The 54,872-nt window shown below is 70.8% G+C and carries 58 protein-coding genes and 1 tRNA gene (1 of these 59 running past the window's edge); 25 read left to right on the top strand and 34 right to left on the bottom strand.

The genetic code is table 11. The annotated features are described in order from the left end of the window. Positions 1-101, top strand: the 3' end of a protein-coding gene (gene murQ / locus ACR807_RS10505) for an N-acetylmuramic acid 6-phosphate etherase (protein WP_438921050.1). It extends 835 nt beyond the left edge of the window; only the last 101 of its 936 coding nucleotides appear in the window; the start codon falls outside the window, past its left edge; the stop codon is at positions 99-101. Here the strand turns inward: murQ and ACR807_RS10500 are convergent. Beyond that, positions 70-519 (bottom strand): Lrp/AsnC family transcriptional regulator, encoded by a 450-nt coding sequence (locus ACR807_RS10500; RefSeq protein WP_438921049.1) that lies wholly within the window; start codon positions 517-519, stop codon positions 70-72. The genes murQ and ACR807_RS10500 overlap by 32 nt on opposite strands. 107 nt (positions 520-626) lie before the next feature. Here ACR807_RS10500 and ACR807_RS10495 point away from each other — a divergent pair, with 107 nt between their 5' ends. Both ACR807_RS10495 and kynU read left to right on the top strand, forming a co-directional pair. Then, positions 627-1,442, top strand: coding sequence for a tryptophan 2,3-dioxygenase (locus ACR807_RS10495; protein WP_438921048.1), 816 nt, complete (start codon positions 627-629; stop codon positions 1,440-1,442). Beyond that, positions 1,439-2,563 carry a kynureninase gene (gene kynU / locus ACR807_RS10490; protein WP_438921047.1) on the top strand — a complete coding sequence of 375 codons (1,125 nt, stop codon included), beginning with the start codon at positions 1,439-1,441 and terminating at the stop codon, positions 2,561-2,563. The genes ACR807_RS10495 and kynU overlap by 4 nt, the downstream gene beginning before the upstream one ends. 174 nt (positions 2,564-2,737) lie before the next feature. Here the strand turns inward: kynU and ACR807_RS10485 are convergent, their stop codons facing one another. Beyond that, complete coding sequence (locus ACR807_RS10485; RefSeq protein ID WP_438921046.1) at positions 2,738-3,463, bottom strand: Fic family protein; 726 nt, start codon at positions 3,461-3,463, stop codon at positions 2,738-2,740. 91 nt (positions 3,464-3,554) lie between these two features. Here ACR807_RS10485 and ACR807_RS10480 point away from each other — a divergent pair, with 91 nt between their 5' ends. The 4 genes from ACR807_RS10480 (at position 3,555) to ACR807_RS10465 (ending at position 7,852) form a co-directional block, all read left to right on the top strand. Beyond that, positions 3,555-4,124: a GNAT family N-acetyltransferase gene (locus tag ACR807_RS10480; protein ID WP_438921045.1), complete on the top strand. Its 570-nt coding sequence runs from the start codon at positions 3,555-3,557 to the stop codon at positions 4,122-4,124. A 215-nt stretch (positions 4,125-4,339) separates the two neighbouring features. Next, positions 4,340-6,316 (top strand): acetate--CoA ligase, encoded by a 1,977-nt coding sequence (gene acs, locus ACR807_RS10475; protein ID WP_438921044.1) that lies wholly within the window; start codon positions 4,340-4,342, stop codon positions 6,314-6,316. Positions 6,317-6,440: 124 nt separating this feature from the next. Beyond that, positions 6,441-6,908, top strand: coding sequence for a phage holin family protein (locus ACR807_RS10470; RefSeq protein WP_438921043.1), 468 nt, complete (start codon positions 6,441-6,443; stop codon positions 6,906-6,908). Between the two features lie 5 nt (positions 6,909-6,913). Further along, positions 6,914-7,852: an alpha/beta fold hydrolase gene (locus tag ACR807_RS10465; RefSeq protein ID WP_438921042.1), complete on the top strand. Its 939-nt coding sequence runs from the start codon at positions 6,914-6,916 to the stop codon at positions 7,850-7,852. Here the strand turns inward: ACR807_RS10465 and ACR807_RS10460 are convergent. The 4 genes from ACR807_RS10460 to nth are packed head-to-tail and all read right to left on the bottom strand — an operon-like array spanning position 7,849 to position 11,096. Beyond that, positions 7,849-9,036, bottom strand: a complete 1,188-nt coding sequence (locus ACR807_RS10460; protein ID WP_438921041.1) for a MarP family serine protease — start codon at positions 9,034-9,036, stop codon at positions 7,849-7,851. The genes ACR807_RS10465 and ACR807_RS10460 overlap by 4 nt on opposite strands. Beyond that, positions 9,023-9,724 (bottom strand): NUDIX hydrolase, encoded by a 702-nt coding sequence (locus ACR807_RS10455; protein ID WP_438921040.1) that lies wholly within the window; start codon positions 9,722-9,724, stop codon positions 9,023-9,025. The genes ACR807_RS10460 and ACR807_RS10455 overlap by 14 nt, the downstream gene beginning before the upstream one ends. Next, positions 9,721-10,332 carry a TlpA family protein disulfide reductase gene (locus tag ACR807_RS10450; RefSeq protein WP_438921039.1) on the bottom strand — a complete coding sequence of 204 codons (612 nt, stop codon included), beginning with the start codon at positions 10,330-10,332 and terminating at the stop codon, positions 9,721-9,723. The genes ACR807_RS10455 and ACR807_RS10450 overlap by 4 nt, the downstream gene beginning before the upstream one ends. Beyond that, on the bottom strand, positions 10,329-11,096 hold the full coding sequence (gene nth / locus ACR807_RS10445) for an endonuclease III (RefSeq protein WP_438921038.1): 768 nt from the start codon (positions 11,094-11,096) through the stop codon (positions 10,329-10,331). The genes ACR807_RS10450 and nth overlap by 4 nt, the downstream gene beginning before the upstream one ends. 289 nt (positions 11,097-11,385) lie before the next feature. Between nth and ACR807_RS10440 the strand changes: the two genes are divergently transcribed. The 4 genes from ACR807_RS10440 (at position 11,386) to ACR807_RS10425 (ending at position 14,840) form a co-directional block, all read left to right on the top strand. Further along, entirely contained in the window at positions 11,386-11,637 is a 252-nt protein-coding gene (locus tag ACR807_RS10440; RefSeq protein WP_015097743.1) for a hypothetical protein, read from the top strand. Positions 11,638-11,852: 215 nt separating this feature from the next. Then, entirely contained in the window at positions 11,853-12,527 is a 675-nt protein-coding gene (locus ACR807_RS10435; RefSeq protein ID WP_015097742.1) for a Crp/Fnr family transcriptional regulator, read from the top strand. A 419-nt stretch (positions 12,528-12,946) separates the two neighbouring features. Further along, entirely contained in the window at positions 12,947-14,185 is a 1,239-nt protein-coding gene (locus tag ACR807_RS10430) for an MFS transporter (RefSeq protein ID WP_438921037.1), read from the top strand. Between the two features lie 190 nt (positions 14,186-14,375). Continuing rightward, positions 14,376-14,840: a hypothetical protein gene (locus ACR807_RS10425; RefSeq protein ID WP_438921036.1), complete on the top strand. Its 465-nt coding sequence runs from the start codon at positions 14,376-14,378 to the stop codon at positions 14,838-14,840. 248 nt (positions 14,841-15,088) lie between these two features. Here the strand turns inward: ACR807_RS10425 and ACR807_RS10420 are convergent, their stop codons facing one another. After that, positions 15,089-15,844, bottom strand: coding sequence for an MBL fold metallo-hydrolase (locus ACR807_RS10420; protein WP_438921035.1), 756 nt, complete (start codon positions 15,842-15,844; stop codon positions 15,089-15,091). Continuing rightward, on the bottom strand, positions 15,841-16,605 hold the full coding sequence (locus ACR807_RS10415; protein ID WP_438921068.1) for an NUDIX hydrolase: 765 nt from the start codon (positions 16,603-16,605) through the stop codon (positions 15,841-15,843). Before ACR807_RS10415 ends, ACR807_RS10420 begins: the two co-directional genes overlap by 4 nt. Before the next feature lie 69 nt (positions 16,606-16,674). Here ACR807_RS10415 and ACR807_RS10410 point away from each other — a divergent pair, with 69 nt between their 5' ends. After that, the gene (locus ACR807_RS10410) at positions 16,675-17,031 is read left to right on the top strand and encodes a hypothetical protein (RefSeq protein WP_438921034.1); all 357 of its coding nucleotides are present in this window, start codon (positions 16,675-16,677) and stop codon (positions 17,029-17,031) included. A 118-nt stretch (positions 17,032-17,149) separates the two neighbouring features. Continuing rightward, complete coding sequence (locus ACR807_RS10405; RefSeq protein WP_438921033.1) at positions 17,150-18,055, top strand: Gfo/Idh/MocA family protein; 906 nt, start codon at positions 17,150-17,152, stop codon at positions 18,053-18,055. Between the two features lie 84 nt (positions 18,056-18,139). On the opposite strand, the gene ACR807_RS10400 is transcribed toward ACR807_RS10405, so the two are convergent. The 4 genes from ACR807_RS10400 to sp36 are packed head-to-tail and all read right to left on the bottom strand — an operon-like array spanning position 18,140 to position 20,829. Then, positions 18,140-19,576 (bottom strand): hypothetical protein, encoded by a 1,437-nt coding sequence (locus ACR807_RS10400; protein ID WP_438921032.1) that lies wholly within the window; start codon positions 19,574-19,576, stop codon positions 18,140-18,142. Between the two features lie 38 nt (positions 19,577-19,614). After that, a complete protein-coding gene (locus tag ACR807_RS10395) occupies positions 19,615-20,217 on the bottom strand; it encodes a hypothetical protein (RefSeq protein ID WP_438921031.1) in 603 nt (200 codons plus the stop codon). Between the two features lies 1 nt (position 20,218). After that, complete coding sequence (locus ACR807_RS10390; RefSeq protein ID WP_438921030.1) at positions 20,219-20,677, bottom strand: RidA family protein; 459 nt, start codon at positions 20,675-20,677, stop codon at positions 20,219-20,221. Further along, the gene (gene sp36 / locus ACR807_RS10385) at positions 20,674-20,829 is read right to left on the bottom strand and encodes a Sp36 family protein (protein WP_306744357.1); all 156 of its coding nucleotides are present in this window, start codon (positions 20,827-20,829) and stop codon (positions 20,674-20,676) included. The genes ACR807_RS10390 and sp36 overlap by 4 nt, the downstream gene beginning before the upstream one ends. A gap of 141 nt (positions 20,830-20,970) precedes the next feature. Between sp36 and ACR807_RS10380 the strand changes: the two genes are divergently transcribed. Genes ACR807_RS10380 through bagB form a run of 3 tightly spaced genes read left to right on the top strand, consistent with a single transcriptional unit; the run spans position 20,971 to position 23,379 of the window. Beyond that, positions 20,971-21,222, top strand: a complete 252-nt coding sequence (locus ACR807_RS10380) for a hypothetical protein (protein WP_438921029.1) — start codon at positions 20,971-20,973, stop codon at positions 21,220-21,222. Positions 21,223-21,277: 55 nt separating this feature from the next. Beyond that, entirely contained in the window at positions 21,278-22,270 is a 993-nt protein-coding gene (gene bagA, locus ACR807_RS10375; protein WP_438921028.1) for an ATPase BagA, read from the top strand. After that, positions 22,267-23,379: an ATPase BagB gene (gene bagB / locus ACR807_RS10370; RefSeq protein WP_438921027.1), complete on the top strand. Its 1,113-nt coding sequence runs from the start codon at positions 22,267-22,269 to the stop codon at positions 23,377-23,379. Before bagA ends, bagB begins: the two co-directional genes overlap by 4 nt. Positions 23,380-23,388: 9 nt before the next feature. On the opposite strand, the gene ACR807_RS10365 is transcribed toward bagB, so the two are convergent. After that, positions 23,389-23,679, bottom strand: coding sequence for a WhiB family transcriptional regulator (locus tag ACR807_RS10365; RefSeq protein ID WP_106616446.1), 291 nt, complete (start codon positions 23,677-23,679; stop codon positions 23,389-23,391). Between the two features lie 258 nt (positions 23,680-23,937). Between ACR807_RS10365 and ACR807_RS10360 the strand changes: the two genes are divergently transcribed. Beyond that, on the top strand, positions 23,938-26,421 hold the full coding sequence (locus tag ACR807_RS10360; RefSeq protein WP_438921026.1) for a transglycosylase domain-containing protein: 2,484 nt from the start codon (positions 23,938-23,940) through the stop codon (positions 26,419-26,421). A 626-nt stretch (positions 26,422-27,047) separates the two neighbouring features. On the opposite strand, the gene ACR807_RS10355 is transcribed toward ACR807_RS10360, so the two are convergent. Beyond that, the gene (locus tag ACR807_RS10355; RefSeq protein ID WP_438921025.1) at positions 27,048-27,515 is read right to left on the bottom strand and encodes a GatB/YqeY domain-containing protein; all 468 of its coding nucleotides are present in this window, start codon (positions 27,513-27,515) and stop codon (positions 27,048-27,050) included. A 64-nt stretch (positions 27,516-27,579) separates the two neighbouring features. Here ACR807_RS10355 and ACR807_RS10350 point away from each other — a divergent pair, with 64 nt between their 5' ends. After that, on the top strand, positions 27,580-28,539 hold the full coding sequence (locus ACR807_RS10350) for a metallophosphoesterase (RefSeq protein ID WP_438921024.1): 960 nt from the start codon (positions 27,580-27,582) through the stop codon (positions 28,537-28,539). A 43-nt stretch (positions 28,540-28,582) separates the two neighbouring features. Continuing rightward, positions 28,583-28,659: transfer RNA gene (locus ACR807_RS10345), tRNA-Pro, on the top strand. 65 nt (positions 28,660-28,724) lie between these two features. On the opposite strand, the gene ACR807_RS10340 is transcribed toward ACR807_RS10345, so the two are convergent. The 15 genes from ACR807_RS10340 to ACR807_RS10270 form a co-directional block, all read right to left on the bottom strand. Continuing rightward, a complete protein-coding gene (locus tag ACR807_RS10340) occupies positions 28,725-29,819 on the bottom strand; it encodes a site-specific integrase (protein ID WP_438921023.1) in 1,095 nt (364 codons plus the stop codon). A gap of 55 nt (positions 29,820-29,874) precedes the next feature. After that, positions 29,875-30,192, bottom strand: a complete 318-nt coding sequence (locus tag ACR807_RS10335; protein WP_438921022.1) for a helix-turn-helix domain-containing protein — start codon at positions 30,190-30,192, stop codon at positions 29,875-29,877. 239 nt (positions 30,193-30,431) lie between these two features. Further along, the gene (locus ACR807_RS10330) at positions 30,432-32,108 is read right to left on the bottom strand and encodes a hypothetical protein (protein WP_438921021.1); all 1,677 of its coding nucleotides are present in this window, start codon (positions 32,106-32,108) and stop codon (positions 30,432-30,434) included. A gap of 43 nt (positions 32,109-32,151) precedes the next feature. After that, the gene (locus ACR807_RS10325) at positions 32,152-33,198 is read right to left on the bottom strand and encodes a bifunctional DNA primase/polymerase (protein ID WP_438921020.1); all 1,047 of its coding nucleotides are present in this window, start codon (positions 33,196-33,198) and stop codon (positions 32,152-32,154) included. A 177-nt stretch (positions 33,199-33,375) separates the two neighbouring features. After that, positions 33,376-34,755 carry a DUF4398 domain-containing protein gene (locus ACR807_RS10320; protein ID WP_438921019.1) on the bottom strand — a complete coding sequence of 460 codons (1,380 nt, stop codon included), beginning with the start codon at positions 34,753-34,755 and terminating at the stop codon, positions 33,376-33,378. Between the two features lie 36 nt (positions 34,756-34,791). Continuing rightward, on the bottom strand, positions 34,792-34,962 hold the full coding sequence (locus ACR807_RS10315) for a hypothetical protein (RefSeq protein ID WP_438921018.1): 171 nt from the start codon (positions 34,960-34,962) through the stop codon (positions 34,792-34,794). Between the two features lie 304 nt (positions 34,963-35,266). Then, complete coding sequence (locus ACR807_RS10310) at positions 35,267-37,498, bottom strand: FtsK/SpoIIIE domain-containing protein (protein ID WP_438921017.1); 2,232 nt, start codon at positions 37,496-37,498, stop codon at positions 35,267-35,269. Continuing rightward, positions 37,495-38,709, bottom strand: coding sequence for a hypothetical protein (locus ACR807_RS10305; RefSeq protein WP_438921016.1), 1,215 nt, complete (start codon positions 38,707-38,709; stop codon positions 37,495-37,497). The genes ACR807_RS10310 and ACR807_RS10305 overlap by 4 nt, the downstream gene beginning before the upstream one ends. Then, entirely contained in the window at positions 38,706-38,963 is a 258-nt protein-coding gene (locus ACR807_RS10300; protein WP_438921015.1) for a hypothetical protein, read from the bottom strand. The genes ACR807_RS10305 and ACR807_RS10300 overlap by 4 nt, the downstream gene beginning before the upstream one ends. Before the next feature lie 8 nt (positions 38,964-38,971). Further along, positions 38,972-39,166, bottom strand: coding sequence for a hypothetical protein (locus ACR807_RS10295; protein ID WP_438921014.1), 195 nt, complete (start codon positions 39,164-39,166; stop codon positions 38,972-38,974). 104 nt (positions 39,167-39,270) lie between these two features. Then, complete coding sequence (locus tag ACR807_RS10290; protein WP_438921013.1) at positions 39,271-39,393, bottom strand: hypothetical protein; 123 nt, start codon at positions 39,391-39,393, stop codon at positions 39,271-39,273. Between the two features lie 41 nt (positions 39,394-39,434). Further along, the gene (locus ACR807_RS10285; protein ID WP_438921012.1) at positions 39,435-39,593 is read right to left on the bottom strand and encodes a hypothetical protein; all 159 of its coding nucleotides are present in this window, start codon (positions 39,591-39,593) and stop codon (positions 39,435-39,437) included. A 94-nt stretch (positions 39,594-39,687) separates the two neighbouring features. Then, on the bottom strand, positions 39,688-40,149 hold the full coding sequence (locus ACR807_RS10280) for an NUDIX domain-containing protein (protein WP_438921011.1): 462 nt from the start codon (positions 40,147-40,149) through the stop codon (positions 39,688-39,690). 53 nt (positions 40,150-40,202) lie between these two features. Next, complete coding sequence (locus ACR807_RS10275; RefSeq protein WP_438921010.1) at positions 40,203-40,637, bottom strand: hypothetical protein; 435 nt, start codon at positions 40,635-40,637, stop codon at positions 40,203-40,205. After that, a complete protein-coding gene (locus tag ACR807_RS10270) occupies positions 40,637-40,981 on the bottom strand; it encodes a hypothetical protein (RefSeq protein WP_438921009.1) in 345 nt (114 codons plus the stop codon). Before ACR807_RS10270 ends, ACR807_RS10275 begins: the two co-directional genes overlap by 1 nt. Before the next feature lie 135 nt (positions 40,982-41,116). Between ACR807_RS10270 and ACR807_RS10265 the strand changes: the two genes are divergently transcribed. From ACR807_RS10265 to ACR807_RS10255, 3 genes are all read left to right on the top strand, one after another. Further along, positions 41,117-41,950 (top strand): sigma-70 family RNA polymerase sigma factor, encoded by an 834-nt coding sequence (locus tag ACR807_RS10265; protein WP_438921008.1) that lies wholly within the window; start codon positions 41,117-41,119, stop codon positions 41,948-41,950. Between the two features lie 12 nt (positions 41,951-41,962). Next, complete coding sequence (locus ACR807_RS10260) at positions 41,963-42,778, top strand: protein phosphatase 2C domain-containing protein (protein ID WP_438921007.1); 816 nt, start codon at positions 41,963-41,965, stop codon at positions 42,776-42,778. A 465-nt stretch (positions 42,779-43,243) separates the two neighbouring features. Then, positions 43,244-43,462 carry a transposase gene (locus tag ACR807_RS10255; protein WP_438921006.1) on the top strand — a complete coding sequence of 73 codons (219 nt, stop codon included), beginning with the start codon at positions 43,244-43,246 and terminating at the stop codon, positions 43,460-43,462. A gap of 750 nt (positions 43,463-44,212) precedes the next feature. Here ACR807_RS10255 and fxsT read toward each other — a convergent pair. The 5 genes from fxsT to ACR807_RS10230 all read right to left on the bottom strand — a co-directional run bounded on the left by fxsT (position 44,213) and on the right by ACR807_RS10230 (position 51,613). Continuing rightward, positions 44,213-46,855: an FxSxx-COOH system tetratricopeptide repeat protein gene (gene fxsT, locus ACR807_RS10250; RefSeq protein ID WP_438921005.1), complete on the bottom strand. Its 2,643-nt coding sequence runs from the start codon at positions 46,853-46,855 to the stop codon at positions 44,213-44,215. Positions 46,856-47,743: 888 nt separating this feature from the next. Continuing rightward, positions 47,744-48,838, bottom strand: coding sequence for a DUF262 domain-containing protein (locus ACR807_RS10245; protein WP_438921004.1), 1,095 nt, complete (start codon positions 48,836-48,838; stop codon positions 47,744-47,746). Then, positions 48,838-49,692 (bottom strand): FRG domain-containing protein, encoded by an 855-nt coding sequence (locus tag ACR807_RS10240; RefSeq protein ID WP_438921003.1) that lies wholly within the window; start codon positions 49,690-49,692, stop codon positions 48,838-48,840. Before ACR807_RS10240 ends, ACR807_RS10245 begins: the two co-directional genes overlap by 1 nt. Before the next feature lie 474 nt (positions 49,693-50,166). Continuing rightward, complete coding sequence (locus ACR807_RS10235; RefSeq protein ID WP_438921002.1) at positions 50,167-50,523, bottom strand: MerR family transcriptional regulator; 357 nt, start codon at positions 50,521-50,523, stop codon at positions 50,167-50,169. An 889-nt stretch (positions 50,524-51,412) separates the two neighbouring features. Then, positions 51,413-51,613 (bottom strand): hypothetical protein, encoded by a 201-nt coding sequence (locus tag ACR807_RS10230; protein ID WP_438921001.1) that lies wholly within the window; start codon positions 51,611-51,613, stop codon positions 51,413-51,415. Between the two features lie 272 nt (positions 51,614-51,885). Between ACR807_RS10230 and ACR807_RS10225 the strand changes: the two genes are divergently transcribed. From ACR807_RS10225 to ACR807_RS10215, 3 genes are all read left to right on the top strand, one after another. Continuing rightward, entirely contained in the window at positions 51,886-52,113 is a 228-nt protein-coding gene (locus ACR807_RS10225) for a hypothetical protein (protein WP_438921000.1), read from the top strand. Positions 52,114-52,189: 76 nt separating this feature from the next. Further along, a complete protein-coding gene (locus tag ACR807_RS10220) occupies positions 52,190-53,011 on the top strand; it encodes a class I SAM-dependent methyltransferase (RefSeq protein ID WP_438920999.1) in 822 nt (273 codons plus the stop codon). Then, positions 53,008-54,816 (top strand): prolyl oligopeptidase family serine peptidase, encoded by a 1,809-nt coding sequence (locus ACR807_RS10215; protein ID WP_438920998.1) that lies wholly within the window; start codon positions 53,008-53,010, stop codon positions 54,814-54,816. The genes ACR807_RS10220 and ACR807_RS10215 overlap by 4 nt, the downstream gene beginning before the upstream one ends. The last annotated feature ends 56 nt before the right edge of the window (positions 54,817-54,872 follow it).

Genomic DNA, 54,872 nt, shown 5'->3' with positions numbered 1-54,872 from the left:
TGGCCGACGTGCCGACCGCGCGGGCCGCCGACGCGCTGGACCGGACGCAGGGCCACGTGCGGCAGGCGCTCAGCCTGTTGGCACCGGGCGCCACGGGATAGGCGTGGACAGGACCATCGCGCTGGACGTCTCCCCGTAGCCGCCCAGCCGCACGAGCATCCGTTCCAGCTCGCTGACCGACGTGGTGACGACCTTGACCACCGAGCAGATGTCACCGGTCAGCCGCACCACCTCGACCACCTCGGGGCAGTCGTCGAGCAGCTCGGGGTGCACGGTGATGCACCGCGCGCCGTAGCACTTCATCCGGACCAGGGCGACGACCGGCCGCCCCACCGCCGTCGGGTCGACCGTCGCGCGGTAGCCGGTGATGACGCCCGCGTTCTCCAGCCGCCGCACCCGCTGCGCCGCGGTCGGCGGCGACACGTGCACGCGCCGGGCCAGCTCGTTGTACGACAGCCGCGCGTCGTCCTGGAGCGCCTCCAGCAGGGCGCGGTCGACACCGTCCAGCTCGATGTTCATGACCGTGAAGCCATCCGTCCGAATCATTTGTGAACGTGAGAAGTTCGCTGGTCAGGGTATCCCGACAGCTCTTCAGATCACCCGATCGCCGGGCGATGATGGTGGTCATGACGTGTCCGGTCCCACCCAAACTCGACTTCGGCGGCACCACGCCCTACGAGGACTACGTGCACGCCTCCGTGCTGCACGGCCTCCAGCAGCAGTGGTCCGACGACCCGCGCGAGATGTCGTTCCTGGTGGTCACGCAGGTCATGGAGCTGTACTTCGGCCTGCTGTGCTTCGAGTGGCGGCACGCCCAGCGGGAGCTGCGCGCCGACGACGTGCCCGGCGCCGTGCGCACCCTGCGCCGCAGCGAGCTGCACATGCAGGCGCTGAACGCGGCGTGGCGGCCCATCGCCCGGATGACGCCCGGCGAGTTCAACTCGTTCCGGGACGCCCTCGGCGAGGGCTCGGGCTTCCAGTCCGGCCGCTACCGCGAGGTGGAGTTCCTGCTCGGCGAGAAGTCCCGCTCGCTGCTCGTGCCGCACCGCGCCGTGCCGGCCCAGCACGACGCCCTGGAGGCGCTGCTGCACGAGCCGAGCCTGTACGACGACGTGCTCGCGCTCCTGCACCGCCGGGGCAAGCCGATCCCCGCCGACGTGCTCACCCGTGACGTCAGCGAGGGCTACCGGCCCAACGCCGAGGTCGAGGCGGTGTGGGCGGACGTCTACCGCGACGGGCCGCGCGACCTGCTGGAGCTGGGCGAGGCGCTGACCGACGTCGCCGAGGAGTTCACCCGCTGGCGGCACGACCACCTGCTCGCGACCCGCCGCTCGATGGGCGCGAAGACCGGCACCGGCGGTTCGGCCGGCGTCGCGTGGCTGGAGAAGCGCGCGCAGCGCTCCGTCTTCCCCGAACTGTGGACCGCGAGGAGCTACGTGTGAACGTCGACCCGTTGGCGCACGTGCGCGACCTGTTCGACCTGGACGACGACGTCGTCTACCTGGACGGCAACTCGCTCGGCGCGCCGCCGAAGGCCGTGGCCGGGCGCGTGCGCGACGTCGTGGAGCGGCAGTGGGGCCGCCGGCTCATCCGCAGCTGGTCCGAGGGCTGGTGGGAGGCCCCGGAGCGGGTCGGCAACCGGATCGGGCGGCTCGTCGGCGCGGGCCCCGGCCAGGTCGTGGTGGCGGACTCGACGAGCGTGAACCTGTTCAAGGCGCTCATGGCGGCGGTCCGCAACACCGACCGGGCCGAGATCGTGGTCGACGCCGGGACGTTCCCCACCGACGGCTACATCGCGCGGTCGGTGGCGGAGCTGACCGGGCTCGCGCTGCGGCCCGCGCCGCCGGAGGAGCTGGACCTGCGGGACACGACGGCGGTCGTGCTGCTCAACCACGTCGACTACCTCACCGGCCGGCTGCTGGACATGGCGGAGCTGACGCGGCAGGCGCACGACGTGGGCGCGAAGGTCGTGTGGGACCTGTGCCACAGCGCCGGCGTGCTGCCGATCGAGCTGGACGCGCTCGGCGTGGACCTCGCGGTCGGCTGCACGTACAAGTTCCTCAACGGCGGGCCCGGGTCGCCCGCGTTCCTGTACGTGCCGAAGCACGCGCAGCACGCGTTCGAGCAGCCGTTGACCGGGTGGACGGGCCACGAGGTGCCGTTCGCGATGGCGGACGAGTACACGCCCGACCCCGGCGTGTCCCGGGCGCGCGTGGGCACGCCGGACATCCTGTCGATGCTGGCGCTCGACGCCGCGCTGGACGTGTGGGACGACGTGTCGCTGGTGGACGTGCGGGCGAAGGGCCTGGCGCTGACCGCGCACTTCATGCGCCTGGTCGAGGGCCTGCCGGGCATCGAGGTGATCACCCCGGCCGACGAGCGGCGCGGCCACCAGGTCAGCCTGCGGCACCCGGAGGCGCGGCGGCTGGTGGAGGAGCTGGCGGCCCGCGACGTCCTGGGCGACCACCGCCCGCCGGACGTCCTCCGCTTCGGCTTCGCGCCGCTCTACAACACGTTCGACGAGGCCGAGCGGGCCGCGACCACCCTGAAAGAACTCCTCTGACCCGCGAGAGTCCAACCTCCAGGCCCCGAGAGTCCAACGCTCAGGTCGCGAGAGTCGTACCTCCAGGACCCCTGAGTTCTACGTCCGGAACGTAGAGCTCAGGGGTCCTGAGTGTTGGACTCTCGGGGCCCCGGCGTTGGACTCTCGGGGCCTGGGCGTTGGACTCTCGCGGGGTCAGGGGGTGGCGGCGTCGGCGATGCTGCGGGCTTCGCGGGCGCCGGCTTCGAGGGTCTCGCAGTGGAACAGGAGCCAGCGGGTGACGCCCTCGGGGTCACCGGTGGAGAAGCCGTGCAGGGCGGCGGCGTAGTCGTTGCGGCGGCGCAGGCACATCACCTCCGGCACGCCCAGGGACTTCGGGTCGAGCCCCGTCGCGATGGACGCCAGGCGGGACGCGGCGCGGGCGACGACGCCGTTGGCCGTGCCGAACGGCGACAGCGACATCAGCTCGCCGTGCACCACGGCCACCAGCAGCGGACCGGGGACGGACGTGCCGCCGGTCACCAGCTGGGCCAGCAGGCCCAGGCGCTGCGACACGTCCGGCACCGCGCGGGGACGGCCCAGCTCACCGCCCAGGTCGGCCCCCGCCAGGACGTGCAGCCTGGCCAGCGCCTGGAGCGGCGCGCGCTGCCACGTCGGCAGCAGCACGCCCAGCGCCTCGGCCACGCGCAGCGCACCCGCCAGCACGGGGTCGGTGACCGAACCGTCCTCGGGGATGTCGGTGGCACCGCCTTCGAGCGCGGCGGAGGCGCGGGCGGCGCGCACGGACGCCTCGGCCGCGGTGGTCGCCCAGCCGCGCAGGTTCACCCGGTGCCGGTGCACCTGGAACACGGCGTCGCGGGCCGAGTCGACGGCGTCGGCCACACCGGGCAGGCCCAGCAGCGGGGCGAGCGGATCGGTCACGGGACCGCACACTACCCGCCGGTAAGTGGCTATTCGCACCAAGCCGGAATTGGCTATCCGAACAGGCCAATCGTCGGGATAGGTTCGCCGCATGACCTGGTACGACCGCCCTGTGCTCACCGGTTCCCACGTCCGCCTCGAACCCCTGTCGCCCGACCACGCCGAGGGCCTGCACGAGGCGGGCAAGGACCCCGACACCTGGACGTGGCTCAGCTCGCACCAGCCGAAGACCCTCGACGACACCCGCGCCTACGTCGAACGGGCGCTCGCCGACCCCGACCGCCTGCCCTGGGCGCAGGTCGACCCCCGCACCGGCGAGGTCGCGGGCACCACGTCGTACTACGAGATCGACCCGGTGCACCGGGGCCTCTACATCGGCCACACCTGGATCGGCACGCGCTGGCAGCGCACCGCGCTCAACACCGACGCCAAGCTCCTGCTGCTGACCAGGGCGTTCGAGGTCCTCGGCGCGCACCGCGTCGGCTGGCACACGGACCTGCGCAACGAGCGGTCGCAGAAGGCGATCGAACGGCTGGGCGCGACCCGCGAGGGCGTGCTGCGGGTGCACCGCGTCCGCCCGGACGGCACGCTGCGCGACACCGTCGTGTACTCGATGACGGCCGCCGAGTGGCCGGCGCTCAAGGCCCGCCTGCACAGCTGACCCGCCCGCGTGACCTGTCTCACGCGAGGTGCCGCTCGTCGCAACTTGTGTGTCGTTCGGCCGGATCACGGTGGTCAGTGCCGCGGGACCGGGTTACACAGTTACCCACGCGTTTCGAAACCGGCCAAAATTGGTCTGAACCTTTTGGGTGCGCAGTGAGCTGAATCGCACTACGGTCAGTGCGCACCACACTGATTCAGGAGGTACGCCCCGCCATGACAGAGCCGCAAGCCGCCCTGGACAACCTGTCGACCGAGAACAGGAAGTTCCCGCCCAGCGACGAGTTCGCCGCGCAGGCCAACGCCACCGCCGCGCTCTACGGGGAGGCGGACGCCGACCGCGAGGCGTTCTGGGCGAAGCAGGCCGAGCGGCTGTCCTGGGACACGAAGTGGACGCAGGTCCTCGACTGGTCGAACGCGCCGTTCGCGAAGTGGTTCGTCGGCGGCAAGCTCAACGTCGCGTACAACTGCGTCGACCGGCACGTCGAGTCCGGCCACGGAGAGCAGGTCGCCATCCACTGGGAGGGCGAACCCGGCGACAGCCGGACCATCACCTACGCCGACCTCCAGCGCGAGGTCTCCAAGGCGGCGAACGCCCTGGTCGAACTGGGTGTCGGGGCCGAGGACCGGGTCGCCATCTACATGCCGATGGTGCCCGAGGCGATCTTCTCCATGCTCGCCTGCGCCCGCCTGGGCGCGCTGCACAGCGTGGTGTTCGGCGGCTTCTCCGCGGAGGCCCTGCGCACCCGCATCGAGGACTCGCGGGCCAAGCTCGTGATCACCACGGACGGCCAGTACCGGCGCGGCAAGCCGGCGGCGCTCAAGCCCGCCGTGGACGAGGCCGTCGCCAACGCCGCGAGCGTCGAGCACGTCCTCGTGGTCAAGCGGACCGACACCGAGGTCGAGTGGACCGAGGGCCGCGACGTGTGGTGGCACGACCTGGTCGACCGCCAGGCCGAGCAGCACACCCCGGAGGCGTTCGACTCCGAGCACCCGCTGTTCATCCTCTACACGTCGGGCACCACGGGTAACCCGAAGGGCATCCTGCACACGTCGGGCGGCTACCTGACCCAGGCGTCGTACACGCACCACGCCGTGTTCGACCTCAAGCCGGACACCGACGTCTACTGGTGCACCGCCGACATCGGCTGGGTCACCGGCCACAGCTACATCGTGTACGGCCCGCTGTCGAACCGCGTCACGCAGGTCGTCTACGAGGGCACGCCGAACACCCCGGACGAGGGCCGGCACTGGCAGGTCGTGCAGAAGTACGGCGTGTCGATCTACTACACCGCGCCGACGCTGATCCGCACGTTCATGAAGTGGGGCGCGGACATCCCCGCCAAGTACGACCTGTCGTCCCTGCGCGTGCTGGGCAGCGTCGGCGAGCCGATCAACCCCGAGGCGTGGATCTGGTACCGGGAGACCATCGGCGCGGGCAAGACGCCGATCGTCGACACGTGGTGGCAGACCGAGACCGGCGCGATCATGATCTCCCCGCTGCCCGGCGCGACCGCGACCAAGCCCGGTTCGGCGCAGAGGCCGCTGCCCGGCATCGGCGCGAAGGTCGTCGACGACCAGGGCAACGAGGTCCCGCACGGCGGTGGCGGCTACCTGGTGCTCGACGAGCCGTGGCCGTCGATGCTGCGCGGCATCTGGGGCGACGAGCAGCGCTACCGCGACACCTACTGGTCGCGGTTCGGCGAGCAGGGCTTCTACTTCGCGGGCGACGGCGCGAAGTACGACGCGGACGGCGACATCTGGCTGCTGGGCCGGGTGGACGACGTGATGAACGTGTCCGGGCACCGCATCTCCACCACCGAGGTCGAGTCCGCGCTGGTCTCGCACCCGACGGTGGCCGAGGCGGCGGTCGTCGGCGCGACCGACCCGACCACCGGCCAGGGCATCGTGGCGTTCGTGATCCTGCGCGGCGGCGTCGCCGAGGGCTCGGACGGCGCGGAGGCGATCAAGGCGCTGCGCGACCACGTGGCCAAGGAGATCGGCCCCATCGCGAAGCCGCGGCAGATCATGGTCGTGCCGGAGCTGCCGAAGACCCGCTCGGGCAAGATCATGCGCCGCCTGCTGCGCGACGTGGCGGAGAACCGGCAGGTCGGCGACGTCACGACGCTCGCCGACTCGTCCGTCATGGAGCTGATCTCCCAGGGCCTGAAGACGGGTTCCGCGGAGGACTGACCGACCGCGGCGGGGGCGTCTCCCGGACCGGGGAGGCGCCCCCGCCGCGTCGCGGCCGAAACCCGTCGCCGGGTCATCAGCCGGTCGAGCGGTGACGGCCGCGCGGGCGTGGCACGATGGCGCGGTGACCAGCGCTCGGGAGAACACCAACGGCAGCGGGCTGCCACCTGTCCCGTCCATCCCGTTGACCGCGGAGAGCCCGGCGATGATCGCGGGCGAGACGTCCATCGGCGGTCTCGTGCGCGACGCGACGGCGCACCTGTCCACGCTGGTCAGGGCCGAGGTCGAACTGGCCAAGTCCGAGGTGGCCGGCGAGATCAAGAAGGGCGTGAAGGGCAGCGTCTACTTCATCGTCGCCCTGGCCGTGCTGCTGTTCAGCTCCTTTTTCTTCTTCTTCTTCGGCGCCGAGCTGCTCGACGTGTGGCTGCCGCGCTGGTCGGCGTTCCTGATCGTGTTCGTGCTGATGCTCGTCACGGCCGGGCTGTTCGCGTTCCTCGGCTACCGCAAGGTGAAGAAGTTGCGCGCGCCGCAGCGGACCATCGACTCGGCCAAGGACACGGTCGCGGCGCTGCGCCACCGAGACGCCCGCTGACGCCCGTGCGGCTGCCACCGGACCCGTCGACCGCCCGGGTGCCCGGCCCGTGGGCGCACCGCGACGTGTCCGCGAACGGCATCCGGCTGCACGTGGTCGAGTTCGGCGACGGGCCGCTCGTGCTGCTGCTGCACGGCTTCCCCGAGTTCTGGTGGACGTGGCGGCACCAGCTGGTCGCGCTGGCCGAGGCGGGGTACCGCGCGGTCGCGGTGGACCTGCGCGGCTACGGCGACTCGGACAAGCCGCCGCGCGGCTACGACGGCTTCACGCTCGCCGGTGACGTCGCGGGCCTGGTGAAGGCGCTGGGCGAGAGCCGCGCGCACCTCGTCGGCCACGCGTGGGGCGGCATGCTGGCGTGGACGGTCGGCGCCATGCACCCCCGCCTGGTCTCCTCGGTCACGGCCGTGGCCGCGCCGCACCCGCTGGCCCTGCGCCGCGCCATCCGCCGCCACCCGCGCGGTCAGGGGCGCGCGGCGGCGCACATCTTCCGCTTCCAGCTGCCGGTGCGGCCCGAGCGCGCGCTGACCCGTGACCGGGGCGCCGCCGTGGCCGACCTGCTGCGCTCCTGGTCCGGTCCGAAGTGGACGGTGGCACCGGAGTTCGACGAGGTGCTCCGCCGCAACCGCGAGGCCGTCCTCATCCCCGGCGTGGCGCACAGCGCCATGGAGTACCACCGCTGGGCCGTCCGCTCCCAGCTGCGCAGCGACGGCCGCCGCTTCGCCGAGGTCCTCGACCGCCGCCTGGAGGTCCCCGTCCTCCAGGTCCACGGCGCGCGCGACCCGGTGCTGCTGGAGTCCACCGCCTCCGACTCGACCGCCTGGGCGGGCCCCCGCTCGTCGTACCGGGTGCTGCCCGAGGTGGGCCACTTCCCGCACCAGGAGTCGCCGCACACCACGAGCCGCCTGGTCACCGAGTTCCTGGCGAAGGTCCAGGCCCGGGGCTAGGACGCGCAGGTCTGCGTCGACGCCCGCCGCACCAGGGACGGCGCCTCCGCGACCTCGTCGGCGACCTCCTGGGCGGTCAGCACGAAACCGGTCTCCTGGTCGTCCACCGCCGCGCCGAACACCACGCCCATCACGCGGCCCTGCGGGTCGACCAGCGGACCGCCGGAGTTGCCGCTGCGGACCTTCGCGCGGACGGTGTAGACGTCCCGCGTCACGGTCTGCGCGTCGTAGATGTCCGGGCCGCGCAGCATCGGGATGCGCTCCCGCACGCGGGCCTCGGACGCCGTGTACGGGCCGTCCAGCGGGTAGCCGAGGACGATGCCGTCCTCGCCCTGCGCGATCTCGTCGGTGCGGAACTTCAGCGGTTCGGCCTTGAGGTCCGGCACGGCGAGGACGGCGACGTCGGTCTGCGCGTCGTAGTGCACGACGGTCGCGTCGAACTGGCCCCGGCCGACCTCGACCGCGACCTCGGTGGTGCCGGCGACGACGTGCGCGTTCGTCATCACGCGCTCCGGCGCGATCACGAACCCGGTGCCCTCCAGGGCGCGGGAGCACGACGGCGCCCGCCCGCGCACCTTGAGCACGCTGGCCCGCAGGTTCTGCACGATCGGGTCCTGGCTCAGCGCCGGGTCGGGCGGGCCGACCTCCTTGAGCGGCGTGCGGTTGAACGGGTCCATCGCGGCCGGGAAGCCGGACACGTCGAACAGGCTCTGGAGGTCGCCGGACAGGGTCCGCGCGGCCTGCGGCATGGTGCCGTCGACGGTCGACAGGATCACCGACTGGTTGAGCGCCTTGGCCAGCGACGGCAGCCCGGCGACCACGGTCAGCGGCAGCGCGATCATCCACGCCACGACGAACACCACCGCGCCCTGCACGATCGCGCCCAGCGCGTTGTCCGCGCCGCGCAGCGGGCTGGAGTTGATCCGCGGCTTGATCGTCCGCCCCACGTACACGCCGAGCGTCTCGCCGAGCGCCACGAGCAGCACCACGATGCCGACCGCGAAGACGACCTTGGTCACCACGTTCTCGAACTGGGCGACCACCAGCGGCGCGAGCTGCGTGCCGAGCACGAGGCCGATGAGCACGCCGACGAACGCGGGCAGCGCCACGACCATGCCCTGCCGCGCGCCGGACACCGCGGCGAAGGCGGCCAGCGCCAGGACGAGCAGGTCAACCCAGTTCACCGGCACCCCGATCCACGACCGCCCGCTCCGTCGCGCGCAGCGCGAGGTCCAGGTCCCGCACGTCCGAGGTGTCCCACGGCCGTTCCCACCCGCCGAGCGCCAGCAGGCCGTTGAGCAGCCCGGCGGTGAAGCCCCACACCAGCATGCCCGGCGCGGAGAACGCGGGGCCGGTGTAGCCCGAGGAGTGCGTCACCCGGAACCGGTTCGCCGGGTCGGCCAGGTGCGCGACCGGCACGCGGGCCACGGCGGCGGTCTCCGCCGGGTCGACGGGCGCGACCGGCGACGGCTCGCGCCAGTGCGCGAGCACCGGCGTGACGACGAACCCGGACACCGGCACGTGCAGCTCGGGCAGCAGCGCGACCGGGCGGACGCCCTCGCGCAGCACCCCGGTCTCCTCGAACGCCTCGCGCAGCGCCGTGTCCAGCGGGCCGTCGTCGGTCGGGTCGGCGGCGCCGCCCGGGAACGCGACCTGGCCGGGGTGCGAGCCGAGGGTGTCGGCGCGGCGCAGCAGCAGCACGTCCGGCCCGCGGGGGCCCTCGCCGAACAGCATGAGCACGGCCGCGGCGCGCCCGGTGCCCGGTGGCGGCGGCGAGAGGCGGGTGAAGGCGCGGGCGTCGATCTCGGCGGTGGCCTTGACGAGGCCGCTCATCCACTCCGGGACGTCGCCCGGGTCGACCAGCGCGGTCATCCCACCACCTCGCGCACCTGCTCGACCGTGGTCAGCACGAGCGGGTCGGGCACGAGGGCCAGCGCGCCGTCCGCGCCGACGACGTAGGTCACCGGCATGCGCGGCGGCGGGGCCACGGCCTTGCGCAGCAGGTCCGCGGGGTCGTGCACGGACGGCAGGTGAACACCGAGTTTGGCCAGCAACTCCAGCCCGTCCCCCTCCTTGCTGTCGACCAGGACCGTCAGCACCGGCACCGCGCCGGGCTCCCGGGCGTAGGCGTCGAGCACCCTGAGCTCCTCTTGACAGGGAACGCACCAGGTCGCCCAGAAGTTCACCACGGCCCGACCGGGCAGGGCGGACGCCACGTCGAGGCGGGTGCCGTCGCCGAGGCAGGTGACCTCCAGGCCGCGCAGCGCGGCCGGTCCGGGTGCCGCGCCGTCCTGCGAGCGCGGGGGCGGCGCGCACGGCTGGAGCGCGGCGTCCCGCCGGGCGAGGCCGAGGTCCGGCGCGGGCCGCGCGCTCACCGCCGGGCCGGGGTCGACGGGGTCGGACGAGCGCGGCCACAGCGCGACGACGCCCGCCACCGCCAGCACCAGGGCGACGGCCGTCCACCGGGCTCGGGTGCTCACGCCAACTTCTCCCCCGCACGCACGCGCTCGGCGAGCTCGATCAGGTGCGGCGCCTCCTCGCCCTTGACGAGCTTCTGCGCCTTGACCGGGTCGACCTGGCCGATGCCGTAGGACGGGCACAGCGGCGCGAGCAGGCACGCGCCGCAGGCGGGCGTGCGGGCGTGGCAGACGCGGCGGCCGTGGAAGATCGTGCGGTGCGAGACGATCGTCCAGTCCTTGCGCTCGACGAGCGGGCCGACGGCGTGCTCGACCTTGACCGGGTCCTCCTCCCGGGTCCAGCCCCAGCGGCGGACGAGCCGGCCGAAGTGGGTGTCCACGGTGATCCCCGGCACGCCGAACGCGTCGCCCAGCACCACGTTCGCGGTCTTGCGGCCGACGCCGGGCAGCGTGACCAGGTCCTCCAGCCTGCCCGGCACGACGCCGTCGAACCGCTCCACCAGGGCGGCGCCGAGCCCCAGCAGGGACGTCGCCTTGTTCCGGTAGAAGCCGGTCGGCCTGATCAGCTCCTCCAGCTCGGCCCGGTCCGCCGAGGCGTAGTCGCGCGCCGTGCGGTAGCGCCGGAACAGGGCGGGCGTGACCTGGTTCACCCGGACGTCGGTGGTCTGGGCGGACAGGACGACGGCGACGAGCAGTTCCAGCGGGTCGCGGAAGTCCAGCTCGCAGTGCGCGTCGGGGTAGCCCTGCCCCAGCACCCGCACCACCCGGCGCGCCCGGCGGACCAGCCCCAGCCTCGTCTCCGGCTGCTTCACCGCGCTCTTGGCCATGTCGGAACACTACTGCTCCCGCCCGGTGGGCGACGCGGCCGTGGGCGGTGCCGGCGCCCGGCGCGGGTGGGTGCGGGAACCGGTGCGCGGGCGGGTGCGGGGGTCGACGAGGGGGTCGGCGCGCGGGCCGGCGTTTCGGGGTGCGCGGCCCCGGGGAACAACTCGTCGGCGAGCACCGAGCAACCACCGCCCCGCCGTGCACGTCCCACTTACGAGCGCACGACGACACACGCAAGAGTGACCCCCCTCTAGTGCGCGCCGAAACGGATGCGCAAGGATCGGAGCCATCATGACTGCCTGGTTCGTCATCGCCGTTCCGATCGTGATCATGTTCTTCGCGCTCTTCATGGAGCGCGTGGAAGCTCGTCTGCGCCACGTCGCCGTGCAGGAGGACGAGGTCGAGGAGTTCCTGGAGTCGGCCCGGCCCGACGAGGTCAGGGCCCTCTACGGGCACGGCATCGGCCGCGCGCTGGAGCTGTTCCGGCTGCGCAGGCTGGGTGGTCGTGCGAGGAACCTGCGTCAGCGGCGCACCCGCCGCTGACCGGGGCGAGGACCGGCGAGGCCCGAGGGGGCGCATCCCCCGGCGGGCCTCATCGGGCTGTCCGCCCCGAGTCGCGGGGCACGTGCGGCGGCGCGCCGGAAGGCGATCTCCCGCACAGCCCTTAGACTGCACCCAGTGATCGGCGGCAAGGCGCTGATCCGCCAGAAGGCGGAACGCGCTCGACCATGCCGCCGCGTCTCGACAGGAGGGACGAGGTGGACGAGACCCTGGCCCGCGCGGGCATCTTCCAGGGGGTTGAACCGGCGGCAGCGGAGGCACTGGCGCAGACGCTGGAGTCCGTTGAATTCCCGCGTGGCCACGTGATCTTCGCGGAGGGCGAGCCGGGCGACCGGCTCTACATCATCCAGTCCGGGAAGGTGAAGATCGGCCGCAAGTCGCCGGACGGTCGGGAGAACCTGTTGGGGATCTTCGGCCCGTCCGACATGTTCGGCGAGCTGTCGATCTTCGATCCGGGCCCCCGCACGTCCACCGCCACCACGGTGACCGAGGTGCGCGCGGTGAGCATGGACCGCCCCGCCCTGCGGCAGTGGATCACCAACCGGCCGGAGATCGCCGAGCAGCTGCTGCGCGCCCTGGCGCGCAGGCTGCGCCGGACGAACTCCATGCTGGCCGACCTGATCTTCACCGACGTGCCCGGCCGCGTGGCGAAGGCGCTGTTGCAGCTCGCGCAGCGCTTCGGCAGCCAGGAGGCCGGTCTGCTGAGGGTCACCCACGACCTGACGCAGGAGGAGATCGCCCAGTTCGTGGGCGCGTCGCGCGAGACGGTGAACAAGGCCCTGGCCGACTTCGCCCACCGCGGGTGGCTGCGGTTGGAGGGCAAGAGCGTGCTGATCCTGGACCCGGAGCGCCTGGCGCGCCGCGCTCGCTGAGCAGGTCCCGGCAGCCGCCGGACGCAGCAACAGAGCCGGGCGCCGCCCCCGACGCGGCGCACCGGCCCTGTTGTTCGCGCGACCCATCCCCCGACAGATCACGCGTTCCACACCTCCGGTGCCCGCAGGCCCCGACCCTTCGGCACCGGAAGGAGGTTTGACTACCCGTAGCGACGAAGGTCGAAACGGGTACGCGGGTCGTGCTGTCCACGATCGCACGCCCCCTGGGCCGCAACTCAAGGCCGTTCACCCTCAAGGACCCCTTGTGCAGGCATTTTTCCGAGGGGTTTCACCCGGTCATCCCATTGTTGTTACCGGATCGCAATAACGCTCCCGAGAAGTGGACGATCCCCACCGGGTGACCGATCGCACCGCCCGATGACTGGTACGCGCGTACCAGTGCGGGCATACTGGTACGCATGTCCCACTCTGCCCGCCTCTCCGACTACCGCACCGCCCTGACCGCACCGGGGATGCGCGGCCCCGTCGTCGCGTCCCTGCTCGCCCGCCTCCCGATCGCGATGATCGGCCTCTCGCTGCTGCTGTTCGTGCAGCGCGAGACCGGCTCGTTCGCCGCCGCGGGCCTGGTGTCGGCGGCGTCCCTGGTCGGCGTCGCGGTCGGGTCGATCGTGCAGGGCAGGCTGATGGACCGGCACGGGCCGACCCGCCCGCTGCTCGTCGCCGTGTCGCTGTTCGCCGTGTTCGTGGCGCTCGCCGTCACCGCCGTCGAGGCGGGCGTGGCGCTGCCCCTCCTCGTGCCGCTCGCGTTCGCCGTCGGGTTGACCGAGCCCATGGTCGGCTCGGCGTCCCGCGCCCTGTGGGCCCGCGCCCTGCCGCCCGGGTCCGCTCGGCTCGCCGGGTACGCCTACGAGGCGATCAGCATGGAGGTCTTCTTCATCCTCGGCCCCGGCCTCGCGGGCCTGCTGGTCACGGTGCCGTGGGCGGGCACCGGCGTGGTGGTCGGCGCGGCGTCCATGGTGGTCGGCGCGGTGTGGTTCGCGCTGAACCCGACCGTCCGCGCCGTGCGGCCGGAACCGGCGCGGCGCGACCTGCTCGGCGCGCTCGCCTCGCCCGGCATGCGCACCGTGGCGCTCGCGGCCCTCGGCTTCGGCGTCACGATCGGGTTCATCGAGGTCGCCGTGCCCGCCGCCGCCGCGAACGCCGGCCACGTGGGCCTCGGCGGGCTGCTGCTGAGCCTGTGGTCGGTCAGCTCCGTCGTGTTCGGCGTGCTGTACGCGATGAAGCCGTTCCCGCGCGCCATGCACCTGCGGCTGCCCGTGCTGCTCGGCGGGTTCGCGCTGCTGTCGCTGCTGCTCGCGCTGCCCACCAGCCTGTTCTGGCTGGCCGGCGCGCTGCTCGTGGTCGGCACCCTGATCACCCCGCAGTCCACCACGCACTCCACCGCGATCGAGCACGTCGCCCCGGCGGGCACGGCGACCGAGGCGTTCGGCTGGGTGGTCACCGCCGTCACCGTCGGCCTGGCCATCGGGCAGTCCGCCAGCGGCCAGCTCGTCGAGTCGCACGGCACGAGCACCGCGTTCGCGGTGGCGGCGGTGTCCGGCCTGGTGATCGCCGCCCTGGTGTGGGTCTTCCGCGGCACGGTGGCGGCCGGCGTGCCGCTGCCCCAGCAGGAGGACATGGACCTCGCGGCCCGCTGACGTGCGGCTTTCCACGTCGGTGGGCGAGAATGTCGGTGGTCGGGTCTAGCGTTCGCCGCATGCACCCGATCACCGGCGCGCGGGTGCGCGGGTGCGTCCTCGCGCTCAGCCCCGGACCGTTCACCTCCGGGACCAAGCGGGACGGATCGTTACCGAACGGCGCTCACTTCGCTACCGTGTGTACCGGCGGGTGCACTTGACGACCTCGCGCCGGCACGGCGCCGCCGGCAACCCCGTTCCCCGCACGACTCGGACAAGGAAGCTGCTGGAGGCGGTCATCGACAGCACGGTGTTGGTGGAGGCGGACGCGCTGGCCGGCGCCGTGCGCCGCGCGGTTCCCCACCCCGGGCCGCACGGTTCGGTCACGCTCCAGGTCGACGACGGCGAGCTGCGCGTGCGCGGCGGCGACCCGCGGTCAGGTGGTCCGGAGGGGCCGGGGTCGAGGTCGGAGTCGGTCAAGGCGACGATCGACGGCAGCCGGATCACGAAGACCTTCCAGGCCAGGTACCTGGCGGACGCGCTGACGGCGTTCAGCGGGCGGCGCGTGGAGCTGCGCATCCAGGACGGGCTGCGGTCCACCGTGCTCACGTCGCAGGCGGGTGAGGACGGGATGGAGCTGACCTACCTGGTCGTCCCGATCCGGACAACGGTCTGACCAGTGGTCATCGGTCGCCCGTACACACGATCAGGTGATCGATGTACGTAACCGCCGTCTCGGCCATCGGTTGAAGACGAAGCGGAACCCCGAGACCACCACCCCTGCCGACCAGCCGGCCGCCGACACACCCCGGAGGACGAACAGCCCACCCCCACCACCGACCCCGCCGGCCCACCACCGACCGCCACCACCGGCCCGCCCCAGGCACCCGCGCGTCAGGCACCCGCGCGTCAGGCACCCGCGCGTCAGGTGCCCGCGAGGTAGTCGAGCTGGGCCCGCACCGACCACTCGGCCGCGGGCCAGAGGGAGCGGTCCACGTCGGCGTAGACGAGCTCGACGACCTGGCGCGCGGTGGGCGCGCCGCCCAGCCGCTCGACCGCCGCGCGGACCTGGGCCAGGCGCTCCTCGCGGTGGGCCAGGTAGGCGCGGGCGACGGCGACGACGTCCGGCAGCTCGGGCCCGTGGCCGGGCAGCACCGCGGTGCCCCCCGGCAGGTCGGCGAGGGTCCTGAGGGACGCGAGGTAGTCGGCGAGCCTGCCGTCGAGCACCGTCGTGCCGCGGCCCAGGATGGTGTCGCCCGTGAGCACCGCGTCGCCGACCAGGAACGAGAACGAGTCGTCGGTGTGGCCCGGCGTGGCCAGGGCGGTGATCTCCAGGCCGCCGCCGGTGACGACCTCGCCGCCGGCCAGCGGCGCGGTGGCGAACCTCGGGTCCGCGGCGTGCACGGGGGCGCCCACGAGCCGCGCGAAGGCGCTCACCCCTTCCGAGTGGTCCGGGTGGCCGTGGGTGAGGAGGACGGCGTCGACCGGGCCGTGCGCGGCCACGCGGTTCAGGTGGCCTTCGTCCAGGGGGCCCGGGTCGACCACGACGCACGACTCGGCGCCCGGCGCGCGCAGGACCCACGTGTTCGTGCCCTCCAGGGTCATCATCCCCGGGTTCTCCGCGAGGACGACCGACGCGAACGGCGTGACCCGGCGCAGCACCCCGTACTCGGCGCTCACGGCAGGACCACCCGGAGGACGTCGCCGTCGCGGACGATCTTGGGGATGATCTTCTCGACCTCGCGCGGCTCGGCCAGGACGGCCGCTACGGAGCCGAGGTCGTTCACCTCGGAGAGGGTCACCCAGGTGGGTGGCATGAGGGCTCGGCGGCCCGCCTCCCAGTCGGCCAGCGCGTCGGCCGGCCGCTGCCACACCGCGTCCGACGCCTCGGTGGTCGCGCCGTCCGCCCTCTGCCCCTCGGGCAGCACGGCGACGAAGAACCGGGTGTCGTAGCGGCGCGGTTCCTCGGGCGGGGTCACCCAGTTGGCCCACGGTCGCAGCAGGTCGGCGCGCAGCACGAGCCCCTCGTCCGCCAGGAACCGCGCGAACGACAGCTCCCGCGCCACCAGCGCGGCCCGCGCCGCCGCGTACGGGCCGGTGTCGGCGACGACCGTGGTGGCCGACGGCCCGGCCAGCAGCACGCCGGACTCCTCGAACGTCTCCCGCACCGCGGCGCACACGAGCGCGGTGGCGAGTTCGGGCGAACAGGCGAACTTCGAGGCCCACCACCCGGGTGGGGGGCCGCTCCACGCGACCGAGGCGTCGGCGTCGCGCGGGTCGACCCCGCCGCCGGGGAACACGGTCATCCCGCCCGCGAACGCCATGGCGGCGACGCGGCGCAGCAGGAACGCCTCGACCCCCCGGTCGCCGTCGCGGACGAGCACGACGGTCGCCGCGTCGCGGGGCTCGGCCGGCGGGCCGGTGAAGGTGGACGGGGCCATCTCGGCCGGCAGCACCAGTTCGTCGGGTAGTTCGCGCACGGACCGAGCCTACGACGAGGATCACCCGCTGTGGACACCGCGAAAAAGGGCTGCCTGGTCAACGTCCTGCTGTTCGGGTCGGGCGGGGTGATCGGCACCGGTCTGACGGCCGTCGCGGCCGTGGTCCTGTTCCTGCCGACCAGCGAGACGATCCACACGTACGAGGGAACTCCGAACGTGTACGTGAAGGAGGAGTCGCGGCTGCTGGGCGGCACGGACCACGAGGTGTGGCTCGGGCGGGCGGAGGACCACGGGTTCGTGGTGGCGGTCCCGGGCGGGTGGGGGACCGAGCCGGAGGTGGTGCGGCAGGAGGGCGGTGTGGAGCTGCGCTTCGGCACCGGGAGGCGGATCTTCGTGCCCGAGGAGGACTACCTCGGTGGCCGGTGACGACCGAGCCCGGGGCCCGGTGAAGGCCGGGCGGTGACGGCCGAGCCCGGGTCGGGTGACGGCCTGGGTGGTGATCACCGGCCGGGGGCGGGGGCGGGTGGGAGTTAGGGTGGCCGGCGTGGACGAACAGCTGCGCGTGGGACTGATCGGCGCGGGTCCGTGGGCGGAGCGGGTGCACGCGCCGGGCATCGCCGACCACCCCGGGACGCGCCTGGCGGCGGTGTGGGCCCGGCGCGGGGAGGCGGCGGCCGCGCTGGCCGGCACCTACGGCGCGGGCACGGCGGCGACGCCGGAGGAGCTGCTGGAGCAGGTGGACGCGGTCGCGTTCGCCGTGCCGCCGGAGGTGCAGGCGCCGATCGCGACGCGCGCCGCCGAGCTGGGCAAGCACCTGGTCCTGGAGAAGCCGATCGCCGCGACGCTGGAGGACGCCGAGCGGCTCGCGGACGCGGTGGAGCGGCACGGGGTGGCCTCGCTGGTCGTGCTGACCCGTCGGTACGCGCCGGAGACCCGGGAGCAGCTGGAGCAGTTGGCGCGGGTGGGCGGCTGGGTGGGCGGCAGCGCCCGCTGGTTGTCGGGCGCGCTGCTGGACGGCCCGTTCTCGCACTCGCCGTGGCGGCACGAGCGGGGCCCGCTGGACGACGTCGGGCCGCACGCGTTCGACCTGCTGGACGCGGCGCTGGGGACGATCACGGACGTGGTGGCGGCGGACCGGTCGGAGCACGGCGTGTGGCAGGTGGTCTTCCGGCACGAGGGCGGCGCGACGAGTTCGGCCGCGTTGAGCATGACGCTGCCGCTGACGCCGGGCGTCTCGGAGGTGGCGGTGTACGGCGAGCACGGTCACCGCGTGCTGGCCGACCGGGGCACGAGCGCGGTGCAGTGCTTCACGAACCTGCTGGACGACTTCGTGGCGATGGTGGACAGCGGCACGGCGCGGCACCCGTTGGACGTCCGCCGGGGCCTGCACCTCCAGCGGGTCATCGACCTGGCGCGGCGGAGGGCCGGGGGCGACGCCGGAACGGCGTGAGGGGCCGCGGGACGGCGTGGGCGGCGGCCCGGCCCTCCCGGCCGCTGGGCGCGGACGTCGGGGCCGGGCTGCCGCGCGGGCGCGCTAGCCGGGGTACTTGCCGTTGTTCGGCTTGGGCACGCCGTTGACGAACTCCGGTCCGCCGGGCCAGGACTGCTGCTCGCGCTGCGCCAGCTCCTCGTGGAGCTGCTGGAGCAGGGCGCGTTCGCGGTCGCTGAGCTTGGCGTCGACGGTCGGCGGCAGCTGCACGGACGCCGGCGCCTGCCCCTCGGCCAGGGCGGCCTGGAGCGCGGCGAGGTCGTCCGGGTTCAGCTCGGTGGTGACCTCGGACCGCGACAGCGGGTGGTCGTCGGGCAGGGACAGCGGCAGCGGCGTCACCGGGGGCGTGAGGCCCCGCGGTTCCTCCACGACCGGTTCGGGCGCGGGCTCGGGCGGCGCGGCGTCGGTGACGCGCACCTCCTCGCCCCGCCCACCGTCGCCCAGCAGGTCGTCGACCCGCGAGTCGGTCCGCGGGTCGGTCCGCGGGTCGGTCCGCGGGTCGGTCCGCGAGTCGACCCGGGAGTCGGCACGCGGCTCGGCCGGCGAGTCGGGTCGCGGCTCGGCACGCGAGTCGGACCGCGACTCCACGCGCGAGTCGGACCGGGACTCGGCGCGCGACTCCGCCCGCGAGTCGGCACGCGGCTCGACCCGGTGGTCGCCCTGCGGCTCGTCGGTGGGTTCGCGCACCGGCAGCCGCTTGACCGGCTTGGGCGGGAACGGTTGCGCCCCCTCGTACGAGTCGACGCGCGCACGACGGGACTTGGAGCCGTTCTCGGGTTCGACAGGCACCGGTTCCGGCTCGACCACCGGTGCCTGGCCCGACATGTCACCGTCGAACCACGTGCCGGGATCGGGCGGTGGTCCCGGTGTCGTGGAGCCGGACGCGAAGAACACCTCGCGGGCGGTGGTGACCGCGGCCGCGTGGTACTCGCCCAGCGGCGTGCCCACGGTCAGCACCTCGACCACGGCCCGGATGCCGGCCTTCCGCAGCACGGTGTCGACCCGGTACGCGGTGGCGGGGGCGAACCCGGCGGGGCCGATGTCGACCAGGACGACCCGCTGCGGCAGCGGGCCGGGTGTCGCGCCGGCCGGGGTGGACCGCCACGTGGCGCGCACGCCGCGCACGTCCGGCAGCGCCGACACGGTCCTGCCGAGCACGTCGCCCAGGCCGTCGGCCGGGTCGGACTCGGCGCTGAACCGGTGCCGGGGCACGGGCACCTGCTCGACCGCGAACAGCCGGTCGGCGAGGGCGCGGTCCGAGCGGACCTCGCCCAGCAGCCAGCCGAGCTCGCGACGCTCCTCCGTGGACACCGGGATGCGACCGGCCAGCAGGCAGCCGACGAGCAGCTCCACGGCCCGGTCCAGCTCGGCGACCGCGAGCAGCTCACGGGCCTGCGTCAACGCGTCGTCGTCGACCCGTCCGGCCAACGACAACAGGAGGTCGTGTAAACGGACGGGGAGTCCCACTCCGTCGTTCGTCACGCCTGTTCTCCTTCCGGCCCGCGCGGGAGCGACGAGCTCTATACGGGCACCAGGTGCCCGTCGGCCTCGGCGCCGGTGCACACCAGTTCCGAGGCCGCCAACGCCGCCCGGTGGTAGGGCGGCAGGTCAAGTCCGACGGGCAGGACCTCCACGAGGGGGTCGTGCTCGCCGAGCGCCCGCAGCACGCGCTGGAGTTCGCCGGCCAGCCGGGCGCACCCGGTCGTGGCGGCGACCAGGACGAGCTTCCTGGTCCCGTCCCCGCCCAGCCGCCACGTGGACCGGACCTCGCCGACCCCGGGGCGACCGCGCAGGGTCGCCCCGAGCACCACGGTCGCGGAATCACCCATCAGCACCCGATCGGGTGATTCCGGGGTGAAGGTGTAGCCGGGATCGGGCAGTTCGTCCAGTCCCCTGATGGAACTGATGGTGGCCCGGTCGGCGCCGTGCGGCACGAGGGCGTCGGCGAGCAGGGCCTGCTCGCGGTCGGTCAGGCCGATCCGGTCGTGCAGCAACGTGCGTGGCAGGGCGCGTGCGAGGACCAGGACGGCGTCCGTCGCGGCCCAGTCGCGGAACCGCCACAGGACGTCGTCGGGGAGCCTCCCGGCCAGGCGCAGCAGCAGCTCGTGGCACGTGTCGGACATCTCACTCCCCGATCTCGACGATCAGCTCCACCTCGACGGGCGCGCCCAGCGGCAGCTCGGCCACGCCGACGGCCGACCGCGCGTGCCGCCCGGCGTCGCCGAACACCTCGCCGATCAGCTCGGACGCGCCGTTCACGACGGCCGGCTGGCCGGTGAAGCCCTCGGCGGAGGCGACGAACCCGACGAGCTTGACGACGCGGACCACGGAGTCCAGGCCGACGAGCGCGTCCACGGCGGCCAGCGCGTTGAGCGCGCAGGTGCGGGCGTGCGCCTTGGCCTCCTCGGGGCTGACGTCGCCGCCGACCTTGCCGGTGGCGGCGAGCGCGCCGTCGACGAACGGGAGCTGGCCCGAGGTGAACACGTGCCGGCCGCTGCGGACGGCGGGCACGTACGCGGCGACGGGCGCCGCGACCGGGGGCAGCGCCACGCCGAGCTCGGCCAGGCGGGCCGTCCAGCTCATGCCTTCGGCCGCTTCAGGTAGGCGACGTGCTGCTCACCGCTGGGGTTGGGCAGGACAGTTACGAGCTCCCAGCCGTCCTGGCCCCACTGGTCCAGGATCGCCTTGGTGGCGTGGATCAACAGCGGGACGGTCGCGTACTCCCACGTCTGCATGGCGGGCAGCCTAGCCGGACACCCGGAGTACTCGCCCGCGCCCGCTCGCAGGTCGCGCGAGCTGGAATTTTCCCGTCGGGTTCACGCACTTCTGCGGTTTCCGCAGGTGACGGCCCCGTCACCAAGCGCTAACTTGCTCGTGTGGAGACGTGGCGGATCGTGGCGACCGGTTCGTTCCTGCTGGGCGGGCTGGTGATGGTCCTGGTGGCCATGGCGCTGACGCGGGACCGGAAGGGCGCGGTGCGGTCGCAGGTGTGGCGCGCGGCGGGCATCGGGGCGGTCGCGGTGGCCGTGGTGGCGGTGCTGATCGCCTACGTGCTGCCCTCGGTGGTGGCATGGGGCGTGGTCGCGGCGACCGCCATCGCAGTGGTGTTCGTCACCATGTGGGATTGACGCGGCGGCCTCCCTCGCCCAGCGGCCCGCGGTGGTCCGCGCCTAGGCTGACCTGGTGAACGGCTGGACCGACGAACTGACCCGCGCGCGGCTGCACGTCGTCACGGGCAAGGGCGGGACCGGCAAGACGACGGTCGCCGCGGCGCTGGCGCTGGCCCTGGCCACCGGCGGTCGCCGGGTGCTGCTGGTGGAGGTCGAGAACCGGCAGGGCGTCGCGCGGCTGTTCGACCGGCCGCCGCTGCCCTACTCCGAGGAGCGCATCGCGTCCGCGCCCGGCGGCGGGGAGGTCCGGGCGCTGGCCGTGGACCCCGAGGCGGCGCTGCTGGAGTACCTCGACATGTTCTACAACCTGGGCTTCGCGGGCCGGACGCTGAAGAAGATGGGCGCGATCGAGTTCGCCACGACCCTCGCGCCGGGCCTGCGGGACGTGCTGCTCACCGGCAAGGTCAAGGAGTGCGTGCGCCGGGTCGGCAGGAACGGCAGGCACGAGTACGACGCGGTCGTGCTGGACGCGCCGCCGACCGGCCGCGTGGTGCGGTTCCTCGACGTCACGCGGGCCATGGCCGACCTGGCGAAGGTCGGGCCGATCAAGGGGCAGAGCGACGGCGTGGTGAACCTGCTGCACTCGGGCGACACGGCGGTGCACCTGGTGGCGCTGCTGGAGGAGATGCCGGTGCGCGAGACGCTGGAGGCGGTCGCCGAGCTGGACGCCGCCGACCTGCGGCCCGGCGCGGTGTTCGTGAACCGGGTGCGGCCGCCGAGGCTGCCCGCGCGGTCCGTGGCCGCCGCCGCGGCGGGCCGGGTGGACGCGGACCGGGTGCGCGACGGGCTGGCCGCCGCCGGGCTGGACGTGGACGCCGACGTGCTGGAGGGCCTGGTCGAGCAGGCCGTCGAGCACGCCGCCGGGGTGCTCGCGGAGCAGCGGGCCAAGGAGCAGCTGGCCGAGTCGGACCTGCCGTCGGTGGAGCTGCCCGAGCTGACCGACGGGGTGGACGTGGCCGCGCTGTACGAGCTGGCGGAACTGCTGGTCGGGCGGGGTGTGCGGTGAACCGGCTGGACGTGGACGCGCTGCTGGACAACCCGGGCACGCGGGTGCTGGTGTGCTGCGGCTCGGGCGGGGTGGGCAAGACGACGACGGCCGCGGCGCTGGCCCTGCGGGCGGCGGCGCGCGGCCGGCGGGCGGTGGTGCTGACGATCGACCCGGCGCGGCGGCTCGCCCAGTCGCTGGGCCTGCGGGAGCTGGACAACAACCCGCGGCGCGTCGAGGGCGACTTCGACGGCGAGCTGCACGCGATGATGCTGGACATGCGCCGCACGTTCGACGACATGGTGTGGCAGCACGCGGGCCGGGAGCGGGCCGAGCAGATCCTCGCCAACCCCTTCTACCAGACGATCTCCACGTCGTTCTCCGGCACGCAGGAGTACATGGCGATGGAGAAGCTGGGGCAGCTCGTCGCGCAGGACGACTGGGACCTGGTGGTCGTGGACACGCCGCCGAGCCGCTCGGCGCTGGACTTCCTGGACGCGCCGCAGCGGCTGTCGACGGTGCTCGACGGGAAGCTCATCAAGATGCTGTCGGCGCCCGCCCGGGCGGGCGGGCGCGGCATCCGCAAGATCGTCGGCGCCGGGTTCGGCCTGTTCACCAAGGCCGTGTCGACGATCGTGGGCGGCCAGCTCCTGAACGACGCGTCGACGTTCGTGCAGGCGTTCGACAGCATGTTCGGCGGCTTCCGGCAGCGCGCCCAGGCCACCTACGACCTGCTGCGCTCACCCGGCACGGGCTTCCTGGTGATCGCGGCGGCCGAACCGGACGCGCTGCGCGAGGCCAGCTACTTCGTCGAGCGGTTGAGCGCGGAGCGGATGCCGCTGACCGGCCTGGTGGCGAACCGGACGCACCCGGTGCTGGCCCCCTTGCCCGCACCGGGCGCGCTGGCGGCGGCGGACCGGCTGGAGCGCGCCGGGGACGCGCCGCTGGCCGCCGCGGTGCTGCGGGTGCACGCGGACCGCGTGGCCGTCGCCGATCGGGAGAAGCGACTGCTCGCGCGGTTCACCCGGGCGCACCCCGGCGTTCCGCTGGTCGGTGTGCCCGCGCTGCCGACCGACGTGCACGACCTGGACGGCCTGCACGAGATCGGCCGGCGGCTCGCGGGCGAGTAGGAACCGCCCCTACCCGACCTTGGACTCCTCGTGGTGCTCCTGGCGTGCCGTGTCCAGGAGCTCGTGCCAGGAGGTGACGTCGGGTCGCCGCCGCAGCAGCGCCCGCCTCTCACGCTCCGTCATTCCACCCCACACACCGAATTCGATCCGGTTGTCCAGGGCTTCCGCGAGGCACTCGGTGCGCACCGGGCAACCCAGGCACACCACCTTGGCCTTGCGCTGCTCCGCACCCCTGACGAAGAGCTGGTCCGGCTCCTCGTCGCGGCACGAAGCCTTGATACGCCAATCCCCCTGCTGCATAGCCCCCACCTCAGTTCCCCTGTGCCCAGACTTCCTAAATCCGCCACACCCCTGCCGCGGATGCCGTAGGCTCACCACCAACGAGTGGCTGCGCCGTCGGCTGCTGTCGTGGACAGTGACGGACTGTAGAGCCTTCTGGTTCCACCTCCAACCCTGGGTTGCCCACCTGTTACCTGTCTTGAGTACGAGTACTCATCCTGTGTAATCAACTGTGCGCGATCTCGATCACCTCTTTGGGTGCCGCGTACGCTCACCGGCATGCGAGCCAGGAACGGCGTGCTGAAACTGCTTGGCCTGTGCCTGCTGGCCGGAGTGCTGCTGGCAGGTCTGTTGTTCCCCGTCGTGGGCTCGCTCGGGATGGTGTCGAACAGAGCCAGCGACACGGTGGACAGCATCTCCGCGGACCTGGTCACGACCGACCCGCCGCTGGTCTCCACGATCACGGACAAGGACGGCGCGCCCATCGCCTACCTGTACGACCAGTACCGGGTGCTCGTTCCGCCCGAGAAGATCTCGCCCACCATGAAAGCCGCGCTGGTCTCCGTCGAGGACCGGCGGTTCTACGAGCACCAGGGCGTGGACTGGAAGGGCACGATCCGCGCCGGGTTGACCAACCAGTTCAGCGGTGCCGTGACGCAGGGTGCCTCCACGCTCACCCAGCAATACGTGAAGAACTACCTCGTGCACGTGGTGGCGCGGAACAACCAGGTCGAACAGCAAAAGGCGCAAGAGCAGACGATTGCGCGAAAAGCCCGTGAAGCGCGCATCTCCTTGCAGCTCGAACGCAAACTCGGCAAGGAGGAAATCCTCGCCCGCTACCTGAACGTGGTGCCGTTCGGCTCCACGATCTACGGCATCGCGGCGGCGGCCCAGGCGTACTTCGCCACCACGCCCGACAAGCTGACCGTCGCGCAGTCGGCGATGCTCGCCGGGATGGTGAACAGCCCGTCCGCGCTCAACCCGGAGGTGTTCCCGGAGAAGGCGCTGGTGCGGCGCAACCAGGTCATCGACAAGATGGTCGAGAACGACAAGCTGTCGCGGGACGCGGCGGAGACGGCGAAGGCCGAACCGCTCGGGATCGCCAGCCCGGTCCGGACACCGCCCAACGGGTGCGTCGGCGCGGGACCCGAGAACGGGTTCTTCTGCTCGTACGTCGTGAACTACCTGGAGCGCAACGGGTTCAGCCTGGAGCAGCTCAAGACCGGCGGCTACACCGTGCGGACCACGTTGGACCGCACCATCACGTCCCACGCCAAGCAGGCCGCCGAGGCGCAGGTGGCGAAGTCGACCGGCGGGATCGCCAACGCGATGGCGGTCGTGCGGCCAGGACGCGAACGGCACGAGGTGGTCGCACTGGTCGCGAACCGCGACTACGGGCTCAAGGCCGACCAGTTCCAGACCCAGTTCGACCTGCCGTCCGGGGTGGAGAACAAGTTCGGCGCCGGGTCGATCTACAAGGTGTTCACCGCCGCGGCGGCGCTGGAGAAGGGCATGGGCATCGAGAACACGATCGCCACGCCCAACTCGTACGTGTCGCGCGTGTTCAAGGGCGGCGGCGACAAGTGCCCGCCGACCGGCGAGCCGAACACCCGCTGGTACTGCCTGGGCAACGCGTCGTCCACGTACCCGCCGCAGATGTCGTTGCAGACCGCGTTGCAGACCTCGCCGAACACCGGGTTCGTGATCCTGGAGGAGCAGCTCGGCATGGACCCGGTCGTGGACATGGCGTCGCGGCTGGGGATGCGCGAGACGATGGCCACCAACATCGGCGGCGTGCGACCGGACCCCAAGGCGCGCGACCGGCAGCTGCGGATCTCGCAGACCGAGTTCTACAAGTCCAACGGCGGCAACGCGTCGTTCACGCTGTCGCCCGCGCCGGTGTCCACGCTGGAGCTGGCGAACGTGGCGGCGACGATCATGAGCGGCGGCGTGTGGTGCCCGCCGTCACCGGTCGGCCAGGTGCTGGACCGCAACGGGCAGCCGGTGCCGGTGAACGAGGCGCCGTGCGAGCAGGTCGTGGCCGAGCCGCTGGCGAACGGCCTGGCCGCGGGCATGTCGAAGGACGACCAGGGCGCCGGCACGGCGTCCGCCGCGGCCCGGCAGTTCAAGTGGGGGCGGCCGATGCTCGGCAAGACCGGGACGACGGAGGAGTACAAGTCGGCGGCGTTCATCGGGGCGACGCCGGACTTCGCGGGCGCGGTCCAGACGTTCAACGACGGGACGAACCCCCGCGGCATCTGCGTCAACGCCGGACCGCCGAGGCTGTGCGGCAGCGGCGACATCTACGGCGGCACGGTGCCCGCGCGCACCTGGTTCGACACGATGACGAAGGTCCACGAAGGACTGCCGGTGAAGCCGCTGCCGCCGGTCGAGGAGCGCTACCTCAAGGGCGGCAGCGAGATCCGCGTGCCGGACGTGGTGGGGCGCAACGTCAACGACGCCACCCGGACCCTGGAGCAGGCGGGGTACAAGGTGTCGGTGCAGAACCGCAACTCCGAGCAGTCGAAGGGCCAGGTCGTCGGCCAGACCCCGCGGGGCAGTGCGCTGCGCGGCACCGTGGTGACCCTCCTGGTCTCGACGGGCTACGTCCCCCCGCCGCAGCCGGTCGAGCCGACCACCGGGCAACCGGCACCCGGCCAGCCCGCGCCAGGCCAGCCGAACCCGGGCCAACCCGGCGAACCACCGGGCCGCCCGGGCGAGCCGCCGCAGATCACCATCCCGATCGAGCCCCCCGGCCGCTGATCTCCCGCGTGCGCGGGTGCCCCAGCCGGTCACCCGCGCACGCACGCATGCCCCGCCCACGCCGCTCAGCCCGCGCCACGCCCCGCTGCTCCGCGCCACGCCCCGCTGCTCCGCGCCGCTCAGCGCACGCCCCACCCGCACCGCGCTGCTCACGGCGCTCAGCCCGCGCCGTCTCGCCCGCGGCGCGCTGCCCGCGCCCGCTCAGCCCGCCTCGCCCGGGGTGCGCTGCTCGTGGCGCACCCGTCCCGGGTCGCGTTCCACTCCCCTCGCCGCGCCGGGCTCGCCCGCACCCGTCCCGTCCCGCCTCGACCGGCGGCGCGCTCGCGCCACACCCGCTCCGGCTGCCGCGGCCTCGCCACACCCGGCTCTGCCCGCACTCCGCCCCGCACCCCGGCCGCACCCGTGCCCTGGGCGTGCCTGTGGGCTTCCTGGGGCTCTCCGGGCTCGGCGGGTGTCCTCTGGTGTGGGTCGGCCTGGTGCGGGTCGTCCTCCGGGTGTGTCGGCGGCCAGTTGGTCGGCAGGGGTGGTGGTCTCGGGGTTCCGCTTCGTCTTCAACCGATGGCCGAGATCGCGGTTACGTACATCGATCACCCGATCGTGTGTACGGGTGCGATCCAGGCCCGGTCTCAGGCGAGCTTGGCGCGCACCGCGCCGGCGACCCGGCCGCCTTCCGCGCGGCCCGCCACCTGGGCGTTCACGATCTTCATGACCTGCCCCATCTGGCGCTGGCCCGGCTGCTCGCCGATCTGCTCGGTCACCTGCGCCACGGCCGCGTCGACCAGGGCCACCAGCTCGTCGTCCGACAGCTGCGCGGGCAGGTACGCCTCCAGCACGGCGCTCTCCTGCCGCTCCAGCTCCGCCTGCTCGACCCGCCCCGCCCCGCCGAACGCCTCGGCGGCCTCCTTGCGCTTCTTCACCTCGCGAGTGATGACCTTGAGCACCTCGTCGTCGGACAGCGCGCGCGCCGCCTTGCCGGAGACCTCTTCGGTGGTCACGGCGGCCAGCGTCATCCGCAGCGCGCCCGCCCGAACCGTCTCCCGGTTCTTGATCGACGCCGTGAGGTCCGCCTGCAACCGTGCCTTCAGCTCCGCCATGAGGCCGAACGGTACCGAAAGGCCCCCGTCGGCCCGAATCGGTTAACCCCCTACCCTCGACCTCGTGAACACGCTCGGCCGATCACTGCTCGCCACGACCGCCCTGGGCGCCACCGCGCTCGCCTACGCGGCGGGGGTCGAGCGGCGGCACTGGACGTTGCGCGAGGCCACCGTGCCGGTGCTCGCGCCCGGTTCGTCGCCGCTGCGGGTGCTGCACCTCTCCGACCTGCACATGATGCCGGGGCAGGCGTCGAAGCAGCGCTGGGTGGCGGCGCTGGACGACCTGGAGCCCGACCTGGTGGTGAACACCGGGGACAACCTCGCGCACAAGCAGGCGGTGCCCGCGGTGCTGCGGGCGCTGGGTCCGCTGCTGAACCGGCCGGGTGTGTTCGTGTTCGGCAGCAACGACTACTACGCGCCGCGGCCGAAGAACCCGGCGCGCTACCTGCTGCCGTCGGCGAAGACGAAGCGCATCCACGGCATCCCGCTGCCGTGGCGGGACCTGCGCGCGGCGATGGTCGAGCGGGGCTGGCTGGACCTGACGCACACGCGCCACTCGTTCGTGGTGAACGGGGTGGAGGTGTTCGCGGCGGGCCTGGACGACCCGCACCTCAAGCGGGACCGGTTCGACGAGATCAGCGGGCCGCTGCCGGACGTGCCGCTGCGCCTGGGCGTGACGCACTCGCCGGAGCCGCGCGTGCTGGACCCGTTCGCCGCCGAGGGCTACGACCTGGTGCTGGCGGGTCACACGCACGGCGGGCAGCTGCGCATCCCGGGCTACGGCGCGCTGGTGACGAACTGCGACCTGGACCGGTCGCGGGCGCGGGGCGTGTCGCGCTGGGGCTCGCACACGTGGCTGAACGTGTCGGCGGGCTTGGGCACGTCGCCGTACGCGCCGGTGCGCTTCGCCTGCCCGCCGGAGGCGAGCCTGCTCACCCTGGTGCCGCGTCCGGTTGACGCAGGTCAGAGCGGGTCGGACGCGAAAAGGGATACCCGGTTCGGAGTGGGTGGGAACGTCAGGTAGAGTTCTCCTCGTTCGAGCGGGTGACCGGTCGGGCGAGCGGGACCGGGGTGTGGCGCAGTTTGGTAGCGCGCTTCGTTCGGGACGAAGAGGTCGCAGGTTCAAATCCTGTCACCCCGACCAGGTCAGGGCCGGTATGTCTTAAGACATACCGGCCCTGACCCGTATATGGGTGACTAACTGCGTGACTATGCTTTCGCAGCCGGGAAAATCCGATCCATCGCCGTCGCGCCGTCTTGGATCACTGGCCGGATCTGATGGCGGTACACCTCCTCCGTGACCGACGTGCTGCTGTGCCCCACGAGCTTCGATATCTGGTCCGAGGTCATGCCGCTGTCCGAGAGCAGCGAGACGAAGCTGTGCCGCAGCTCACGAGGCGTCCACTCCGCAGCGTTAAGCCCTGCCGCCTTGAGGACTCGCCGGAACATGCGGCGCACGTTGGCCGCGTCCAGCTCGGTCCCCACTTCCGACGCGAACACCAACCCGTGCTCTTGCCACTGGTCGCCAGCCCGCTTCCTGTGCACCTCCTGACGTGCCCGCTGAGCTTCCAGCGCCTTGATCGCCCGCTGCGACAACGCGAGCGTGCGCCGGGACTTCCGTGTCTTCGTGTCACCACCGGTCCGCACCGACCGCCACACGGCGATGTGCGGCGGTATCGGTGGACTGACGTGTGGATCCCCTTTCAGGTCGACATGCGACCACGTGAGAGGCCGTGCCTCCTCGGTGCGCGGGCCGCCCACCAGTGACACCACGATGTAGGCCCCGATCGTCGATTCATCAGCTTCCGCGCGGAGCAAGACAGCCTCGGCCTGCTCGAAGGTCAACGACTTCGACGGTCTACCGGCCTGCCCTTCCGGACACTCACAGAGAAGCACGACGTTGCGCTTGACCTTGTCGCGCGCCTGCGCACGGCTTACGGATCGACGGAGAACCGAGCGAATGTCTCGCAGCGTCCGCGTGCTGAGAGTCTTCGCTTTCGCCGCCAACCACTCGTCAACATCGTCCGCCGACAGCTCACGAAGCTTGCGCGCACCCAATGCAGGGATGACATGTGTTTCAGCGAGGATTCGACACGTTGTGACGGTCTGTTTGTCGCGGCCATTCAGACCGTACTGCAACCAGTTGGTCACAGCGTCGGCAACCGTGTAGTTGTGCGGTTCGATCGCTAGCCCGTCCTTGACGTCACGCTGGATGGCGTCAAGCTTGTTCTTCGCTTCGGTCTTCGTCCGGCCGCTGGCGCGTTTGGTGATCCGCTTCCCTCGTCCGTCGAAGCCTACGGTCACGGTCGCAATCCAGCGCTTACGCGCGTCATCCCAGTGCAGGCCGCCATCCCCGCGGCTACGCCGTTTCGCCAAGGTGCACCCCCGCTTCCCGCTCCAACAGCGCGACGTAGGAGCGGATCGCGGATGCCGGGATAAGTGTGGCGCTGCCCTGCTTGACGAACTTGATCCGTCCAGCCCGCATCTGCTCGTAGAAGGTGCTGCGGCTCAGTGACAGCAGCCGCATCGCTTCGGGCACTTTGTAGAGATATTTCGCCAACTCGGTGACGTTGCTCGTGTCGCTCATCGGTACCCCCTCGCTTTCCGGTGAGTCGTGCGGCTTCACGCGAGCGCTCTCCAGTGGTGAGGTCTGTCGTTGGGTGGGGATTTTGGGCATGCGTCATCACCTCGGGGTTGGCCGGTCGGGGTGGCGGCGACGTAGCGCGGCCGGACGTTGGTGCTGTGCGGGTGCGGGTACGGGGTGTCAAACCCGCAAACCCGCCGATCGGGCAGAGGAAGGACGTTGACCTGCGGTGATGCGGCGCGGGTTTGAGGTCGGGGCAAACCCGCACCAAAGCCGCGGGGGGTCGCGTCAAACCCGCAAGCGGGTCGACGGGGCCGGTCGGGGCTGTCCTGCTACTGCCAGAGGTCTGGTTGGCCAGCCGGGGCCTGGTCGTCGGCGGCCTGGTCGGCTTGGTGGTCGTCGTTGGTGCGGGTTTCGACCCAGAAGACGCGGGCTTTGGCGTGGGTGTCCATGGCGGAGCGGATGACGTAGTCGCCGTGCCAGCGGCCGATGTGGCCGGTGAGGTGTCGGCCAATGGATTTGGTGGAGGGGGTGCGGCCTTGGTCGTCGGTGAGGAAGGTTCCTTCCCAGCGGTCGACGGGTTGGTTGTCGATGATGTCGATTTCGGCTTGTTGGCGGAGGTGTCGGCTGGTGATGGGGCGGTTGTGGTTGAGTTCGTGCCAGCGGGCGAGGAAGGCGACCCATTCGGCGTCTTCGTCGTCGGCTTCGCGCATGTCGTTGAGGTTGTCGAGGAAGCCGTCAATGCCGTGGTGGGCGAGTAGTCCGCCGGAGGCTCCGGCCCAGGTGGTGAATTGGCGCATGGTGTGGCCGGAGCGGGGTGCGCCGGCGTTGATCCAGTCCATGACCAGGATGAGCAGGTGGCGTAGCACGGTGACGCGGTTGGCGGGGGTTTTGAGCCAGTTGTCGAGGTGGGGGATGCCGAACGCGGTTTGGTCGCGTTGGTCGGGGTGCGGGTCGTTGGGGTCGAGTCGGACCAGGACGGTGCGGGTGGCCATGTCCCCGCCCAACCGGATGTTGTTTCCGGTGGCGAGCCAGAGTCGGTTGTTGGTGGCGGTGAATCCGGCACCGGAGGAGCCGAGCATCCGGGCGGACCACTGCGGGGAGGTGAGCAGTTGGGCCAGGACGGCGGAGGAAACGATGGTTCCTTCGGCGATGTTGTCCCAGAGCATGATCGGTGAGGAGCTGTGCAGGGCGCTGGTGATGCCCTTCTCCAATTCGCTGTCGTCGCCTTTGCGCCAGACGAGGTTTTTGCAGCCGTAGATGTAGCCGGGGATTTCGGCGAGCAGGGTTTTGCCGCTGGATTGGGTGGTGGCGGAGATCAGGCCGAACGGGGTCAGGCATCCGAGGTAGGGGCGCAGGATGGGCGCGAGTAGCAGGGCGATGTGGTTGGCGCGGTCGGCAGGGGCAACGAACGGGAAATCGGACAACAGCCGGTCCAGCAGAAAGGCCTTGGCGTCGGCGACCTGGTCGGCGGTCGGGTGGGCCGGGACGGGCGGCATGGGAGCGGTGGGCGAGTAGTAGAGGCCGGTCGCGGGGTCGTAGCCGGCGGTCTGGATCAGCGTTCCGTCCGGGCGCAGGACGGGTGAACCGACAATGCCGTTGAGCGGCCGGACGCCGGGCCAGTAGCGCGAGGACAGCACCGCCGACAGCGCGGTTCCGGTGGGGCTGACCTCCACTTCGGTCCACTCGTCGGTGTTCTTGTCCTTCTTGAGGCGGTGGACGTAGGTGTGGTGGGCGAGCAGGAACGCCAGGGCGGAGGCGGTGAGCGGTTCGGCCTGTACGGGCAGCGCGGCGGGTTGTCCGGCGGTGTGGTCGGTGCCGGTGGGGCCGGAGACGCGGGAGAGGTGCACGAGCTGCCCGCCGGAGACGAACACGTCGGGCAGCGCGCCCTCCGCCACGGCGGCGGTGAGGGTGCGGATGGTCTCGGCGTCCCCGCCGATGCGGATGGGCGGCCGGTCGGCGGTCTCGTCGGCGGTGTCGGTGATGGCGGGTTCGGCGGCAGTGGTCATGCGACGGGCCTCCCTTCCGTGGCGCGCTGGGCGCGTTTGGTGGTCATGCGGCGGGGTGTTCGGTCGGGGTGCGGGGTCGGGCGAACCCGGAGGCCAGGGCGTAGCGGATCTCCCCCGCCGGGAGTCCGGCGGTGTGGGCGGCGGTGGCGAGCGCGGTCTCCACCTGGTGGCGGTCGATCCAGCCGGCTTCGACCATTCCGGCGAGTCGGCTGGTGGAGCGGAACAGCTTGCGGTTGCGTCCGGAGTCCGGCGGCATCGCGGCCAACTCCTCGCACGCCGACCGGAGCGCGGCGGCGGCGTAGCGGGCTTGGCGGTCCTCACCGCGGGCGGTGACCGTGACCGGCGTCGCCGGTCGGATCGGTGTCGGGGTGGCGTGGCGGTCGTGGCCGGTGCGCACGAGTTCGGCGGTGAGCCAGTCGGGCAGGACGGTCGGGGTGAAGGTGGTGGAGGTGCGGCGGTATGTGCCGGCGGGGGTGGTGGAGCCGGGCAGCACGACGTAGCCGCCGTAGGCCTTGATGTCGACCTGCCAGCCGAGTCCGCTGCTCACCACGTTCTCGCCGTCGCGGACGCGGCCGGTGCTGGACTTCCACCGGCCCGACTCGGCGGTGTAGAGCAGGTGCAGCCCACCGGACGGGGTCTCCGTGACGAGGGTGTCCACGTCGAACCCCTGCCCGCGCAGGCCAGCCAACGCGGCGTAGGTGTCGATGCCGTCGGTGGGCAGCGGGTTGCCGTCGGGCCAGGGCAGGCCGTTGAGCGGTTGGGCGGGCGGTGTGCCGCCGTGGGCGTCGAGGTCGACGGCCAGCAGCCCGGACACCCCCAGGTGCACCGCCCACACGCTCGTGCGCCAGCGTCCCGCCCACCGGTCGACCACCGCCGTATCGGCGGTGGCGGCCCACACGCCGTGGCACAGCGCGCCGTCGGCGCGGGCCAGGCACGGGCACCGGTCGGCGGTGTGGCCTCCGCCGCCCCGGCAGTCCGGGCAGCCGGCCAGCGGGCGTTTGGTGCCGGGGTGCAGGGGCATCACGTGCCAGCCGTGCCGCCGGGCCACCCACAGCGCGACGTCGGCGGCGGTGGGCTGGGTTGTGGTCATGGCGGTGGTTCCTCTCGGCGATCGGGTCGAAGCGACTTGCTGCCCTGCTAGCCGCGCGGGGATAGCAGGGCCGTCCTGTCAGTCCCGGACTCCTGTGTGGACGGTGTAGGTGCGGTGGCCGGTCGTGCCGGGGGACGTGGGGCGGTCACGTCCCCGGTATGACCGGCCCTGATGGGGTCAGCGGCGGCGCAGTCGGCGGAGGTCGGCGAGGGTGAAGCCGACCTGTTGGGTGACGTGGTCGTTGCCGGAGGCGATGTTGTGGGTGCCGTGCGGCTCGTCGTGGCCGTTGGTGGTGTCGTTGCGGTCGGCGTGGTCGGTCGTGTCCCTGTCGTCGCCTGTGGTGGGGCGGGCGCGCCTGGTGGATCGGGTGGCGTCGCCGTCGCCGTGGTGGATGTCGTGTTGGCTGCCGACGTGGGCGTTGCCGTGGACGTTGTTGGTGTTGCGGATCATGAATCCTCCGTGGCGGTGGGTGCCGGCGTCCTGTGTGGACGGAGCGGTGGCGGTGTCGTCGGTGGTCGGCGGCGGGGTCACGTCCCCGCTGTGACCTGTGGTGTCGCGGTGGGCGGTGGTGTGGTCCTGGTCCTCGTTGTGGTGTGGGGTCGCGGCGTTCTCCTCGGCCCGGTGGTGGCGGGTGATGAGGTCGGTGGTGCCGGTGGCGTGTTGGGCGAGGTCGTGGTGGCGGCGCATCATGGAGTCGTGCCAGTCGCTCCGGCCGCGTTTGTCGAACTCGGGGCGCAGTGCGGCCAGGCGTTGGCCGAGGTGGTGCATGTCGGCGGGGGTGAACTCGTTGGCGCGCGGGGTGGGTGTGCGTTCGGTGTGGTCGTAGAGGGTGTGGGCGAACGGGCTGGTGGTGAACGGGTCTGCGTTGAACGCCTCGCCGTGGTCGATGCCGATCAGGCGGCCGTCGTGGGTCTGTATCCAGTTGTCTGTGTTGCGGTCGCGGTTGGCGATGACGTGGTCGACCAGTCCGAGCAGCCGCCCGTCGGGGCTGCCGCTGTAGTCGTCGGGCACGTGGCGGCCTCCGGTCAGTTCGGTGCCGGAGCGGCCGTGCACGTATTCCATGAGGACTTCGTCGGGGGCGGTGCGGTGCACCGCGGCGTGGGGCAGGCCGACGGCGGCCAGCACGTGGGGGGCGAGTTCCTCGGCGTCGGTCAGCTTCACCGGGTCCGCGTCGCGGTAGTGGGCTTTGGTGCCGTTGCGTTTGCGCACCAACCGGGTCCCGTCCGGGTAGGTCAACAGTTCGGTGTCCCCTGTCGAGCCGTCCCCCAACGGCCGTGCCGACGAGGGCGGATCGGTGGGTGGGCGCAGTACCCGGGCCGCTGTCACGTCCCCGTCGTGACCTGCGGTTCCGTGGTCGTGTCGGGCGGCGGCGGTCTTGGCTTCCTGGTGGGCGGTGCGGGCGTCGGCGAGGCGTTGCCGTGCGGCGGTGATCTCGGCGGGGTTGCCGATCTCGTGGGCGTCGCGCAGGGCGCGGCGGGCGCGGGAGACGGCCTGGCGGGTGTTCTGGGTGAAGCGGCCTCCGGCGTTGGGGCAGCGGCGGCCCCCTGCTCTGCACATGTCACGTCCCTTCGCTGTGCTGGGGTTTCGGGTGGGTCAGCGGGTGGCCGCGCGGTCGGCGGCGCGGCAGGTCGGGCACCACGTGCGGGTGGTGAACCAGGTCCAGACGGCTTCGGGCCGGTCGACGCGAAGTCCGCAGGCGGTTTCGGCGTGGCCGTCCCACCAGGACCGGCGCACCTCAAGGTGGATCAGGTTGTCGTCGCCCATGACGACCCTTTCGTGACTTTGTGTGACGACGTGTGGGTGTGCGAGGGTGACGCGCGGGCGGTGGTGCGGGGTGCCGGCGCGGAGGTGTCAAGCGGTGTGGGGAAGGAAGCCGTCAGGGGAGCAGGACCGGCGTTTTCCGGGGTTTCGGCTGGTCGCCGTCCCGTTGTGTCGATCTTCCCTGGCAGGCGTCTCGCCTGGTGGAGTCAGGGAAGTTGGCCAGGGGAGCAGTCAGGGGAATTCCCCTGGGTCTCGCTGCTCCCCCGGCTGCTTCCCCGATACTTCCCGGTGCCCGACGGGCGGGTTTCTAGCCCTCGTCGTCAGTGTCCGCGCCGTTCTCTGTGTCACGCATCGTGACGGCTTCGGTGACGTCGTTGGCGTCCACGGCGCTCTGTCCGCTGTCGCGCTTGACGATGGGCACGCCGACCTCGGCCAGGGCGGCGGCGAGGGTCCTGCTGGTGTACTTGCCGTAGTGGTCGGGGCGCAGCGCGGCCAGGGCGTTGAGCACCTGGGCGGTGCGCAGGTGCTTGTGGCCGGTCAGGACGTGGGCCAGGTCGGTGAGGAAGTCGACCTTCTCCGGCTCGTCGTCGCCGGTGGTCGGGGGGACGTGACCGTCTCGCAGGTCCATGGCGCGGTCGGTGACCTCGGCGAGTTCGGCGGGGGTGAGGTAGAACGAGCGGAGCAGGCCGGGTTTGGCCATGATGCCGCGGACCATGGCGGTGCCGATGTCGCCGGGGCTCTCGTCGGTGGCCGGTTCCAGCGACACGGCGGAGATGCCGGCCTTGTAGGAGCCGGTGCCGAGGATGGCGTCGTTGGACTGTTGGTCGCCGATGGCGAAGCAGGCTTTGCACGAGGTCACCGCGGTGACCTTGCGCGGCAAAGAGGCGGTGGAGGCTTCGGGGGTGGCGAAGAGCAGGGTGACGGCGTACTTGCGGGCGGCGCTGATGAGTTTGGTGACCACGTCGGCGGCCTCCTCTCCGTACTCCTCGTGCATGAACAGCGCCTGGCACTCGTCGATGACCACGACCCGGGGCCGGAGTCGGGTGTCCTTGGTGGCGACTTTGCGGTCGACCTTGCGGACCTCGTGCTCCCGCAGGGCTTTGCCGCGTACGTCGAGGTCGGCGTACAGCTCGCGCAGGGTGGTCAGGCACGCTTTGACCGTGTCGGCGTCGGCTCCGGTGCGCAGGGTGCGCAGCCGCGGCTTGAGCGGTTCGTAGTCGAAGTTCTCCGCCAGGACGAACACGTCCACCTCGACCAGCGGGTCCAGCACGGCCCCGGCGACGAGGGTGATGAACATGCTCGACTTGCCCGAGCCCATGACCCCGGCGGCGGCGTAGTTCTTCTCGGACAGCTGCGCCCGCACCACCTCGCCCCGGATGTTGATGCCGACGGGGACGGACGCGAAGTAGTCCGACGGTCCGTCGGCGGCCAGCAGCGGCCACGGCCCGACCGGGCCGGAGAGCGCGCCCTGGTCGGCGACCCACAGGTCCAGCACCCCGGGCTGTCCCTTGGGTTCCGACGGCCACACCTCGACGGGCAGGCGCACGAGGTTGTGGGCGAAGACGGTCTTGCGCTTGACGATCTCCTCGACTGGCACGCCCTTGGGCAGCACGAGCTGCATGCGCACGCCGTTGCCGTCGCGGTGCGGCGGCTGCACCCACGTCGGCGTGATGCTGCGCCCCCATCCCTCGCGGAAGGCGTCCTTGAGCAGCGGCAGGCCGCCGAGGTGGCGCAGCGCGGAGAGCACCGCGGACTCGTCCACGATGATGCTGCGCCCGTCCGCCGGGACCGCCTGGTCCTCCCCCGCCCACATCGGCAACGTGCCCCGATCCCGGCCCACCGGGATAGTGCGCGCGGCCCACGTGCCCGCGACGGCGACGGCCCAGGCCCACCAGTAGTCCCCGGCCGGGGAGAGGTCGGCGACGGTGGTCCAGAACTCGACGGTGGCGTTCCACCGGTCGGTCAGCGACCCGGCGCCCACCACGGCCTGTGCGGCGGCGAAGCCGAGGAACAGCACGTGCCCGCCGGCCAGCAGCACCACCGCCCCACCCGACCACCGCAGGATCTCCAACCGGCGTTCCCGGCCGCGCTGCGCCGCCCCGGTGCGGCGGCGCTCCAACGCCTCTTCCAGCTCCCGCAGCACCCGGAAGTCGTCGGCGGACTTCGCGTTGACGCGCAGGGTGGTGATGGCCTGCTCAAGGTCGAGGTGCTTGCGCCGCGCCCGACGTTCGGCGCGGCGGATGCGGGACCCGGCGACGGCGTAGCCGGCGTTGCGGCGCACCGCCCGCGCGACGGAGCGGGTGCGCTCGTGCCGCACGACCCGCACCACCGCCCCGGCGGCGTCGCGCATGCGCGCGGCGGCCATGCGCCGGTCCAGCTCGGCGGACTCGGCGTCGGTGAGCAGCTCCCCGACGACCGCCCCGTCCGGTTCCAGCCCGTCCGTGTCCGGCACCGGGGCGGTGTCGGCGCGGCGCACCGGCAGGCGCACCACGTTGCCGTGCTCCTGGCCCTCGTCGTCGTGCTGGTGTGCGGTGGTCATGCCGTCACCTCCTGGCGGGTGCCGCCGTCGTCGGGGCCGTCGTTGCGGGTGGGGAACAGGGCGCGGTGCACGGTGGCGGCGTCCTCGGAGCGGCAGCGCAGGAACTTGCGTACGGCGGTCTGGGAGGGCTGCTCCGGGAGGGCCTGGCGGTCGATCGCGGCACGGACGCGCGCGGTGTAGCGGGCGATCTTCGCGGCGTCCGGCGCAGCGGGTGTTTCCGCATTTCCCGACCGGTGCGCGCCGGACGGCGCATCGGCCGTCGGGGTGGTGTCGGGCCGGTCGGCCGGGGTCGGCGCGGCGGTGCCGGTGGTGCGCGGTGCGGGCAGGGCGGGAAGGGCGGTCAGGTACTCGCCGATCTCGGCGGCCAGGGCGTCCCCGACGCTGTCGCCGCTCGCGGTGGCGACGGGCAGCCCGGCGACCGTGGTGGGGATCAGGCGGACGCGGCCGAAGCGGCGGCGCGGTTCGACCAGGCCGGGGCGGTGCACGAGGGTGGCGGTGCCGTCGGCGGCCAGCTCGGCGGCGGCCTGGCGCACGGCGGCGCGGCGCACCGCCTCCACCCGGCGCGCGGCCAAGCGCTGAAGCCGCAGGGCGGCGCGCTGCTCACGGGTCGGCCGCGGCTTCACGGGCGCGGCGGTGGCGGCGGTGTCCACCAGCTGGTGGACCACCACCCCGCCCACCGCCACGATGGCCATCACCACACCGTCGGTGACGCTGCCGCCGTCGGCGGTCAGGCCGTGCAGGAACGCCAGCGTCGCGGACACGGCGGCGGAGAACCACAGGCCGACCAGCAGCCGCCGCACCGGGCGTCCGGCGCGGCGGGCGGCGGCGAGGGCGAACGCGAACGCCCACATCGCCGCCTCGGAGTACAGCGGCATGGTCCAGCCGGGCGCGCCGTAGAGGTCGTGGCCGAACCCGGCGATAGCCGACCAGGCCAGCAGGGCGGGCACCAGGATGACCGGCACGAACAGCAGGTCGATCGTGTGCGCCGACACCCACCCGGAGGTGGCCTTGAGTGCGCGGGTGCGGCGGGCGCGGGCGGCATCGGCCTGATCCCGCCTGAGCTTGACGGCGGCGGCCCGTTCGGCCCGGTCTTGTTCGGCGCGGGCGGCGGCGTCGGCGCGGCGCTGCTCGAACAGCATGGCCTGATCGGCCCGGCGCTGCTCCGCGGCGGCGGCCTTGTCCGCGCGCCGGTTGTCGGCATACGTGCTCATCGGGACACCTCCAAACGGCGGGCGGAACGAGGGGAGAACGGCCCGGCGCGGCGGCCGGTACGGGTGGCGCGGCGGGCCAGGACGGCCACCACGAGGGCGGGCAGGCCGTAGGCGACCAGCAGGACCGTGGGGTCCTCGGCCTGGACGGTCACCGCCCACTGCGCCAGGCCGATCAGCCCGGCGACCATCAGCAACTTCCACAGCACCACCACGGCGACCAGGGCCAGGGCGACGACGAGGAGCAGTAAGGGCATCGGCAGGCTCACCGGGTGCCCCCGGCGGGGCGCAGCTTGCGGCCGGAGGCGGTGAGGTCCTGCCAGGTGCGGCCACGCTGCGACGACGGGGCGGAGCCGTCCGCGCTGGTGACCTGGGTGACCAGGCCGTAGGGGGCGGGCTGGTCGAAGGTGTCACCGGTGGCCGCGTCCACGAGGTCGCGCCGATGCGGGTTGTTCGCCATGCTGGTGTTCTCCTGACCCGCCCCGCTGGGGCGGTGTTGGGGTGGACCGGACCGGCGGCGGTTCCTGGCCGGGATGGGCCGCCGGTCCGGGCGCAACGGGACGTTCAGCGGGTGGTGCCGCACGCGCAGCTCGGGCAGACGCACGTCGCCCGGGGGTTGTTCTTCTTGTGGCCGCAGCGGGTGCACCAGTCGATCGGGATGCGCGGCGGGTTCGAGGTCGTGGCCATGCGGTTCTCCCTGTCCGGGTGTGCGGGTGACGGGGTGGTGGTCAGCGGGCGGCGTGCCACAGGGCGCACATCGGGCCGCCGCAGGTGGTGCCGTCGGCGAGTCGGCCGGTGCGCTTGCGCTTGCCGCAGTGACGGCCGTCGCGGCCGGTCGGGGCGGTGCAGTGGGTCGCCGAGGACTTGGTGATCAGACTGCGCAACACTGGTGTTCTCCTGACCCGCCCCTCTGGGGCGGTGTTGGGGTGGACCGGACCGGCGGCGGTTCCTGGCCGGGATGGGCCGCCGGTCCGGGCGAAGTCAGTGGACGGTGACGCCCTGCGCCATGAGCAGGTCCACCGCGTCGGTGAGCACCTGGTCGTGGTCGAACGCCAGGTGCCCGAAGTCGATCGACAGCACCTCGGCCACCGGCCACCACCGGGCCTGACGGGCGTCGTCGCCACCCACGGCCGGGGGCATGTGGTCGAGCACCGCGGCGAACGCCACCGACACCACACGGCCCCGCGGATCGCGGTCCGGCGCGTCGTAGACGCCGACCCGGTCGAGGTTCCACTCGCTGAACTCGACACCGGTCTCCTCGGCCAGCTCGCGCACGGCGGCGGCGGAGAACGTCTCGTGCGGGTCGACGTAGCCACCGGGCAGCGCCCACCGACCCGCGAACGGGTCGTGACCCCGCTCGATCAGCAGCACCCGCCACGTTCCGGCGTCGTCCTGGGCGAACAGCAGCACATCGGTGGTGATGGAAGCGTTGTTGCTCTTCACAGCGGCGATCTCCTCAAAGGTGTTGATGCATAAGGGAAAGCAGGGACGGACGGTCAGGCGGCGGCCGGTTCGGACGCGGTCAGGCGCAGCACGTCCACCACCGCCACACGCACCGGATCGGTGCCGGGAACCAGGGCCAGGCCCAGCGCGGCGGCGGCCCGGCCGACCTGCTCACCGGTGAGGTGGTCCCACACCTCCACCAGGGCCGTGCCCGCCGACGTGGCCACCGGCCCCTGCGCCGACACCCGCACGTAGTCGCCCACCGGGTCGAACAGCACGTGTGCCAAGCCCAGCGCCTGCGCCGCCCGCGTCACCTGCCCCGCCGACGACTCCCACGACAACGACCAGCCCATCTGCAAGCGGATGCCCTGGTCGGAAGCCGGGTCACGGGCCACCCGCACGGCCACCGCGCACACCCCCGCCAACGCCTCGGCGTGCTCGGCCAACAACGCCGCGGCCACCGCCGCGCGGTACGCCATCGTCGCCATCACGCGGCCTGCTTCACCGCGGCACGAGCGGCGGCGCGGCGCGTCCGGCGACCCCGTCCCTTGTGCTTGCCGAACACCGGGGCCGGCATCACGTTCGCCACCACCACCGGCCGCACCGGCTCCGCCAGCTCGGCCACCGCCTGGTCCAGCGTGACGCCGTACTTCGGCGTGATGCCGGCCAACGCTCGGGCCAGGATGCGGCGGTTGCGACGCTCCCGCGCCGAACCGTCCAACAACGCCGACGACGGCCCGGCCGCCACCGCGATCTCCACCGAAACCTGCTGGTCCAGCAGCCGCAGGGCCGCCGGGGTCAGACCGTCCGGGTAGTTGCGCGTCGTGTCCACTTCAACCTCCACTGTCAAGCCCCCTTGCATCTCGCAAGGGGGGGTTGCAGAGGCCACGTTAGACAGGGTTGCTTGCGTTCGTCAACCCCCTCTTGCGAAGATGGCGCAAGCCCCCTTGCAGAGGAAGGTGGAGGCATGGAAGAGCAGGTCAAGCAACTACGCGACATCCAGGACCCCATACGCCGCGCTCAACAGGCGAGCGACCTGGTCGGCAGGTTCCAAGCTGCGGTTACAGAGATCTCCAGGGTCCGCAAGGAAGCTTTGGAAGAGATGTCCTCCGTACTCGGAATGTCACAGACCGAAATTGCTGGACATCTCGACATGACACGTTCACGGGTAGGTCAGCTACTGAAGACCGGCCCTAAGATCGAACGCGCATTCTTTGGAGTAGGCACAAATCTAGTAGTCGCCGTGGGCGGGAAGCTTGAAGCTAAAGAAAATAACCCCGGCCCGGTTGTGGCACAGGAAGACTTTCAAGCTTACGATGAGTTCCGAAGCCTAGCCAGCGGCCTGGATTTTGAAACTAGTTACGAGGTCATACAGCCCCCCGGCATGATCAACCTCAACCGGGATGACCTGGTGGTAATTTGCGGACCTCGACTGTCGCCACTCATTGCACAAGTTCTCGAATCTGACACTTACATTGGATTTGACCGCGACGACAGCGGATGGCACCTACTCGACCGCATGCAACAAAAAGTTTATCGTTCCCCGATGGACGACGGCACGCCTGCCGACTATGCGTATGTCGGAAAATTGCCCAGACTCGACGGCAAAGGCAATTTTCTATATATCGCGGGCATTCACGCAATTGGAGCCGCAGGTGTCATACACTTTCTCGACAACCACATCGCCGAACTTTACCGTGAAGTGAAAGATGGTCGGTTCTCGACTGTAATTCACTGCACGTTTGATGCAACTACACGCCGGGTATTGTCCTCCAAGCGTGTCGCTCCCATCTACAAGTAGGACGGCGGTTCCATGCGCGCAGAACTGGACAGTCAACCGGGAAGCTTTGCAAACCCAAATGAAGACTGGGCCGCAGCAACCAACAGGATCGCCGTCCTCCTAGACGGTCTGACTGCTCCGGGCGACCTTGGAACCGGATGCATACACGGCGTGCCGTGGTTCGTAGAGCGATTGGGTTCAGCGCTAGTCGCAAATTTGGCGGACGACGAACTAGACATGCGCTCCGCCCTGGCCGCATCCATCCAATCGACAGCAAGAATCCATGCGCCTACATGCGACCTGAAAAACCCCGGAACACCGTCAGCGACAGTTCTAGCACTACGCGAAGGAGAGGAATATTTCGATTGGCTGGTTCTGGCAGACTCAACCTTGCTGCTCGACTGCACTAATGAGTTCATAGCTGTTAGCGACGATCGCGTAGCGCGAGTAAATCGAGCGCAACACGAAGCGGCCGTAAGTTCGGACACAGGTACCGATGAACACGAGAAGAATGTCAGCAAGCTCGTGGAGGCGCAAAGGCTAATCCGAAATACCCCTGGCGGCTACTGGGTGGCAGGAACCAATCCCAAAGCCGCAGCAGAAGCGCTAACGGGATCTACGCCAAAGGCGCTAGTAAAGCGTGCGGCATTGCTCTCGGATGGTGCAGCTAGGCTAAAAGAGTTCAATATAACCGACTGGAGCGGCATTATGGCCACCTTGGATGCTTCCGGGCCCCGAGGTCTGATTTCTGCCGTTCGCGAAGTAGAGGACAGCGACCCGACGGGCCGCCGCTGGCCGCGATACAAGAAGAGCGACGATGCGACTGCGGTTTATTTGACGTTCGACTAGCAGTCCAATGCTATGCGCAGTCAGGTGTCACTCTGTCGACTACCAGTCGACCTCTGCTGTCAGGTGCTGCCATGTTGTCGGCCAGCGGTACGCGATCACCGACTTTCGAGACTGTTATGAACCGAATCAAAACGGCAGTACGGCCGGGTATAGTCCCAGGTCAAGAAGTGTCTTCCCCGCGTGAGCGGGGGTGTTCCTCGTTTCCGTCACGAACAGGGAGGAGGCGCAGTGTCTTCCCCGCGTGAGCGGGGGTGTTCCCACGGCCGAGGCGATCAAGGCGCAGGACTGGTTGTCTTCCCCGCGCGAGCGGGGGTGTTCCGCCCGGCGACCTCCTCAACCCCCAACGGGCGCTGTCTTCCCCGCGCGAGCGGGGGGTGTTCCCTGCTCCGCGACCGCGCGCAGCATCGCGACGCCGTCTTCCCCGCGCGAGTGGGGTGTTCCCGTGCTGTTCGGATTGGGCCTCGGATGGCTGGGGTCTTCCCCGCGCGAGCGGGGGTGTTCCCAACACCGCCCGGCGCCCCGTGGCGCGATGTCCCGCCCGAGTACGGGCCCTGGCAGACCGTCTACGGGTTGTTCCGCCGTTGGCAGCGGGCCGGCGTCTGGCAGCGGGTCCTGACCGCGTTGCAAGCCCGCGCGGACGCCGCCGGGGCGATCCAGTTCGGTACGCAATGTGAGCAGCGTTGATCGCCACCCTCGCAGGACGGCCCTACTAGCCCCTGCGGGAGGTAGTAGGGCCGTCCTGTGGGTTGGCGGGTTTGGATGCGGGTTTCAAACCCGCCAACCCAGCCAAACCCGCACTCAAACCCGCAGCTCATCAGCGCAGGTCAGAGCCTGCTTCGTCAGTCTCTTGCGGGTTTGCGGGTTTGTTTTCTGATTTTAAGAGGTGAAGTAGTAGTAGTACATGGCTGTGCCGAGGCGGGCCCAACGGTCCGCCAAGGGGGGCCGGGCCGTAGAGGGCCGCACAGGACGCCTTGAGAGCCCCGTAGAGGGGACGAAGCAAGCCAGCCCTAGGGAAGACTCTGCCTCGCGCCTCTCAACATCAGTCAGAGCAGCTTTCTTCGGCGCGCATCCCAGGAGCGCCTTTGTCCACTCGGCGCGGTGCCGGTAAAGCGGCCCGTTTGCCCAATAGCTGCCCAAGTTGACCCTGCCCAAGTTGGGGGATGATACGTATTCCCGGGTCAGAGGCGGTTTCGAATGTGCCAGCGAGCACGGTTTCCTAAACCGTTAGCCGAACAAGCGTCGCGTTCAAGATTTTTCTCGTCGCTCGATGGAAATCGCATATGGTGTCGGGCTTAGGGCGAGCGTCGGGTGGTCGACTTGATGGGTTAGTTATGGCGCTCGGCTGCCCCCTGTGGACAGCTCGCCGCCTTGGCGGCGTCGACAAGCTCACAAGGCTTGCCGACGTGTGGGAGAGCGCGCCGTTCCATGTTGTGTCTATTTGGAGGATCGAAGGCGTTTTGCACGCTCGGCGAGCTGTTGCGCCTCGTCACTGTGTCCGAGGTCTTGCAATACCACCGCGAGGTTGTTCAGGTCGGTGGCGACTTCGGGGTGGTCGGGTCCGTAGGTGGCCTCGGTGATGGTCAGCGCCCGTTCGAGCAGGGGGTGGGCGTCGCCGGGGCGGCCCAGGGCGTTCAACGCGCCACCGAGGTTGTTCAGGAGGGTGGCGACGGCGGGGTGGTCGGGTCCGTAGGCGGCCTCGGTGATGGCCAGCGCCCGTTCGAACAGGGGGTGGGCGTCGCCGGGGCGGCCCAGGTCGCTCAACGCGAGGCCGAGGTTGTTCAGGTCGGTGGCGACTTCGGGGTGGTCGGGTCCGTAGGTGGCCTCGTCAATGGTCAGCGCCCGTTCGAGCAGGGGGTGGGCGTCGCCGGGGCGGCCCAGGTCGCGCAACGCGCCACCGAGGTTGCTCAGGAGGGTGGCGACGGCGGGGTGGTCGGGTCCGTAGGTGGCCTCGGTGATGGTCAGCGCCCGTTCGAGCAGGGGGTGGGCGTCGCCGGGGCGGCCCAGGTCGCTCAACGCGAGGCCGAGGTTGCTCAGGAGGGTGGCGACGGCGGGGTGGTCGGGTCCGTAGGCGGCCTCGGTGATGGCCAGCGCCCGTTCGAGCAGGGGGTGGGCGTCGCCGGGGCGGCCCAGGTCGCTCAACGCGCCACCGAGGTTGTTCAGGAGGGTGGCGACGGCGGGGTGGTCGGGTCCGTAGGTGGCCTCGGTGATGGCCAGCGCCCGTTCGAGCAGGGGGTGGGCGTCGCCGGGGCGGCCCAGGTCGCTCAACGCGCCACCGAGGTTGCTCAGGTCGGTGGCGACTTCGGGGTGGTCGGGTCCGTAGGTGGCCTCGTCAATGGTCAGCGCCCGTTCGAGCAGGGGGTGGGCGTCGCCGGGGCGGCCGTGCGTTCGGAGGTAGGTGGCGGCGCGGCCGAGCAGCCACGCGGTGTGCTCGGTAGTGGCGGATGGAATGCTCGTGGTGTCCTCGTGCACGGTCAGGACGTGCGGGAGGAGCGCCCGCCAGCGAGGCCAGTTCTGCGGTGCGGTCATGATCTCGCCCGGGAGGTCCGCTGCGAGCAGCTGCTGAACCACCAATGCCGGGGAAGTGCGGTCCTGTGCCGGCGTCGTGGTGGTGCGGGCGCGGAGTGATTGTTGGAGCAGTCGATGGGCGATGGTCACCTCGTCGCCGGAACGTCGGGCCAGGAACCAGCCGGCCAGCGCTCCGACCGTCTCGGCGAACCCGACCGGGTCCGTGGCGACCTCGGCCAGCGGTTCGGGCAGCACCTCCGGGTGGGCGGTGAACAGGTCCAGGGGGACGGGTTCGGGTGCCATCCAGGCCAACAGGTCGAGTAGCTGAACCGCCGCCCGGTCCTGTGCCTGCAAGGCGGTCAGCGACAGGTCCCACAGGGTCGCCAACGTCTCTCCACGACCGGCGACCCGACCGCGGACGATCATCTCGGCGGTACGTGTGCGCAGCAGATCCAGATACTCACCGACCGGGAGTTCGGTGGCCTCCAGGTACGCCGACGCCTGTTCCAGCGCCAGGGGCAGATCACCCAGCCACTGGGCCAGCGCATCCGCCGCGTCGTCGGGCATTTCGGGGAGGCGACGTCGCAGCAGTGCCACGCTCTCGGCGCGGTCCAGCACGTCCACGTCCAGCACCGGGCCGAGCGACCGGAACCCGTTGCGTCGGGTGGTGATCAGCACCTGGCCGTCGCCGGAAGGCAGGTACGGCCGCAGGGCATCGACCTCCTCGGCGTTGTCGAAGACCAACAACCACCGCCGCCGTCCGCGCAAGCCGGCCAGGACCACGGTGGCCGTGGTTGCGGGATCGGCACCGCCGTCGATCCCCAGCGCGGCACCCAACTCGGCCAGGTGGTCGGGGATCAGCGAGGGCTGCTCGGCGGGAATCCACCACACCACGTCGAAGTCGGCGGCGAAGCGGTACACGTACTCGATCGCCAACTGCGACTTGCCCACCCCGCCCAGACCCCGCAGCGAGTGCACCGCCACCGTCCCCGACGACCGCAACGCCTCCCGCAACCGCGACAACGACCCGGAACGACCGGTGAAGTTCGGGTTCCGCGCCGGCACGTTCCACACCCCCGGTAACGAACCCGGGAACCGCGGCTCCCGCGCCACCGCCCTCGTCCGGCCGGGAAACCCCGGAGCGGTGGCGGGCTTCAACCGGCCCTCGACGGCACCCTTCACGACCCGCAGCAAGCGGTCGCGGGCCTCGTCGGCCGGCAGGTCGAACAGGTCCTCCGACACCACCGAGCCCAACAGGCCCGGCCGGTCGCAGTCCTGCACCCGCAGCACCAGCAGCTTGCGATTCTCACCAAGTGGGGCATCGCGCCACGCGGTCTGCCACTCCGCCGCGCCGTAAGTCGACGACGCGTAGGCCGTCGACAGGACCGCGATCGTGCGTTCCGCCTTCTGCACGCCCTCCTGCATGGTGGCGACCCAGTTGCTGCCAGGCACGATGTCCCACGCCTGGATCAGCACGCGATGACCGGCCTCCTCCAACTCCCACGCGATCCACTCGGCCCACTGCCGATCATCCTGCGTGTAGGAGACGAAGAAGTCCCACTTGTCCGCCACGGACACCGCCCTCCAACCGTGTACCCGGACACATCGTGCCCGCCCGACCCCTGGTTACAGCACAGGCCCCACCCGAGAGATCCGAACGGCGGAACATGCACGGAACGCACCAGCGCAGAACATGTACATCCCTCATAAATTCGCAGATTGTCGGACCAAGCAACAGATCCGAGGCAAAGATCATCCTCATGGACCGCCGCAGTCAGCGAGCAAGGCGCCGCGGTGCCTTGAGGGCTCGTAGAAGCGGCGAACCGAGGCAGCCCACCGAAGGACCACCGGCCCACCCCGGCAGGGCGCGGCTGGTTCACTTGATGCCCGGTTAGGTGTGTGGGTTGGACGTCGTTGGTCGGCAAGTCCCACAGGGAGAACTGCAGCTCGGGCGCGGTGCGCTGCGGTTGCATTCGTGGCGGCGTTCACCGACGGTCGGGTGCGTTCGTGGGGACCGCCGTACTTCGTTGAGCTGCTTGAATAGGCGTTGCGATCGGTGCTGGTCGGTGGTTCGCAGACCTCGAAAGCGTGTGTGACGGACCAGGGCCGCCTGTTGGGTGTGCAGGTTTGAGACGGATTCAAACCCGCCGACTCAGCCAAACCCGCACTCAGACCGCCCTACATCGGCGCAGGTCAGAGCACTCTTCGTCGGCCTATTGCGGGTTTGTCCGTCTATTTCTAATTTCAGAAGGTGAAGGAGTAGTACACGGCTGCGCCAAGGCAGGCTCCAACGGCCTGCCTTGGGTGGCCGGGCCGCAGAGCGCCGCACAGGACTCTGCCTCGTGCCCTCAACTTAGGTCAGGCCTCTCCGCATATTCGCCCAAGGTCACGAAACTCCGACGACAGTATCGATTTGAACGATCAAACGGCATGCATGCATGACGGCAACACTCAATGAACTCAATTCCCGTCTACATCGAGACTAGGCGGAGACGATTCGAGCGTTCCATCAAGGTACCTCAGCAAGACCTTCAATCGATAAGAGAGCGCCAAGCTGTCGTTAGGGCTTTGTGAATGGCGATCAAATTCGAGCAACTCATACTGGGCGTTCGACAGCTCAGATTCGGCAGCTACTCGGTTTGCGCGACGCGCGTCGTTGAAACTCACAAGAGAGTCTCTCACAGGCAGATCCTGTCCCTGAGTAGAAAGGTGCCGATAGGCAAGGTAGTAGACCGAAACCATGCCCAGCTGTTCCAAGAGTGGATCTTTCTCCTGGAACACATCGTTGAGAAGCCCTAGAACAGTTGTCGCGCCGGCTTTCGCCTTCACCACCTTTTCAACTTCACCGGAGTCTTTCTTCATTGACTTGAAGAACGTGTCCAAATGAAACTTCTTAGAGTCGGCCGGACCGCCCATGTATTCCCAATAGAGGAACTTTGCAGCAAGATCCCAGTGGCGATAGCGCGTGTTCTTGAAAGGCAATCGGGATTTGAAGAAGTCGTTGTCGGCCAATTCTCTTGAAGCTGCCGGCAGTGGTCCGCCGAACGCATTTCTCTTCTCCGCAGCATTAAGAGGGACAGCCTCATTCAGCCTAGAAAACATCTCCTCGATTATCTCGACATCATCGGTTCGGATGCCAATGACGTCGAGTGAGGTCGAGTTCAGAAGAGCGACAACGTCTGGATACTCGTCCACAAGTTGCGAGTAGGTGAGACCAGCCGCAGCAACATCAGGATCTTCAAAGTATGAAAAGTCATCCGCCAACGGATACAGATCGTCTAGAAAGTCCCATATCGCCTGTAGGCGCTGCTTTCCATCAACGATCGCATACTTAACGCGCTTGCCGTCAATTACCCGGCGTGTCACAAACTCATGAAAATAGATCTTCGGAACATCGAACCCGTTGATGAGCGAGTCGATGAGAAGCTGCTGCTTCTCAATAGACCAAATACTCCCCTGCCGCTGGTACACCGGCTCCATCTCAATCTGACTGCGCAGCTGAGAAAGATAGCCGACGGAGGTATTGCGCACGTGGCCGACATTAAAATCTTCCATCAGTACATACCCTTCACATACGCAGCAAGAGTGTTCAGATCTGGATAGACCGACATAGCCGAAATATTAATCGCGCGCAACTGCTGCCTGATCCGCTCTTTATACTGAACCGGCACCACCCAGCTATCTATGCAATCCGCGCCATGGCTAGATTCAAGGGGGGCATGGGATCGGTGATTCACCGTAAAAGTGCCGCTCTGGGCAATGATTCGACCAAATGTCCTGTTGGCGATCGCTGCGACTGGGGCCATACTCGGCTTCTTGCTAACATTTTCAGGCAGGTAATCGTTCAAGAGTTCATCGTGACCGAACATAAGCATGTCAATATCAGCGGACACAGTACTCGCGTTAAGATCTCTCGGACGCAATATAAAAAAACGCCCATCTGCACGCTTATCGTCTTGACCGGAATCTCGCTCGACCGCAAAGTACAACCCAACCAGTGGATTTTCAGTCCAGTCAAGCAGCCTAGTCGGCAAGCCATGGTGTTGAGCAAGAAATACCCAGCCCCACTCCGAGTCAGGCGCATAACGTAGCCGCGAGTGCGCATCCTGCTTGAAACGCTTCACCATCTCGCGTTCAGCCTCAAGCCACTCTCGACGCCGAGCAAGCGAAGGAACCAAGGGCCAGCGTTGGTCCACGTGCCCGCGGTACCACCGCGTGCCGAACGCCGCTGTGTCTTCCAGCACTTCAAGCAGATCCTCGACACAGCAGATCTCACCGGGCGTGCCCTTCGGCATCGAGCACCATCCGTTCACCACGCTGTGCGACTGATCGGACGATTCTGCCGAAACTCCCTCTACGCGATCAAGGCCACCGCCGCTGGCGGCGTGTCGCGGGCGTACGGCGGACATCGTCCATCCTGGCACTCCCAGCATCCGCCTCACTGCGCCGGTCGGCCGGGCGGCGCAGCGCGCCGTCCTACGACCTCGCCCCACCGACGAACTCACCTACAGCGGGCGAGTGAGCGACCAACTGCGTGACAACCAAGGCGGACAAGTGCACACGCACCCGGACGTTCACGGACGTCACATGTGCCGTGAGCTGGTAGAACAGGGAGGCTTTGGTCCTGGCAACTTTGCTTCGGGACGAAGAGGTCGCAGGTTCAAATCCTGTCACCCCGACCACAGATCAGGGCCTGTCCGAGAGGTATTCGGACGGGCCCTGAGTCGTTTCCGGGGCTCGGTCGTTTCCGGGTCCGGGTCGTTCTTCAGCCCGGTGGGTGTGAGCGTGGGCGGGAGCTGGGACGTCGACGGTGGCTCGTCGCGGTGCCTGGTCGGCCCGCGCCGGAAGTCCCGCCGCCGTGGCGACGTCCCCGGTTCTCCGCGTCACACGCCGCGCAGCGGCGGGTAGTCCTGTTCGGGCGGCGGTGAGAGCCGCTTGTTGAGGTCCTGGGCTTCCTGGAGCTGGTCTTCCAGGGTCACGATGCGGCACGCGGCCTCCAGGCCGGTGCCCTTGTCGACGAGTTCCCGGACCCTCGCGGCCAGCCGGAGCTGGTGGCGGGAGTAGCGGCGGTGCCCGCCCTGCGAGCGCTGCGGCTCGATCAGCTTCACCTCGTCGAGGCTGCGGAGGAAACCCGGTGTGGTGCCGAGCATCTCCGCGGCCCGGCCCATGGTGTAGGCGGGGTAGTGGTCGTCGTCGAATCTGTCCGCCGCGTTCTGCGGCTCGTTTGTCTCTGCCGGCATTGCACCTCCGCGCCACGAGGGCCCCGGTGCCGTAGCACCGGGGCCCAGGGTTATGGGTTCACTTCCATCATCCGACCGCTAGGTCGGCTTGTCACATCCGCGCTGCACGTCCCACTGACGACGATGAGCGCGAGGATCGCTTATGCGTAACCGGAGACCACCTTCCAATCTGTCTGGAGTGCGGTACCCGCCCGGCTGGTCCAGCCCGAGGCAGGCGATCCGATGGTGTGTGACCCTTCCCTTCTCCTCTGGTTACTTCCCTGATCTCTTGCGACTGCTTGTCTTGCGTACTGCCTTGCGTGTCTTGCGACTGCTTGTCTTGCGTACTGCCTTGCGTGTCTTGCGACTGCCTGTCTTGCCTACTGCCTTACTTGTCTTGCGTATTGCCTTGTCTACTGCCTTGCGTACTGCTTTGTCTTGCCCACTGCTGTCTTGCCCAACTCCGGCCGTCGAAGGCCCTTGACCTCGCGCCGAGGCAACGTGCTGTTCCCGCCCCGGCCTGTGAGGCCGTCTTGCTCCCAACTCACGGGTAGTTCGTCATCTCCCGTGCCGATGAGACCTTCTCTCTCGTGACAAGGAAGATACTACGCACACGGATCATGGAATGTCTACCCCCGTCGGCACAGATTTCCTCGTTCGAGTGACGCAGTACGGCTGACCAGGCACAACGGGGGAAGGCGAGGGCGCGGCGGCGGCGCGGGAGGCGCGGCGGCGGCGCGGAGGGTGCGAGGGCGGAACGTCCGCGCCCGACCGGCGGCGCGGACGTGCCTGCGCGGCGGGCCTGGGGGCAAGCGGGGGGTGGCGCCGGAGAGGTGACTCGGGGTGGCTCGGGCCGCCGGCGGCGGCGGTGGTTCGGGCGCTCGCCCGGGGCCACCGCCGCCGCGGGTCGCTAGCGGACGTGCGGGCGGAGCTCGGCGAGGCGGCGGAGCAGTTCGCCCACCTGGTTCCAGTCGAGCTTGGCGGACTCGCCGGGCGGCGTGTGGATGCACACGTTGCCCTCCTCGGTGAGGGTGACCTCCAGGGTGCGCCGACGACCGAGGGCGTCCGTGCACCCGACGCGACCGCCCTGCCGAACCGTGTTGTCGATCATCGGTCTGACCTCCCCTGTGCCGCACTCGTCTTGCCAGGTGATTCGTTCATACGAACGTTGGCGTTACTCGTCACTCCTCGCTGTTGTCAAAACCGACCGTTCGGCCGCACAGTCGAAGGGTTGTCACGTTCTGTTAGCCCATTCGAGTGGAGGTTGCAGATTCAACTTACGGTGCGTAACGAGCAGCAAGATCGATGCGACGACGAGTCAACGCACCCGCACCGGAGATCCACCGTTCAGCACCGAGGGCACCGCCAGCAGGGAGAAGCACCTTGAGCACCACCTCCACCGCACGCCCGGCCTCCGAGAACCTCCTCCCCCTCGTCGTCCTGCCACTGGTCGCGCTCGGGTCGGCCGGGCTCGTCGCACTCCTCGGCACACCGGTCTGGGGCGTGGTCGCGGGCGTCGTGGCCGCGCTCGCCGGGCTCGTGGCCCTCGCGCTGGTCCGGGCGTCGCACGCGGTGGACCGCATCCTCGACGAGGAGCTGGACCACCGCTGATCACCCTCCGTCGCGCCCGCCACCGGCAGCCGCGTCACCCTGCGTGAACGCGGGTCCGGGCGGGCATCATCACGGCATGGCGGACGACGGCAGATCGGGCATCGAGGAGCGCACGGCGCTGCGGCGGCACATGTACGGCACGAAGGACCTGGCCGCGCTGCCCGTCTTCGCCGGCGGCTTCATCAACTTCGGCTACTGGCGCGACGTCGACCTGACCGGCCCGATCACCGTCGAGCAGCGCGTCGCCACCCAGGAGGCCCTCTACGACGTGGTCCTCGACGCGCTGGCGCCCCGACCGGGCGACCGGCTCGTCGAGGTCGGCTGCGGGCACGGCGTGGGCACCCGGCGGGCGCTGCGCCACGACCCCGCCCTGGTCCGCGGCCTGGACCTGGTGCCGGAGCAGGTCGCGCGCGCCACCGCGGCCAACGACGACCCGCGCGTGGCGTTCGCGCAGGGCGCGGCCCACGACATGCCGTTCGACGACGGCGCGTTCGACGCCCTGCTGTCGGTGGAGGCCGCGCAGCACTTCGAGGACGTCGCCGGGTTCGCCCGGGAGGGCGCGCGGGTGCTCGGCGACGGCGGCCGGTTCGCGCTGACCACGTTCTTCGCCACCGACGCCGCCGCCGCGCCGGAGCTGCTCACCGCGGTCGAGTCGTTCGCCCGGGGCCTGGACCTGGCGCACCCGGTGGGCGAGGTGCTCGACCACCTGCGCGCCGCCGGGTTCGCCGACGTGGCGGCGACCTCCATCGGCGAGCACGTGTGGCGCGGCCTGGACCGCTGGCTCGAACTCGGCCCCCGCCCGGACCACTGGGACCGCGCCTACCACCGGGTGGCCCGGCGCGGCCTGCTCGACTACTACCTGGTCACCGCGCGCAAGCCGGCAGGATCGGGGGTGTGACGACGCACCCGACCGCCGCCGTGCCCGACCCGCTGTTCCCCGACGCCGAGGCCGAGGCCCGCTGGCGCGCCCGCTTCACCGCGGCGCGCGTGAGCCTGCCCAGCTGGGCGGAGGACGCGCCGGACCGCAACCTGTACCTGTCGAACTCCAGTGGCGTGTGGGAGATCTACGCCTGGGACCGGGCCACCGGCACCCACCGCAAGGTCACCGACCGGCCCAACGGCACCTCGCACGGCGCGCTCAGCCCCGACGGCGAGTCGATCTGGTGGTTCGACGACACCGACGGCGACGAGTTCGGCACGTGGGTGCGCGAGCCGTTCGCGGCGGCCGGCGACGTGAAGCCCGCCGTGGAGGGCGTGCACGCCGGGTACCCGGCCGGGCTGGAGATCGGGCACGAGGTCGTCGCGGTCGGCACGTCCACCGACGACGGCACCACCGTGTACGTCTCGCGCGGCGGCGCGCCCGCCGAGGTCGTCTACGCGCACGAGAACGACGGCGGGGTGACCGCGCTGTCCAAGGACGAGACGCTGCTGGCGCTCGCGCACTCCGAGCACGGCGACAACCGGCACGCCGCGCTCCGCGTGATCACCCCGACGGGTGAGAAGGTCGCCGAGAAGTGGGACGGTCCGGGCAAGGGCCTGGACGCCATCGCGTTCAGCCCGGTGCGCGGCGACAACCGGCTGCTCGTCGGGCACGAGCGGCGCGGCAAGGACGAGCTGCTGATCTGGGACGTCGCCACCGGCGAGGAGACCGAGGTCGTGGTCGACCTGCCCGGCGAGATCAGCGCCGACTGGTACCCGGACGCGTCGGCGCTGCTGGTCGTGCACACCTTCCGGGCGCGCAACACGCTGCACCGCTACGACCTGGCGACGGGGGCGCTGACCGCGCTGGACACCCCGCACGGCACGGTCGGCGGCGCGCACGTGCGGCCCGACGGCTCGGTGGAGTACTCGTGGTCCTCGGCCGGGCGGCCGGGCGTGGTGCGGGTGCTGGCGGCGGACGGCGACGAGCGCGTGCTGCTCACCCCGCCCGGTCACGCGGCGCCGGCCTCGGTGGACCTGACCGACGTGTTCGTCGGGGACGTGCACGCCCTGGTCGCGCGGCCGGAGGGCGCGCCGGACGGCCCGCTGCCGACCGTGTTCCACCTGCACGGCGGGCCGCACTCGGCCGACGAGGACCGGTTCTCCGCCTACCGGGCGGTGTGGCTGGACGCCGGGTACGCCGTGGTGCACGTGAACTACCGGGGCTCCACCGGGTACGGCTCGAAGTGGCGCGACGCGATCGAGGGCCGGCCGGGGCTGACCGAGCTGGAGGACGTGGCCGCGGTGCACGACTGGGCCGTGTCGACCGGGTTCGCCGACCCGGCGAGGTGCGTGGTCAACGGCGCGTCGTGGGGCGGGTACCTGACGCTGCTGGCGCTGGGCACGCAGCCGGAGCGGTGGGCGGCGGGTGTCGCGGGCGTGCCGGTGGCCGACTACCTGGCCGCCTACGAGGACGAGATGGAGCCGCTGCGGGCGTTCGACCGGGCCCTGTTCGGCGGGTCGCCGGAGGAGCTGCCGGAGCGGTACCGCGAGTGCTCGCCGCTGACCTACGTGGACGCGGTGCGCGCGCCGGTGCTGGTGCTGGCGGGCGAGAACGACCCGCGCTGCCCGATCCGGCAGATCGACAACTACCTGGACCGGCTGGCCGAGCGGGGCGCGGCCTACGAGGTGTACCGGTACGACGCCGGGCACGGGTCGCTGGTGGTCGCGGAGACGATCCGGCAGACGGCGGCGGAGGTCGCGTTCGTGCGGCGGGTGCTCTGAGGACGCGGCCGGGGCCCTCCGGGTGGGAGGCCGGCCCGGCCACCGACACGACCGCG

The organism is Saccharothrix sabaoui (assembly GCF_051756985.1).
Taxonomy (GTDB): domain Bacteria; phylum Actinomycetota; class Actinomycetes; order Mycobacteriales; family Pseudonocardiaceae; genus Actinosynnema.
The sequence above is the reverse complement of the archived record's forward strand: the minus strand, read 5'-3'. Positions and strand labels throughout refer to the sequence as shown.

What these genes read in the sequence shown, in the direction of transcription:
- ACR807_RS10245 (WP_438921004.1), bottom strand. Translation starts at nt 48,838, where the DNA reads ATGGAAGATTTTAATGTCGGCCACGTGCGCAATACCTCCGTCGGCTAT.
- ACR807_RS10325 (WP_438921020.1), bottom strand. Translation starts at nt 33,198, where the DNA reads ATGACCACAACCCAGCCCACCGCCGCCGACGTCGCGCTGTGGGTGGCC.
- ACR807_RS10305 (WP_438921016.1), bottom strand. Translation starts at nt 38,709, where the DNA reads ATGAGCACGTATGCCGACAACCGGCGCGCGGACAAGGCCGCCGCCGCG.
- ACR807_RS10390 (WP_438921030.1), bottom strand. Translation starts at nt 20,677, where the DNA reads ATGAGCTGGACGGCCCGCCTGGCCGAGCTCGGCGTGGCGCTGCCCCCG.
- ACR807_RS10290 (WP_438921013.1), bottom strand. Translation starts at nt 39,393, where the DNA reads ATGGCCACGACCTCGAACCCGCCGCGCATCCCGATCGACTGGTGCACC.
- ACR807_RS10265 (WP_438921008.1), top strand. Translation starts at nt 41,117, where the DNA reads ATGGAAGAGCAGGTCAAGCAACTACGCGACATCCAGGACCCCATACGC.
- ACR807_RS10315 (WP_438921018.1), bottom strand. Translation starts at nt 34,962, where the DNA reads ATGGGCGACGACAACCTGATCCACCTTGAGGTGCGCCGGTCCTGGTGG.
- ACR807_RS10360 (WP_438921026.1), top strand. Translation starts at nt 23,938, where the DNA reads ATGCGAGCCAGGAACGGCGTGCTGAAACTGCTTGGCCTGTGCCTGCTG.
- ACR807_RS10495 (WP_438921048.1), top strand. Translation starts at nt 627, where the DNA reads ATGACGTGTCCGGTCCCACCCAAACTCGACTTCGGCGGCACCACGCCC.
- ACR807_RS10310 (WP_438921017.1), bottom strand. Translation starts at nt 37,498, where the DNA reads ATGACCACCGCACACCAGCACGACGACGAGGGCCAGGAGCACGGCAAC.
- ACR807_RS10235 (WP_438921002.1), bottom strand. Translation starts at nt 50,523, where the DNA reads ATGCCGGCAGAGACAAACGAGCCGCAGAACGCGGCGGACAGATTCGAC.
- ACR807_RS10395 (WP_438921031.1), bottom strand. Translation starts at nt 20,217, where the DNA reads ATGTCCGACACGTGCCACGAGCTGCTGCTGCGCCTGGCCGGGAGGCTC.
- ACR807_RS10300 (WP_438921015.1), bottom strand. Translation starts at nt 38,963, where the DNA reads ATGCCCTTACTGCTCCTCGTCGTCGCCCTGGCCCTGGTCGCCGTGGTG.
- ACR807_RS10230 (WP_438921001.1), bottom strand. Translation starts at nt 51,613, where the DNA reads ATGATCGACAACACGGTTCGGCAGGGCGGTCGCGTCGGGTGCACGGAC.
- ACR807_RS10480 (WP_438921045.1), top strand. Translation starts at nt 3,555, where the DNA reads ATGACCTGGTACGACCGCCCTGTGCTCACCGGTTCCCACGTCCGCCTC.
- ACR807_RS10455 (WP_438921040.1), bottom strand. Translation starts at nt 9,724, where the DNA reads ATGACCGCGCTGGTCGACCCGGGCGACGTCCCGGAGTGGATGAGCGGC.
- acs (WP_438921044.1), top strand. Translation starts at nt 4,340, where the DNA reads ATGACAGAGCCGCAAGCCGCCCTGGACAACCTGTCGACCGAGAACAGG.
- ACR807_RS10320 (WP_438921019.1), bottom strand. Translation starts at nt 34,755, where the DNA reads ATGTGCAGAGCAGGGGGCCGCCGCTGCCCCAACGCCGGAGGCCGCTTC.
- ACR807_RS10365 (WP_106616446.1), bottom strand. Translation starts at nt 23,679, where the DNA reads ATGCAGCAGGGGGATTGGCGTATCAAGGCTTCGTGCCGCGACGAGGAG.
- ACR807_RS10275 (WP_438921010.1), bottom strand. Translation starts at nt 40,637, where the DNA reads ATGGCGACGATGGCGTACCGCGCGGCGGTGGCCGCGGCGTTGTTGGCC.
- ACR807_RS10260 (WP_438921007.1), top strand. Translation starts at nt 41,963, where the DNA reads ATGCGCGCAGAACTGGACAGTCAACCGGGAAGCTTTGCAAACCCAAAT.
- ACR807_RS10440 (WP_015097743.1), top strand. Translation starts at nt 11,386, where the DNA reads ATGACTGCCTGGTTCGTCATCGCCGTTCCGATCGTGATCATGTTCTTC.
- ACR807_RS10430 (WP_438921037.1), top strand. Translation starts at nt 12,947, where the DNA reads ATGTCCCACTCTGCCCGCCTCTCCGACTACCGCACCGCCCTGACCGCA.
- ACR807_RS10415 (WP_438921068.1), bottom strand. Translation starts at nt 16,605, where the DNA reads ATGGCCCCGTCCACCTTCACCGGCCCGCCGGCCGAGCCCCGCGACGCG.
- ACR807_RS10295 (WP_438921014.1), bottom strand. Translation starts at nt 39,166, where the DNA reads ATGGCGAACAACCCGCATCGGCGCGACCTCGTGGACGCGGCCACCGGT.
- ACR807_RS10355 (WP_438921025.1), bottom strand. Translation starts at nt 27,515, where the DNA reads ATGGCGGAGCTGAAGGCACGGTTGCAGGCGGACCTCACGGCGTCGATC.
- ACR807_RS10330 (WP_438921021.1), bottom strand. Translation starts at nt 32,108, where the DNA reads ATGACCACTGCCGCCGAACCCGCCATCACCGACACCGCCGACGAGACC.
- ACR807_RS10220 (WP_438920999.1), top strand. Translation starts at nt 52,190, where the DNA reads ATGGCGGACGACGGCAGATCGGGCATCGAGGAGCGCACGGCGCTGCGG.
- ACR807_RS10255 (WP_438921006.1), top strand. Translation starts at nt 43,244, where the DNA reads ATGGCTGGGGTCTTCCCCGCGCGAGCGGGGGTGTTCCCAACACCGCCC.
- sp36 (WP_306744357.1), bottom strand. Translation starts at nt 20,829, where the DNA reads ATGCAGACGTGGGAGTACGCGACCGTCCCGCTGTTGATCCACGCCACC.
- nth (WP_438921038.1), bottom strand. Translation starts at nt 11,096, where the DNA reads ATGGCCAAGAGCGCGGTGAAGCAGCCGGAGACGAGGCTGGGGCTGGTC.
- ACR807_RS10500 (WP_438921049.1), bottom strand. Translation starts at nt 519, where the DNA reads ATGAACATCGAGCTGGACGGTGTCGACCGCGCCCTGCTGGAGGCGCTC.
- ACR807_RS10335 (WP_438921022.1), bottom strand. Translation starts at nt 30,192, where the DNA reads ATGCCCAAAATCCCCACCCAACGACAGACCTCACCACTGGAGAGCGCT.
- ACR807_RS10240 (WP_438921003.1), bottom strand. Translation starts at nt 49,692, where the DNA reads ATGTCCGCCGTACGCCCGCGACACGCCGCCAGCGGCGGTGGCCTTGAT.